General features: G+C 66.2%; 78 protein-coding genes and 1 tRNA gene. 9 read left to right on the top strand and 70 right to left on the bottom strand.

Annotation, left to right across the window (positions count from 1 at the left end; genetic code table 11):
• Window positions 1–312: 312 nt before the first annotated feature.
• The 4 genes from ACFXN1_RS41120 (at window position 313) to ACFXN1_RS41105 (ending at window position 1,654) form a co-directional block, all read left to right on the top strand.
• Window positions 313–546 (top strand): hypothetical protein, encoded by a 234-nt coding sequence (locus ACFXN1_RS41120; RefSeq protein WP_379436397.1) that lies wholly within the window; start codon window positions 313–315, stop codon window positions 544–546.
• A 93-nt stretch (window positions 547–639) separates the two neighbouring features.
• On the top strand, window positions 640–816 hold the full coding sequence (locus ACFXN1_RS41115) for a hypothetical protein (RefSeq protein WP_379436396.1): 177 nt from the start codon (window positions 640–642) through the stop codon (window positions 814–816).
• Between the two features lie 253 nt (window positions 817–1,069).
• Window positions 1,070–1,297, top strand: a complete 228-nt coding sequence (locus ACFXN1_RS41110) for a hypothetical protein (protein ID WP_379436395.1) — start codon at window positions 1,070–1,072, stop codon at window positions 1,295–1,297.
• 12 nt (window positions 1,298–1,309) lie between these two features.
• Window positions 1,310–1,654 (top strand): hypothetical protein, encoded by a 345-nt coding sequence (locus ACFXN1_RS41105; protein WP_379436394.1) that lies wholly within the window; start codon window positions 1,310–1,312, stop codon window positions 1,652–1,654.
• An 82-nt stretch (window positions 1,655–1,736) separates the two neighbouring features.
• Here ACFXN1_RS41105 and ACFXN1_RS41100 read toward each other — a convergent pair whose 3' ends face one another.
• From ACFXN1_RS41100 to ACFXN1_RS40940, 33 genes are all read right to left on the bottom strand, one after another.
• Window positions 1,737–2,375, bottom strand: coding sequence for a hypothetical protein (locus ACFXN1_RS41100; protein ID WP_379436393.1), 639 nt, complete (start codon window positions 2,373–2,375; stop codon window positions 1,737–1,739).
• Window positions 2,372–3,556 (bottom strand): hypothetical protein, encoded by a 1,185-nt coding sequence (locus tag ACFXN1_RS41095; RefSeq protein WP_379436392.1) that lies wholly within the window; start codon window positions 3,554–3,556, stop codon window positions 2,372–2,374. The genes ACFXN1_RS41100 and ACFXN1_RS41095 overlap by 4 nt, the downstream gene beginning before the upstream one ends.
• On the bottom strand, window positions 3,553–3,879 hold the full coding sequence (locus tag ACFXN1_RS41090) for a hypothetical protein (protein ID WP_379436391.1): 327 nt from the start codon (window positions 3,877–3,879) through the stop codon (window positions 3,553–3,555). The genes ACFXN1_RS41095 and ACFXN1_RS41090 overlap by 4 nt, the downstream gene beginning before the upstream one ends.
• 63 nt (window positions 3,880–3,942) lie before the next feature.
• Window positions 3,943–5,187, bottom strand: a complete 1,245-nt coding sequence (locus tag ACFXN1_RS41085; RefSeq protein WP_379436390.1) for a hypothetical protein — start codon at window positions 5,185–5,187, stop codon at window positions 3,943–3,945.
• On the bottom strand, window positions 5,184–5,519 hold the full coding sequence (locus ACFXN1_RS41080; RefSeq protein WP_379436389.1) for a hypothetical protein: 336 nt from the start codon (window positions 5,517–5,519) through the stop codon (window positions 5,184–5,186). The genes ACFXN1_RS41085 and ACFXN1_RS41080 overlap by 4 nt, the downstream gene beginning before the upstream one ends.
• Before the next feature lie 12 nt (window positions 5,520–5,531).
• On the bottom strand, window positions 5,532–6,170 hold the full coding sequence (locus ACFXN1_RS41075; RefSeq protein ID WP_379436388.1) for a hypothetical protein: 639 nt from the start codon (window positions 6,168–6,170) through the stop codon (window positions 5,532–5,534).
• Between the two features lie 2 nt (window positions 6,171–6,172).
• Window positions 6,173–6,478, bottom strand: a complete 306-nt coding sequence (locus ACFXN1_RS41070; RefSeq protein WP_379436386.1) for a hypothetical protein — start codon at window positions 6,476–6,478, stop codon at window positions 6,173–6,175.
• On the bottom strand, window positions 6,475–6,873 hold the full coding sequence (locus tag ACFXN1_RS41065) for a hypothetical protein (protein WP_379436384.1): 399 nt from the start codon (window positions 6,871–6,873) through the stop codon (window positions 6,475–6,477). The genes ACFXN1_RS41070 and ACFXN1_RS41065 overlap by 4 nt, the downstream gene beginning before the upstream one ends.
• Window positions 6,873–7,745, bottom strand: coding sequence for a glycoside hydrolase family 25 protein (locus ACFXN1_RS41060; RefSeq protein ID WP_379436383.1), 873 nt, complete (start codon window positions 7,743–7,745; stop codon window positions 6,873–6,875). Before ACFXN1_RS41060 ends, ACFXN1_RS41065 begins: the two co-directional genes overlap by 1 nt.
• Complete coding sequence (locus ACFXN1_RS41055; RefSeq protein WP_379436382.1) at window positions 7,742–8,335, bottom strand: C39 family peptidase; 594 nt, start codon at window positions 8,333–8,335, stop codon at window positions 7,742–7,744. Before ACFXN1_RS41055 ends, ACFXN1_RS41060 begins: the two co-directional genes overlap by 4 nt.
• A 4-nt stretch (window positions 8,336–8,339) precedes the next feature.
• Window positions 8,340–8,915, bottom strand: coding sequence for a DUF2744 domain-containing protein (locus ACFXN1_RS41050; RefSeq protein ID WP_379436380.1), 576 nt, complete (start codon window positions 8,913–8,915; stop codon window positions 8,340–8,342).
• On the bottom strand, window positions 8,912–9,895 hold the full coding sequence (locus ACFXN1_RS41045; protein WP_379436379.1) for a hypothetical protein: 984 nt from the start codon (window positions 9,893–9,895) through the stop codon (window positions 8,912–8,914). Before ACFXN1_RS41045 ends, ACFXN1_RS41050 begins: the two co-directional genes overlap by 4 nt.
• A gap of 273 nt (window positions 9,896–10,168) precedes the next feature.
• Entirely contained in the window at window positions 10,169–10,615 is a 447-nt protein-coding gene (locus tag ACFXN1_RS41040; RefSeq protein WP_379436378.1) for a hypothetical protein, read from the bottom strand.
• Entirely contained in the window at window positions 10,612–11,544 is a 933-nt protein-coding gene (locus ACFXN1_RS41035; RefSeq protein WP_379436376.1) for a hypothetical protein, read from the bottom strand. Before ACFXN1_RS41035 ends, ACFXN1_RS41040 begins: the two co-directional genes overlap by 4 nt.
• Window positions 11,541–16,049 carry a phage tail tape measure protein gene (locus tag ACFXN1_RS41030; RefSeq protein WP_379436374.1) on the bottom strand — a complete coding sequence of 1,503 codons (4,509 nt, stop codon included), beginning with the start codon at window positions 16,047–16,049 and terminating at the stop codon, window positions 11,541–11,543. The genes ACFXN1_RS41035 and ACFXN1_RS41030 overlap by 4 nt, the downstream gene beginning before the upstream one ends.
• 2 nt (window positions 16,050–16,051) lie before the next feature.
• The gene (locus ACFXN1_RS41025; protein ID WP_379436373.1) at window positions 16,052–16,333 is read right to left on the bottom strand and encodes a hypothetical protein; all 282 of its coding nucleotides are present in this window, start codon (window positions 16,331–16,333) and stop codon (window positions 16,052–16,054) included.
• Window positions 16,334–16,440: 107 nt separating this feature from the next.
• Window positions 16,441–16,893: a hypothetical protein gene (locus tag ACFXN1_RS41020; RefSeq protein WP_379436372.1), complete on the bottom strand. Its 453-nt coding sequence runs from the start codon at window positions 16,891–16,893 to the stop codon at window positions 16,441–16,443.
• Window positions 16,894–16,904: 11 nt separating this feature from the next.
• On the bottom strand, window positions 16,905–17,723 hold the full coding sequence (locus ACFXN1_RS41015) for a hypothetical protein (protein WP_379436371.1): 819 nt from the start codon (window positions 17,721–17,723) through the stop codon (window positions 16,905–16,907).
• Window positions 17,724–17,791: 68 nt separating this feature from the next.
• Window positions 17,792–18,235 (bottom strand): hypothetical protein, encoded by a 444-nt coding sequence (locus ACFXN1_RS41010; protein WP_379436369.1) that lies wholly within the window; start codon window positions 18,233–18,235, stop codon window positions 17,792–17,794.
• Entirely contained in the window at window positions 18,232–18,534 is a 303-nt protein-coding gene (locus tag ACFXN1_RS41005) for an HK97 gp10 family phage protein (RefSeq protein WP_379436368.1), read from the bottom strand. Before ACFXN1_RS41005 ends, ACFXN1_RS41010 begins: the two co-directional genes overlap by 4 nt.
• Window positions 18,531–18,737: a hypothetical protein gene (locus ACFXN1_RS41000; protein ID WP_379436366.1), complete on the bottom strand. Its 207-nt coding sequence runs from the start codon at window positions 18,735–18,737 to the stop codon at window positions 18,531–18,533. The genes ACFXN1_RS41005 and ACFXN1_RS41000 overlap by 4 nt, the downstream gene beginning before the upstream one ends.
• Window positions 18,734–19,135, bottom strand: a complete 402-nt coding sequence (locus ACFXN1_RS40995) for a hypothetical protein (RefSeq protein ID WP_379436364.1) — start codon at window positions 19,133–19,135, stop codon at window positions 18,734–18,736. Before ACFXN1_RS40995 ends, ACFXN1_RS41000 begins: the two co-directional genes overlap by 4 nt.
• On the bottom strand, window positions 19,132–19,521 hold the full coding sequence (locus tag ACFXN1_RS40990; protein WP_379436363.1) for a hypothetical protein: 390 nt from the start codon (window positions 19,519–19,521) through the stop codon (window positions 19,132–19,134). Before ACFXN1_RS40990 ends, ACFXN1_RS40995 begins: the two co-directional genes overlap by 4 nt.
• Window positions 19,502–19,822, bottom strand: a complete 321-nt coding sequence (locus tag ACFXN1_RS40985) for a hypothetical protein (RefSeq protein WP_379436362.1) — start codon at window positions 19,820–19,822, stop codon at window positions 19,502–19,504. Before ACFXN1_RS40985 ends, ACFXN1_RS40990 begins: the two co-directional genes overlap by 20 nt.
• Window positions 19,822–20,850, bottom strand: a complete 1,029-nt coding sequence (locus ACFXN1_RS40980) for a major capsid protein (protein WP_379436360.1) — start codon at window positions 20,848–20,850, stop codon at window positions 19,822–19,824. Before ACFXN1_RS40980 ends, ACFXN1_RS40985 begins: the two co-directional genes overlap by 1 nt.
• Window positions 20,851–20,865: 15 nt before the next feature.
• Window positions 20,866–21,243, bottom strand: a complete 378-nt coding sequence (locus ACFXN1_RS40975) for a potassium transporter (protein ID WP_379436359.1) — start codon at window positions 21,241–21,243, stop codon at window positions 20,866–20,868.
• Between the two features lie 28 nt (window positions 21,244–21,271).
• Window positions 21,272–21,901, bottom strand: coding sequence for a hypothetical protein (locus tag ACFXN1_RS40970; protein WP_379436357.1), 630 nt, complete (start codon window positions 21,899–21,901; stop codon window positions 21,272–21,274).
• A gap of 101 nt (window positions 21,902–22,002) precedes the next feature.
• Window positions 22,003–22,236, bottom strand: a complete 234-nt coding sequence (locus tag ACFXN1_RS40965) for a hypothetical protein (RefSeq protein WP_379436356.1) — start codon at window positions 22,234–22,236, stop codon at window positions 22,003–22,005.
• Window positions 22,233–23,954, bottom strand: a complete 1,722-nt coding sequence (locus ACFXN1_RS40960; protein WP_379436354.1) for a hypothetical protein — start codon at window positions 23,952–23,954, stop codon at window positions 22,233–22,235. Before ACFXN1_RS40960 ends, ACFXN1_RS40965 begins: the two co-directional genes overlap by 4 nt.
• Window positions 23,917–25,332, bottom strand: coding sequence for a phage portal protein (locus ACFXN1_RS40955; protein ID WP_379463870.1), 1,416 nt, complete (start codon window positions 25,330–25,332; stop codon window positions 23,917–23,919). The genes ACFXN1_RS40960 and ACFXN1_RS40955 overlap by 38 nt, the downstream gene beginning before the upstream one ends.
• A gap of 18 nt (window positions 25,333–25,350) precedes the next feature.
• Window positions 25,351–25,956, bottom strand: coding sequence for a terminase (locus tag ACFXN1_RS40950; protein WP_379436351.1), 606 nt, complete (start codon window positions 25,954–25,956; stop codon window positions 25,351–25,353).
• The gene (locus ACFXN1_RS40945; RefSeq protein ID WP_379436350.1) at window positions 25,934–27,004 is read right to left on the bottom strand and encodes a terminase; all 1,071 of its coding nucleotides are present in this window, start codon (window positions 27,002–27,004) and stop codon (window positions 25,934–25,936) included. The genes ACFXN1_RS40950 and ACFXN1_RS40945 overlap by 23 nt, the downstream gene beginning before the upstream one ends.
• Window positions 26,991–27,407, bottom strand: a complete 417-nt coding sequence (locus tag ACFXN1_RS40940; RefSeq protein ID WP_379436348.1) for a hypothetical protein — start codon at window positions 27,405–27,407, stop codon at window positions 26,991–26,993. The genes ACFXN1_RS40945 and ACFXN1_RS40940 overlap by 14 nt, the downstream gene beginning before the upstream one ends.
• Before the next feature lie 238 nt (window positions 27,408–27,645).
• Here ACFXN1_RS40940 and ACFXN1_RS40935 point away from each other — a divergent pair, with 238 nt between their 5' ends.
• Entirely contained in the window at window positions 27,646–28,770 is a 1,125-nt protein-coding gene (locus ACFXN1_RS40935; protein WP_379436347.1) for a hypothetical protein, read from the top strand.
• Between the two features lie 152 nt (window positions 28,771–28,922).
• On the opposite strand, the gene ACFXN1_RS40930 is transcribed toward ACFXN1_RS40935, so the two are convergent.
• The 6 genes from ACFXN1_RS40930 to ACFXN1_RS40905 form a co-directional block, all read right to left on the bottom strand.
• Entirely contained in the window at window positions 28,923–29,300 is a 378-nt protein-coding gene (locus ACFXN1_RS40930; RefSeq protein WP_379436345.1) for a hypothetical protein, read from the bottom strand.
• 354 nt (window positions 29,301–29,654) lie between these two features.
• Window positions 29,655–29,942 (bottom strand): hypothetical protein, encoded by a 288-nt coding sequence (locus ACFXN1_RS40925; RefSeq protein ID WP_379436343.1) that lies wholly within the window; start codon window positions 29,940–29,942, stop codon window positions 29,655–29,657.
• An 11-nt stretch (window positions 29,943–29,953) separates the two neighbouring features.
• Complete coding sequence (locus ACFXN1_RS40920; protein ID WP_379436342.1) at window positions 29,954–30,715, bottom strand: hypothetical protein; 762 nt, start codon at window positions 30,713–30,715, stop codon at window positions 29,954–29,956.
• A 31-nt stretch (window positions 30,716–30,746) separates the two neighbouring features.
• Window positions 30,747–31,013 (bottom strand): hypothetical protein, encoded by a 267-nt coding sequence (locus ACFXN1_RS40915; protein ID WP_379436340.1) that lies wholly within the window; start codon window positions 31,011–31,013, stop codon window positions 30,747–30,749.
• Between the two features lie 240 nt (window positions 31,014–31,253).
• Window positions 31,254–31,556 (bottom strand): hypothetical protein, encoded by a 303-nt coding sequence (locus ACFXN1_RS40910; protein WP_379436339.1) that lies wholly within the window; start codon window positions 31,554–31,556, stop codon window positions 31,254–31,256.
• Window positions 31,557–31,785: 229 nt separating this feature from the next.
• Window positions 31,786–31,859, bottom strand: a tRNA-Trp gene (locus ACFXN1_RS40905).
• Window positions 31,860–32,313: 454 nt separating this feature from the next.
• Between ACFXN1_RS40905 and ACFXN1_RS40900 the strand changes: the two genes are divergently transcribed.
• Window positions 32,314–32,766: a hypothetical protein gene (locus ACFXN1_RS40900; protein ID WP_379436337.1), complete on the top strand. Its 453-nt coding sequence runs from the start codon at window positions 32,314–32,316 to the stop codon at window positions 32,764–32,766.
• Between the two features lie 130 nt (window positions 32,767–32,896).
• The gene (locus tag ACFXN1_RS40895) at window positions 32,897–33,316 is read left to right on the top strand and encodes a hypothetical protein (protein ID WP_379436335.1); all 420 of its coding nucleotides are present in this window, start codon (window positions 32,897–32,899) and stop codon (window positions 33,314–33,316) included.
• A 1,124-nt stretch (window positions 33,317–34,440) separates the two neighbouring features.
• Here ACFXN1_RS40895 and ACFXN1_RS40890 read toward each other — a convergent pair.
• The 29 genes from ACFXN1_RS40890 to ACFXN1_RS40750 all read right to left on the bottom strand — a co-directional run bounded on the left by ACFXN1_RS40890 (window position 34,441) and on the right by ACFXN1_RS40750 (window position 46,509).
• Window positions 34,441–34,884: a hypothetical protein gene (locus tag ACFXN1_RS40890; protein ID WP_379436334.1), complete on the bottom strand. Its 444-nt coding sequence runs from the start codon at window positions 34,882–34,884 to the stop codon at window positions 34,441–34,443.
• Window positions 34,881–35,186, bottom strand: coding sequence for a hypothetical protein (locus ACFXN1_RS40885; RefSeq protein WP_379436332.1), 306 nt, complete (start codon window positions 35,184–35,186; stop codon window positions 34,881–34,883). Before ACFXN1_RS40885 ends, ACFXN1_RS40890 begins: the two co-directional genes overlap by 4 nt.
• Complete coding sequence (locus ACFXN1_RS40880) at window positions 35,183–35,560, bottom strand: DUF6221 family protein (protein WP_379436331.1); 378 nt, start codon at window positions 35,558–35,560, stop codon at window positions 35,183–35,185. Before ACFXN1_RS40880 ends, ACFXN1_RS40885 begins: the two co-directional genes overlap by 4 nt.
• Before the next feature lie 13 nt (window positions 35,561–35,573).
• The gene (locus tag ACFXN1_RS40875; RefSeq protein WP_379436329.1) at window positions 35,574–36,239 is read right to left on the bottom strand and encodes a hypothetical protein; all 666 of its coding nucleotides are present in this window, start codon (window positions 36,237–36,239) and stop codon (window positions 35,574–35,576) included.
• 16 nt (window positions 36,240–36,255) lie between these two features.
• Window positions 36,256–36,645 (bottom strand): hypothetical protein, encoded by a 390-nt coding sequence (locus ACFXN1_RS40870; RefSeq protein ID WP_379436328.1) that lies wholly within the window; start codon window positions 36,643–36,645, stop codon window positions 36,256–36,258.
• A complete protein-coding gene (locus ACFXN1_RS40865; RefSeq protein ID WP_379436327.1) occupies window positions 36,638–36,907 on the bottom strand; it encodes a hypothetical protein in 270 nt (89 codons plus the stop codon). The genes ACFXN1_RS40870 and ACFXN1_RS40865 overlap by 8 nt, the downstream gene beginning before the upstream one ends.
• A complete protein-coding gene (locus ACFXN1_RS40860; RefSeq protein ID WP_379436326.1) occupies window positions 36,904–37,029 on the bottom strand; it encodes a hypothetical protein in 126 nt (41 codons plus the stop codon). Before ACFXN1_RS40860 ends, ACFXN1_RS40865 begins: the two co-directional genes overlap by 4 nt.
• Window positions 37,022–37,333, bottom strand: a complete 312-nt coding sequence (locus ACFXN1_RS40855) for a hypothetical protein (RefSeq protein WP_379436324.1) — start codon at window positions 37,331–37,333, stop codon at window positions 37,022–37,024. Before ACFXN1_RS40855 ends, ACFXN1_RS40860 begins: the two co-directional genes overlap by 8 nt.
• Window positions 37,326–38,048 (bottom strand): DNA polymerase beta superfamily protein, encoded by a 723-nt coding sequence (locus ACFXN1_RS40850; protein ID WP_379436322.1) that lies wholly within the window; start codon window positions 38,046–38,048, stop codon window positions 37,326–37,328. The genes ACFXN1_RS40855 and ACFXN1_RS40850 overlap by 8 nt, the downstream gene beginning before the upstream one ends.
• Window positions 38,041–38,361, bottom strand: coding sequence for a hypothetical protein (locus ACFXN1_RS40845; RefSeq protein ID WP_379436321.1), 321 nt, complete (start codon window positions 38,359–38,361; stop codon window positions 38,041–38,043). The genes ACFXN1_RS40850 and ACFXN1_RS40845 overlap by 8 nt, the downstream gene beginning before the upstream one ends.
• A 148-nt stretch (window positions 38,362–38,509) precedes the next feature.
• Complete coding sequence (locus ACFXN1_RS40840) at window positions 38,510–38,662, bottom strand: hypothetical protein (RefSeq protein WP_379436319.1); 153 nt, start codon at window positions 38,660–38,662, stop codon at window positions 38,510–38,512.
• On the bottom strand, window positions 38,655–39,275 hold the full coding sequence (locus tag ACFXN1_RS40835; protein WP_379436318.1) for a hypothetical protein: 621 nt from the start codon (window positions 39,273–39,275) through the stop codon (window positions 38,655–38,657). The genes ACFXN1_RS40840 and ACFXN1_RS40835 overlap by 8 nt, the downstream gene beginning before the upstream one ends.
• Entirely contained in the window at window positions 39,268–39,570 is a 303-nt protein-coding gene (locus ACFXN1_RS40830; RefSeq protein WP_379436316.1) for a glutaredoxin family protein, read from the bottom strand. The genes ACFXN1_RS40835 and ACFXN1_RS40830 overlap by 8 nt, the downstream gene beginning before the upstream one ends.
• Window positions 39,563–39,883 (bottom strand): hypothetical protein, encoded by a 321-nt coding sequence (locus tag ACFXN1_RS40825; RefSeq protein WP_379436315.1) that lies wholly within the window; start codon window positions 39,881–39,883, stop codon window positions 39,563–39,565. Before ACFXN1_RS40825 ends, ACFXN1_RS40830 begins: the two co-directional genes overlap by 8 nt.
• A gap of 13 nt (window positions 39,884–39,896) precedes the next feature.
• The gene (locus tag ACFXN1_RS40820; protein ID WP_379436313.1) at window positions 39,897–40,421 is read right to left on the bottom strand and encodes a hypothetical protein; all 525 of its coding nucleotides are present in this window, start codon (window positions 40,419–40,421) and stop codon (window positions 39,897–39,899) included.
• Between the two features lie 21 nt (window positions 40,422–40,442).
• Window positions 40,443–41,762 carry an AAA family ATPase gene (locus ACFXN1_RS40815; protein WP_379436312.1) on the bottom strand — a complete coding sequence of 440 codons (1,320 nt, stop codon included), beginning with the start codon at window positions 41,760–41,762 and terminating at the stop codon, window positions 40,443–40,445.
• A gap of 1 nt (window position 41,763) precedes the next feature.
• Window positions 41,764–42,036, bottom strand: coding sequence for a hypothetical protein (locus ACFXN1_RS40810; protein WP_379436310.1), 273 nt, complete (start codon window positions 42,034–42,036; stop codon window positions 41,764–41,766).
• Entirely contained in the window at window positions 42,033–42,938 is a 906-nt protein-coding gene (locus ACFXN1_RS40805; RefSeq protein WP_379436309.1) for a hypothetical protein, read from the bottom strand. The genes ACFXN1_RS40810 and ACFXN1_RS40805 overlap by 4 nt, the downstream gene beginning before the upstream one ends.
• Window positions 42,939–43,190 (bottom strand): sigma factor-like helix-turn-helix DNA-binding protein, encoded by a 252-nt coding sequence (locus tag ACFXN1_RS40800; protein WP_379436307.1) that lies wholly within the window; start codon window positions 43,188–43,190, stop codon window positions 42,939–42,941.
• A complete protein-coding gene (locus ACFXN1_RS40795) occupies window positions 43,187–43,372 on the bottom strand; it encodes a DUF6011 domain-containing protein (RefSeq protein ID WP_379436306.1) in 186 nt (61 codons plus the stop codon). Before ACFXN1_RS40795 ends, ACFXN1_RS40800 begins: the two co-directional genes overlap by 4 nt.
• Window positions 43,369–43,641 carry a WhiB family transcriptional regulator gene (locus ACFXN1_RS40790; protein WP_379436304.1) on the bottom strand — a complete coding sequence of 91 codons (273 nt, stop codon included), beginning with the start codon at window positions 43,639–43,641 and terminating at the stop codon, window positions 43,369–43,371. The genes ACFXN1_RS40795 and ACFXN1_RS40790 overlap by 4 nt, the downstream gene beginning before the upstream one ends.
• Window positions 43,631–43,813 carry a hypothetical protein gene (locus ACFXN1_RS40785; protein WP_379436303.1) on the bottom strand — a complete coding sequence of 61 codons (183 nt, stop codon included), beginning with the start codon at window positions 43,811–43,813 and terminating at the stop codon, window positions 43,631–43,633. Before ACFXN1_RS40785 ends, ACFXN1_RS40790 begins: the two co-directional genes overlap by 11 nt.
• Complete coding sequence (locus ACFXN1_RS40780) at window positions 43,810–44,007, bottom strand: hypothetical protein (protein ID WP_379436302.1); 198 nt, start codon at window positions 44,005–44,007, stop codon at window positions 43,810–43,812. Before ACFXN1_RS40780 ends, ACFXN1_RS40785 begins: the two co-directional genes overlap by 4 nt.
• Window positions 44,004–44,288, bottom strand: a complete 285-nt coding sequence (locus ACFXN1_RS40775; RefSeq protein ID WP_379436300.1) for a hypothetical protein — start codon at window positions 44,286–44,288, stop codon at window positions 44,004–44,006. Before ACFXN1_RS40775 ends, ACFXN1_RS40780 begins: the two co-directional genes overlap by 4 nt.
• Window positions 44,289–44,396: 108 nt before the next feature.
• Window positions 44,397–44,609, bottom strand: a complete 213-nt coding sequence (locus ACFXN1_RS40770; protein ID WP_379436299.1) for a hypothetical protein — start codon at window positions 44,607–44,609, stop codon at window positions 44,397–44,399.
• Window positions 44,610–44,611: 2 nt separating this feature from the next.
• A complete protein-coding gene (locus ACFXN1_RS40765; RefSeq protein WP_379436297.1) occupies window positions 44,612–44,839 on the bottom strand; it encodes a hypothetical protein in 228 nt (75 codons plus the stop codon).
• Window positions 44,836–45,207, bottom strand: coding sequence for a hypothetical protein (locus ACFXN1_RS40760; protein WP_379436296.1), 372 nt, complete (start codon window positions 45,205–45,207; stop codon window positions 44,836–44,838). The genes ACFXN1_RS40765 and ACFXN1_RS40760 overlap by 4 nt, the downstream gene beginning before the upstream one ends.
• On the bottom strand, window positions 45,204–46,145 hold the full coding sequence (locus ACFXN1_RS40755; RefSeq protein WP_379436294.1) for a phage antirepressor KilAC domain-containing protein: 942 nt from the start codon (window positions 46,143–46,145) through the stop codon (window positions 45,204–45,206). Before ACFXN1_RS40755 ends, ACFXN1_RS40760 begins: the two co-directional genes overlap by 4 nt.
• Complete coding sequence (locus tag ACFXN1_RS40750) at window positions 46,135–46,509, bottom strand: helix-turn-helix domain-containing protein (RefSeq protein ID WP_379436292.1); 375 nt, start codon at window positions 46,507–46,509, stop codon at window positions 46,135–46,137. The genes ACFXN1_RS40755 and ACFXN1_RS40750 overlap by 11 nt, the downstream gene beginning before the upstream one ends.
• A 182-nt stretch (window positions 46,510–46,691) precedes the next feature.
• On the opposite strand from ACFXN1_RS40750, the gene ACFXN1_RS40745 reads away from it, so the two are divergent.
• The gene (locus tag ACFXN1_RS40745; RefSeq protein WP_379436291.1) at window positions 46,692–47,981 is read left to right on the top strand and encodes a helix-turn-helix domain-containing protein; all 1,290 of its coding nucleotides are present in this window, start codon (window positions 46,692–46,694) and stop codon (window positions 47,979–47,981) included.
• Window positions 47,982–48,063: 82 nt separating this feature from the next.
• Here the strand turns inward: ACFXN1_RS40745 and ACFXN1_RS40740 are convergent, their stop codons facing one another.
• A complete protein-coding gene (locus tag ACFXN1_RS40740) occupies window positions 48,064–49,437 on the bottom strand; it encodes a VWA domain-containing protein (protein ID WP_379436289.1) in 1,374 nt (457 codons plus the stop codon).
• Between the two features lie 202 nt (window positions 49,438–49,639).
• Between ACFXN1_RS40740 and ACFXN1_RS40735 the strand changes: the two genes are divergently transcribed.
• The gene (locus ACFXN1_RS40735; RefSeq protein ID WP_379436288.1) at window positions 49,640–50,029 is read left to right on the top strand and encodes a hypothetical protein; all 390 of its coding nucleotides are present in this window, start codon (window positions 49,640–49,642) and stop codon (window positions 50,027–50,029) included.
• Window positions 50,030–50,044: 15 nt separating this feature from the next.
• On the opposite strand, the gene ACFXN1_RS40730 is transcribed toward ACFXN1_RS40735, so the two are convergent.
• Entirely contained in the window at window positions 50,045–51,349 is a 1,305-nt protein-coding gene (locus tag ACFXN1_RS40730; protein WP_379436401.1) for a tyrosine-type recombinase/integrase, read from the bottom strand.
• Window positions 51,350–51,598 lie beyond the last annotated feature (249 nt).

The raw sequence follows: 51,598 nt of genomic DNA, 5'->3' as shown, positions 1-51,598 counted from the left end.
CTCCCAGCTGGAAGTATCGCGGCGTTTCAGTGCCGCGAGGGGAGGTCATTCCGAATCATGCGAACACGAAAGACACTGGGTATGAAGCATATTGCGCGAGCTGTGGTGTTAGGCGGAATCGCTGTGGCGGTCGTGGGCCTCGGGGCGGGCCCGGCGAACGCGGGCGAAACCGGGGTCACGCCCGTCGACGGGTAGTGCGGGGTCCAGTTAGCCGATACGAGCCCGCACTAGACCGGGAGGAGTGAGATATAGATGGTATTTCCGAGCTTCAGTCCCAACGAGATTCGCATCTGGCGCGGTCCGATCAACCGATTGACGGAGCGTGAGACTGATCCGGCGCCGCTGCTGGAGATCGATACGATCACCGACAAGGGTAGGACGCTCACTCGCGCCGTGAAGGTCAAGCACATCACTGTCGCCCGTGATCCGGCGCATGGAGGGGAGCGGCGGATCCTGGTTGAGTTCGACCACCACGAGGTGGAGCCACGCTCGTACGCGCCGGACGATGAGGTCACGGCGCATCGATTCATTGTGAACATCCCCTGACCTAGAAGCCAGTAGAGCGCCCCGGCCGAGGTAGGGCCGGGGCGTTCGTCTTCGTTGGTGAGTCGTTCTAGCTGAAAAACCCGGAGGAGGATTGTGACCGAGACACAGGGCCTGGACCGGACAAAGGCCCGCGAACTGTGCTGCAGGATCCAGGACATCGCCGAAGAACTCGGTGTGATTGCTGGACCGCCGGAGCATCCCGCAATCGTCGCGCTGGCGCAGGCGGCGAACGAGATCACCGCGAGCGCGCGACTGTCCGTTGGCGCGTGAGTGACCTCGACGCGACGCGCAAACGACAAATACACCCCAACCGGGAAACGGTTGGGGTGGTTCAGTTTCGGTGCTATGACCGTTCGTGCCGGTTTTCTGACGGGTTGCTGACATTGAGCGTCGCGCCGGGGAGGATCGGGGCGGCGCTCCCAGCTGGAAGCATCGCGGCGTGGCAGTGCCGCGAGGGGAGGTCATTCGAAATCATGCGACACGAAAGACACTGGGTATGAAGCATTGTGTACGGGCTGGCCTCTTGGCCGGCATCGCTGTGGTGGCCATGGGTGTGGGCGTGGGGCCGGCGAATGCTGGTGAGACGCCGACGATCATCGGCCGCAAGGCATGCGAGGACACGGCGAAGATGTATCGCGACATGGGGTATTCCGCGCGCTGCTACCTGATCCATGGCGATCGCTTCTATGTCCAGTTCGACAAGCCGCGCCCGGGCACCCGCCCGTCCACGGGTAGCGCCGGGTCGAGCTAAGCGGAGGGCAACATGATCAACGAACCCAGACACGGACGGCACGCGGAAATTCCCCCAGGCACGCTGACTGGGCCGGGTCCCGAGTTCCACCGTGCTGGACCGGAGCTCGTTTCGAGTAATCCGTTCGACCAGCCGCGGAACCGTCAGCCATTCAATGTTGATACGTCCGCGTTGACCGTCAACGGGCAGCCGGTCTCGCTGCCTCCACATGTTCAGCCTGTCTACGTCGTGCAGGTGCCTCGCGAGCAGATCGCGACAGCGGTATACCGCGGCGTCCTCTCCGCGTTCCTCGTCTTGTTTCTCATCGGCGTAGGCCTCGCGATCCTCATTGGCGTGGTTGTGGCTGCCAGCTCGTAACATCGAGGAGCACCGACTCCTCAGCCCTGAATGCAGCGAAGCGCCCCGACCGTAGCCGGGGCGCTTTGCTGTACTTCAGGTTTCAGATATCGCGACCGGTCCAGCTGTCGATGCCGTAGCCGCGGGTGGGGCTGCCGAACGCGTCGGCTGAGGAGCCGAGGATTCCGAAGTAGCGGGTGGTCGAGTTGATCGGCACAGCAGCGCCGGTGTCGTTCCATGTCGCGATCGCCGTTGTGCCGCCGTTGATGTACACCGAGTACAGGGTGCCCACAGCGGTGAATCGCACGCTGGTCGGCGAGGATATCGTCACGCCTGTCGAGCCGGGTGTGCCCCGATAGGTCGAGGAACCGGCCACGCCGGCGCGGGTGAGGATCCACAGCTTCGTCGATGACAGCAGCACCTCCGTCCACATCGTGCCCGCGGAGTTGCAGCGGGCCATGAGGCCGACGTAGAGGTTGGCGATGTCCGCATTCACGGTGGGCGTGATGAGGACCGCGCTCACGTCGACGTCGTCGGTGATCGGCTGCACCGTATGCCGGTTCGCCCAGAGGATCGTCTGGTTCATCGGGGCGTTCGGGGCTTGGGCTCGCCCGCTCGCGATCGAGAGTCCGGTGCCGGAGTTGCCGAGCGCGACGTAGTTCGCGCCGAGGCTGGAGGCGTCGGCGCGGTTGAAGTCGTCGGTGACGGTCGTCCCGGCGCGGCCGGCCACTACGAACATCATGTGGTGACCGCCTTGAAGCTCACCTGCAGGCCGGTGCCTGCTGGGCTGTCGGGTGTGGTGATGTAGGGGATGATGCGGTCACCGGCCGCGACCGCCCATGGTCCGCCTGCGGTGACGGTCGTATCGGCGGCGTGGTTGGCCGCTGCGATCGTGGATGCGGCGGGCATGCCCGTGTTCGATCCGTTGCGGCGCAGCTCGACCACGAGGTTGCCGGTGCCTGCGGTCTCGCCGCGGATGGTGATCGCCTGGATCGAGATGTTGCGTTCGATGCGGACGCCTTCGGGGATCACGTTGCCCGCACCGGTCGCGCGGGGGCCGGAGTGCGATTTGATGGTGAAGTCGTAGACCTGCCCGGCTGCGGTCGGTGTGCGGGGATCGGAGAGGCGGGTGTCGTCGCCGCGGCATGCGGTCATCGAGGTGGCACCGAACGCGACGGCGAGGGTGCGGTCCGCGGTCAGGTCGCCGCCGCCGGAAAGTCCGGTGCCGGTGGCGATCTGGCGAGAGGTACCGACAGCGCCGATCGCCGTGCGGGCAGCGGGGCCGTCCACAGCCTTGACCACTGCGCGCCCGACGGCGGATGAGTCGGCGATGTCGGTGGCCGGGTGCGTGTGCGTGTCGGGCGGGAAGGTCGACGGCTTGCCCGTGATGTCGCCCCAGGCCGACGATCCGGCCGGGCCGGTATCGCCCTTCGGGCCGGCCGGCCCCTGGATCCCCTGGTCGCCTTTCGGGCCGGTGCCGCCGACCGCGCCGGGCACACCTTGCACGCCCTGCTCGCCGACGGGTCCCTGAACCCCTTGGGGGCCTTGGATTCCCTGCACTCCCTGCGGGCCTTCGATGGGAGTGCCGGCCGCTTCCGCTGGCCATGCGCCCGCCGCGCGACGGTACAGCTTGCCGGCCGCGAGCCAGACCGCGCCGTCGGGAGCCGACGCGGGCAGCTCGGCGTAGGTGGAGACCTGGCCGTCGAGTTGCAGGCCGTCGCCGGGGTCACCCTTCGGTCCGGTCAGGCCGACGTCACCGGTGTCGCCCTTCGGGCCGGGGACGGTGGACGCGGGCCCGGTGTCGCCTTGCGGTCCGGCCGGGCCCGCGGGCCCGGCGGGCCCGGGCGTGGACAGGATGATTCCGCCGGGCCGCGCTGCGGTTTCGATGGTCGTGCCGTTCGGAGATGAGCCGCGCAGGATCATTCGCCTTGCCTCGCAATCCGGCCCAGGGCCAACGGTCGCCCGCCAGCGGTCTCTCCTTGCGGGAGAAACACCAGCTGCCAAATGGTTCCGGCGTCGATCAGGTCAGAGGCGGTCGACTCGACTTTCAGGCTGGCCTGCGAGCCGGTGATCGTGAATGTCCACAGCGTCTTCGTAGGCACGGTGTCGAGCTCGAAGAACAGCGAGCCGGCTGGAAAGTTGATCGGCTGCCGGTTGGCGTCGAGGTGCTCGAAGTAGCATTCGAAGTCGCGGCCGCCAGTGAGCCACACGGTGTCGGATGGCAGCTTGTCGCCGATGTTTGCCATGTGCGTCCCTCCCTTCGGGGCGGGGTCGATGGGAATGCGTGAAAACTGCTGTGCACGTGGCGGTCACACGCGTGTGAGCAGCCGGACGTCATTCCAGGAGTGGGAGTTGCTTCCGCTTCGCCGCGAAACCCGCAGGCCGCCCCACGAATTCGAGGTAGTGACCTTGTTGTTCACATCGGCCATGAGGACGATCTGGCCGTTCACTTCAATCCACGCCGCCTGATTCGTGCAGGCGAACGCGGCCTTCGCACCGTTAGGGACGGTGACTTCAGAGGTTGACATGTAGTCCGTGAACGTCGGGGTCGCGAGTCCGCCGGTGAAGCGTGAGAGGTAGATCGTGCCGGAGAAGAAGTTCGCCGAGAGTCCCTCGCTGCCATCCGGTGTCGCGCGCAGGATCAGGCTCGCGTCCGCTCCGCCGCTGGGCCCGAGGTTGCCGCCGACGATCGCCTCGACGCGCTGGATCCCGGACGTCACGCCGGTATCGCGGAGCAGTCCGTTGCTGGAGTCCGAGCCGCCGGTGACCGACCAGCTGTTGCCGACGATGGACGCGTTGCTGCCCTGCTGCGTCCACCCGTTGCCGGGCGCGCCGTCGGGGCGGTTGAAGTCGTCGTAGTAGACGCTGGACCATGGTGCGACGCTTTGGAAGTCGGACTGTTGATCGAACAGCACGAAATTCTTCATCTCCGACCAGGCCGTGCACTGGTTCAGGAAGTTCATCGCCCGCTTACCCGGTCCCGAAGCGTAGGCGGTTGGCAGCCATTGCTGCAGGAGGGGGGTGCCATTGATGTACGCGCGCACGAGGCGGTCGCGGTCCACCAGAATCGTCATCCGGCACCATGTCCGGTTCATCAGTCCCGATAGCTCGCCGGTCTCGGCCAGGGTCTCGATGGTGTTGAGGTCGTGGTACACCATCACTTTCAGCGTGTTCCCGAGTTGTCCGACGTTGCGGTGAATCGCGATCATCGGCCTGTTCGCCAGGTCGGTAAACGCGACGGATGTCCACGTCGGCGAGATGCACGCTGCCCAGAACTGCTGCTGGACGAGCACAGCGCCGTCACAGTTCAAATCGAATTCACAGCCCCAGTTCTGGGTGAACGGCTGCATTTCGTAGCTCACGCCGCCGAGCTGCATGATCGTTTCGAAGGCGTCCTGGATTTTCAGGACGTTGCCCTCGAGCCACACCGTACGGCCGGTGTTCGTGCGCTTCCACGGTGGCTGGATCGGGTTCTCATTCGGGCGCGAGTGCAGGGCATCCAGGTCGCGCCAGCCCGCCCACGCCCGATTTGTGCGGCGCAGCAGGAAGCTCACGCGCTGCTCTCGGGGGACTCATCGACGGCACCGGAGATCGTCCCGCCGGACTTCGCCAGCCGGGCACGCAGCTGCAACAGCACCGCCCGGTTGCCACGCAACCCCACGGGGTCATCGGCGGAGACCAGCGGACGCAGCGCGTCGGGATCGGTGTTGAATCGCGAGATCGCCGCGTCCACAACGGGTATCGCCTGCTCGGCCGGAGTCATGTCGAACAGCCCGTCCAGCTGGGTGACGCCGAATGCCGCTGCCCACAGGGCTTCTCGGTTCGGCTGGATGAATACTGTTGCGGCGTAGGTTTCGCCATCGGCGAGCACCTCGAATGACTTCACGCGCTGCCCCTTTCAGGCATCGATGTAGACCCCGGCCACGCATATCTGCAGGACGGTCGGCGGAACCGTGCCCGTGATCGAGGTGATGTAGGGAAAGAACCGTTCTTCGTCGAGGACGTTGACGGTGAGGGCCGAGAAATTTCGCCGCGTGACATTCGGGTCGATTACTCCGGTGTGCGCGACGGTGTAGGCCGTGTTCATGTCGTTCCACTTGCGGGTTTCCACGGTGAGGCCGCCGTGCTGCTCCAGGAAAGCGATGTGCACGTCGGTCATGATCGCGAGTCGCCCAGCGCGCACGTTCAGCATCGGCCCCACGAGAAGCTCGTTGGCGCCCAGCAGCACTTCGGCCGACGCCGCCACGAATTCCAGGCTCCATTCGGTCGCTAGCGCGTAGGCGATATCAGCTTTCTCGACGGCGTTGGCGGCGTCATTCGCCGCGGCCTGTGCTTGGGTCAACGCAACATCGGCAGCACCCTTCGCCAGCACAATCGGTTCCCGCACTTGGGAACCCACAGCGTTCTGGGCGCGGGTGTAGGCGGCGATGGTGCCTGCGGCCAGCTGCTGCTGGGTGGTCTCCTTGTTGAGGTCGGATCCGTATTTGCCGCCCACCACGAACGCGCCGTCGGGTGCGGGTATGCCGGGAGTGGTCACGCCTAGACCTCCTCGCGCAGCCGTTCGGGAATCTCAGGCGCCGGCGGGGCGGTCGTGCCGAGGCGGTAGGCAATGGCGGACTCGGCGATATGGCGGGCCTGTACGCGGATGAACCGGACAGCTTCACGGAACAGGCTCTTGGAGCGCTCCAGCTCGGCCTCCAGGTGCCCCACACGGTTGGTGAGATCGGCGATCTGCCGACCCTGCACCTCGACCCGGTGAGCGCGGCGGCGGTCGAGGTAGGTGAAGATCGCGCCCAGGATGGCTACGGCGCCGGTGCACGCCGCGGTGATCAGTTCGGGGCTCACAGGCCACCGCCTCGCCAGCGCATCTGCTCGAGCTGCTTCGCCCGCTTGATGGCCGCGGCCATGCCCGCGGGGTCGGCGGTGATGTTGAAGGTCTGCCCGGTGAGTGCCTGGTCCGCGTCGGCAGGCCGGCCATTGTCGCGCGGCTCGGCCGCCAGCCACGGCACCCACATGGCGAGCGCCAGGTTGACCGCGGGCACGGACATGATTCGGGTGATCGCGGCCGAGATCGCCAGCGCGGTACCGATACCCGCCGCCGTGGTCGGCAGCCCGGACGAGGCGACGATGAACGGCATCGCGGCGGCCAGGCCGACGATGAGCTGAAAGGTGGTGCGCGCCAGGGTCCGCCACGGGTAGCGGACCTGGCTCGCGTTCTCGGGGGCGCTGTGCTGTCCCATCACTTGCCGCCCTGGGTGGTGAATCCCGCGATGCCGAGGTGCTCGCCGATGGCGGCCAGCGCGTTCACGACGGTCCGCCCGCCGAGCTGGGGCCAGCCGCCCCACTGGTGATCCGGGCCGCCCACCTGGTCGCGGATTTCCGCCACCGCGTCCACAAGGGTTTTGCCGCCCAGCTGGTCCCACCCGTTCAGGTCGGGGCCGCGCAGCTGCTTCTGGACGTCCTGTGCCTCACTCATTGGGGTCTCGCTTTCCGCGCTGAACAGCGCATCGAGTTGTGCGGCAGTGCCGCGGAATGCCCACGCATCGATCTGCAGACCGGCGACGCGGGCGCGTTGGGTGAACTGGAGAACGGCGGGGGTGTTGCCGCCGTAGGGGTTCCATCCCGGAGCGGTGTCGCCGGGATAGAGAGCCGAGGCGTAGCCGGGCTGGTCGTCGCCGTAGCTCGAGGCCATCAGCGGCGGGAGGCCGGACAGGTTCGGGCTGCTGATGTAGTCGCGCCAGTACCAGCGCGGCAGGTAGACCACCGCGACGCGGTAGCCGCGCCGGATGAACTCGGCGTGCACGGCACGCAGCACCGTGACGTCTCCGGATCGGTCCTCGTGGTCGAGCATCACGTGCACGGCGCGATCCGGCTCAGCGCGCACGTAGTTGTCCACCTGCGCTTCGGCCGAGGCATTCTCGCGGACATAGTGATAGGCCATGAACCGCAGGCCAGCCCGTCGTGCGCCCGCCTTCTGGGCGGCGTAGGCCGGGCTGGTGTAGTCCGCGCCCTCGGTGGCCTTCGCGATCACGGCCGAGAATCCCTCGCGCGCCACCTGATCCAGGTCGATACCGGCCTGCCAGCCGGAAATGTCGATGCCCCACAACGTCATCGCGCACCGCCGGGGCCGAGCAGCTGCACCAGGTTGTCGCGCCAGATCTCGGCGTCGCCGTGGCCGCCGGCGGTCGGTGCGGCGGCGTAGCCCTTCGGTGCGATCAGGCTCGCCAGCATGCCGACCGACAGCCAGTAATGCTCGATACCACCGAAATTGGCTGGGTCTGCGATGTAGACCGCGCGGGTGTGATCGTCGTAACCCACGGCCGCGATGTAGTGGTAGATCGTCTGATTCGACGGGTAGCCCGGGGGCTGATTGCCAGGCGGCGCAACGATATTCACCACCACGCCGTTGCCGCCATCAATCGAACCCACGATGTCATCCCAGAGCCGATCAACCTGCGCCGCCGAGGGCGGATCGTTCGGAATTTCCACGGTCACGTAGGGCTGGCCGGTGCGCCGGGCGAGTACCGCGGTCACCTGGCCGATCCAGTCGGTTCCGTCGGTGTCGGTGCCGAGCTCGTCGGCCAGCTCCTGTTCGGGCACGTCGATGCCGCGCACGGTCAGGACGATCTGGGTCGAGCCCGGAGCACACCAGTAGCCGGTCTCCTGGGTCGAATACTGGTGCTGCAGAACATGTTCAGACATGGCGTCAGCTCTCCTTTCTGGGGAAGCGCTTCAGGATTCCGTTGCGCGCCTTGCCGTGACGCTCGGCATAGACCACGCGCGCGGCCTCGACCGGGTCGTCGTCGAGGCCGCGCAGGTACGCGCAGACCTCGGTCACCGAGTGGGCGGCGGGGTCGAACCGCGGCGGGGTGTCGATGGCGTCGACCTCGGACGCGCGTGGCCGTGGTTCCTCGGGTTCGTTGATCCGGTAGCCGAGAAACCGCAGCCGCTCGACCTGAGCCTCACGCTCACGCATCGTCATCTGGGCAGGGTCCTGAATCATGATCGGATCGGCCTCGGGGGTGTCGAGCGGAACCCATTGCGCTGCACCGTTGAGCGGGGTCTGCTCGCCGCGGTAGGGGCGCACGTACTTCTTGGTCGCCGCGGTCGGGTCGATGGGTGGGCAGCCGACCTCGGTGAGGTGCCGCGAGATCGCGCGCGCGATCGGTTCGACCAGGATCATCGGCTGCCCGCCGCCGATCGGGATCGCCTGCAGCGCAGGCAAGAACCGCTCTTCCGGGTCGTCGGGGTCGATGTCCTCGAGCCGCCAGATCTTGCTCACAGCATGCCCAGCTCTCGCGCGAGTGCTGCGACTTCTTTGATCATTTCCAGGCCTTTCACGATGGGGTCTTCTTCTTCGCGGTGGCCGACCACGAGGGCGAACAGGGGTGTGCTGTTGCGGTCCCACGAGATCGTGATCTCGGTGATCCGGTCGACGTAGATGACGCCGGCCTGGCCGTGGTCCTTGGTTGTGGTCCCGATGCGGGTGCCCAAGTACGCGTTGCCGTGACCGTTCTGGCCGATCCGCAGACCCTCGTATCCGTCGACCACCGTGATCTGGTGGGTCGTCTGCTCCCTCGTCCGCCACCAGCCGGCCCTCAGCGCGAGCAGGGCCGACAGGGTATAGCCGCGATCTGCGCCGTCACAGAGGGTTTCGTGCAGGTGGCTCCAGCCCGCCCGTGCAGCACGGTCGCGGTCGTGGTGCTTCATGTACGCGAACAGCGTGTCGGTGTAGAGCGGCTTGAGGATGGCGTCGACCGCGCCGCCGATCGGCGGGATGAACAGCGCGGCCGCGACCAAGTCCCCGGCCATGTTCACCGCAGCGGATATGGCCTCGTTCACGCCGTAAGCGGAGTGGCCGCCCGCGACGAATCCGACGTCGGTGGCCCCCCGCCATTTGAACTTGGACGACTTGATGCCGGTGCGGTCGCCGTCGCGCAAGACGATGCCGGGCGCGCGCGAGATGGTGCCCTTGTAGCCGGGCTGGCTGTACTCGGGCGGGAACGTCGGGTCGAGAATCGTTTCCTCGCCGGCGTTGAACCCGTCCGAGTTGATGATCGTGCGGGCCCGGTCGAGGCCGTTGAAAACGTCTCCGCCGAACGATGTTTCGATATCCCAGTTCGACGAATCGACCAGGTCCCAGACCAGCGTGCCGGGCCGCAGGTTCGCGCCGGGCCAGGGCGGCGGGTCGCCCTCGAGATAGCGCCGCGGCAGCCACGTGATCTGTGCGTCAGCCGCAACCGACTTCTGCACGTCGTACATGTATTTGAAGCGCGAGTGGATGATCGCGTTCTGGCTGGTGTCCTCGCCGATGGCGGTCGGCGCGACGACCTGCTGCCAGTTCGACTGGTCCAGGTCCAGCCAGCCCGCCCCGTTCATAGGGTCGGCCGGCAGCTCCCAGGGCAGCCCGGCCTGGAGGCGGAACAGGTTGACGAACAGGGTCAGCTTGAGGGCCCAGATCGCGGGCCCGAACAGGATCCAGGTGCGCGGGAACTGGACCTCTGGCGGTAAGAATTCAGGTCTTTGCCTGCCCCCCTACCCGAAGGCAGGGGGGCAGGCAAAGGGGTTGCAGTACACCAGGATGTGCTTGAGGTGCTCAAAATCGTGTTTGAACGTTGCACGCACGACACGCTGGCCGTCGTCGTCCTTGTCGAGCTCGACCTCATCGAGGAACCCGCTCCAGCGGGTTCCCAGGTGGTCGACGGTGATGTGGACGTTGGCGGTCGGCCGGTTCTTGTGATCGGTGAGCCACCGTGCGAGGTAATAGGTCGCCGGGAGTTCGATTGTGCCGATACCGGTCTCGTTCTCCAGCAGCTGGAACTTCGCCGAGATCTCACGCCAGACGTCGCCGCGGTAGTTCCAGTCCCCATCCCACAGCCGGATGGTCGGGCGGGTGACGCGGCGCTCGTCCTCGCGTTCGAGCCGCTCGCGGATCTTCGCGAACTCGGCATCGAAATCGATCGTTGTGGTGGTTGCTGTCATTCGAGCCCCCAGGGTCGTGGCCATTCGAGTGGGCAGCGCAGCCGGATGCCGGCGCCGATGGGCGCGCCGGTGACAGAGACGGGGATCTGCGTCTTCTTCAGGCCGCCCGGGAACGGGTACATGAACTTCTTGCCCGCCATCCGCAGGTAGACCTGGGTATCGAGGGAGCTGTTGACCTGGCCGTTGCGGGCCATCTTGTCCGTGTCGATCCACAGGTGTTCGCCCGCGATGAGCGGCGGCATGACGATCTTGTGAAGCGCGTCCTCTTCGGCGCGTTCGTGTTCGTCGCTGCCCCAGGAGTAATCGGGGATCGTCCAGACGATTCCGGCTTCGCCCTGGACATCCCACTGCGGCCAGCTCGGATAGTCCTCGGGCAGCGGGTTCCACGCGGTGACGTAGCCGGTTTCGACACTGCCATCGGTGGTGTCGGTTTCGGTGATGAACTTGGTTTCGAAATCCTTCTCCACCCACCGCGGGTACGGCCCGACCAGCGGCAGCAACGCCAGCGCGTAGCCCTCGCTGTTCGGGTCGTTGATCGCCTTGATCTTCGGCTTCGCACCCAACCGCACGGTGAGGCTGCGCCGCGAGCCGCCGACCGTGACCCAGATCTTGCTGTCGCGGCGCACCGACCACATCTTGCGGAACTCGGAATCGGCTTCACGCCAGGGCATTTCGGGTGTGCCGATGATGTGGAACGCGAGGATGAAATCGTATTTGTCCTCGCGGTATCCACCGAAGTCGGCGCCGATGCTGAACGCGGTGGCGTTGTAGATCGCGGTGAACGGTGCCTCGTACATGCCGTCGAAGTCGGTGCCCGAGTCCTCGTCGGCCAGGGCGACGCCCTGTTCCCACTGTCCGGGCCCGGCCACCGTGATCCACCGCTTGTTGCAGCCCTCGATCTCGATGAGCGTGTCCTCTGGCGGATTCACCGCGTTGTCAGCCGTTTCGCGCGCTGCTGCTGGTCGAGCTGCATCATCTTCCACTCCCGTCGGAATTCGCCGGCACTCATGCCGGTGTGGAGCTGCTGGATGGTCACGGAGTTGTCGACGTTGCCCGCGGGACCGCCGACCTGGCTGGCGGCGAAGTTGCGGGCCGCGGCGACCTGGTCGCCGGTGAGCACCCATTCCTGCTGGCCGGACAGGTTCAGCGCGGCGACACCGTGCGGCAGGGGCCCGCCCTGGTCGCGCAGCACCGTCGGGACGGTGAACGTCTTGAGCAGCTGCGCCATCCAGTCCGGTGTGCCGGGCGTGACCGGGCCCTGCTTGGCGATGTCGTCCTGGCTGATCGTGGGCTTCGAGAACTGCTGCTGCGCCTGGCTTTCCGCCTGCTTGGACTGCACAGCGTCGTAGTACTTCTTGCCCTGGGTGATGGACGCGCCGACCGCGCCACCGATGTCGCCTTCGAGGCCGATCACGGTGAGGAAGTCCGAGAGCTGCCCGGTCACACCGGCCTTGACGACGTCACCGATCAGGCCGACAACGCTGGAGCTGTCCGACGACCCGCTCGTCGCCTCGCTCTGTTTCTTCTGCTCGGCGACGATCGCGTTGCGGGCCTTGTAGACCGACCGATCCGCGGCCGCCCGTTCAGCGTCGGTCGACTCGGGATCGTTGTAGACGTCTTCCCGGTCGGCCTCTGCGTTGTCGAGCGCGTCCTGCAGATCGGCCAGGGTGATCTGGTCATCGGTCATCGACCCCGTCAGATCAGGTGCCGGCGTGACATCCTGGCTGCTCTTGGCCTCGTCACGCTTCTTCTCCAGCTCCTTGACCCGCAGCTGCGCCTGCTCGACACGGACTTGGGCGGCGTCCTTCTCGGACTGCTTGGCCTTGGGGTCGGCGAGCTCCTTGTCGCGGGCCTCGATCGCCTGCGTCACAGCGATGTTCGCTGACCGCAGATCCAGATCGTCGCTCTCGCCCCAGGTCTGCTCCTTCTTGCTGTTGCGGCTCTTCCGCTTCTTCTTGCCCGACCCGGGCGGATTGAACTCCGACTCGGGCAAGTAGTAGCGACTCCCGAACTGGGCGTCGGACACATCGGTCGCCCCGACACCGACGCGCACACCATTGGCGCCGGACTCCAGCGGCGTGCCCGCGAGCTTGCCGACCATGTGCGAGTACTGGCCACCGCCGCCGTTGTAGACAGCGATCGTCAGGCCGCGCCCGGTCGGGTCGGCGCCGTCGAGGAATCCCATCGAGGTGAAATTGCTTTCGGTGGTGAACCAACGCGTGTACGGGTCCAACCCCTTCACCAGCGCATAGGCCGCGGAGATGAGCGCAGAGCAGTCCCAGGACGGACTGCCCACGCCCGCATACTGATACGGCTTACCGGACTCGCCTTGCAGGAAGCTCAGCGCGCGAGACACGGCGATACCGCCGTCAGCCATCGGGGTCAGCTGAAACCCGAACATGCCCGCGACCGACCCGAGAATCGCGGTCGATCGCTCCCGCTTCCCCGCCGCGAGGGGGATGAAAGCCTCACCGCCCGTTTCGGGTTCGGCCCACTGGTACAGGCGGGCCTGCGGCGATTGGATCGTCGCCTGTCCCGGGAGCGGACCGTCGATGCCGCCCTCCGCACGCGGAAGCACCATCGGCGCGCGCCAGCTGCCGTCGGCGGTGGCCTTCTTGTACTCCTCCTCGTAGTTGATCGTGACCTTCTGGGTCTTGTCCGGAAGGTTCTTGCTGATCAACTCGTCGAGCTTGGAGATCACGGCCTGCAGGTCCGGGGCGGTGACCTTCACGATGCCGGGCTTGCCGTTGACCTCCTCGATCTTGGCGCCGGTGGCCTCGAGCTCCTGGCGCGCCTGGGTTGTCAGGGCGTCGACAGGGATGGTGATGCCGTCGGCGTTGGTGCGCAGCAGGCTTTCGATGACGATGAGCTGCTGCTCGACGGAGTCGGCGCCCTTGAGGTTGGCCAGGATCTCGATATCGGTGGGCAGGTAACCGAGCTGCGTCGCCATCTGCCGGACCTGCTCGGCGGTGAGACCGCTGGCTGCGGCGAGCTGGACGAACTGCTGCTCGTTTTGTGCGAACACCTGGCCCATCGGCACGCCGGCCTCGGCCGCGGTGATCGACGAGTCCTTGATCTTGGTGAGGGCCTGATAGAGCTTGTCGCCGTTGCTGGTTGCCGTGTTGACCGAGCCGTCCTGGCGGACCAGCTCCTCACCGAATCCGGCGGTCTTGTCCCACACCTCGGTGGTGGCGGCCGCGGTGTCGCGGACGGTCTGGTTGTACTTGGCCAGCGCATCCTGCGCGGAAACGGGCTTGCCGGACAGCAGGTCCAGCGCGGTCTTCATCGCGTTGATCCGGTCACCAGCCGAGGCTGATGTGTCCGACAGTGTCTTGATCGCCTGGGTCAGTGTCGCGAAGCCGGGCGTGGTGTCCTTGGCTGTCTCCTGGATCGCGACGATCTTGTCGCGCAGCTCCTTGAACTGGGACTGCGCGAAGCGGCCATCCTGGCCGAAGCCCTGGAGTTTCGCGGAGAGATCATTGAATTTGCTGGTGTCCGAAAGCGTTTCGGCCAGCTGCTCATCGGACATCTTGAGGTCGTCGATGATCTTCTTGGCGCCCTGCCACCGGTCGGCGTACCAGTTCTTGTCGTACGCGTCGCCGAGCTTGAAGGTCAAGGCCCCCTTGGCCTTCTCGAAGAATCCGGCCCGGTTGCTGCCCGCGTCATCCAGCGACTTCTTCATGATGCCGAGCTGGCTGACCACGTTGGAGATCGCCTTGTCGTCGAACACGCCGCCGTTGAGCGAGAAGATCTCGGACAGTTCGCTGCGCGCAGTGCCGATCTCACGCAGGGTCTGGCGCATCGCGTTGGCGTGGTCTTCGGCCCGCTTGAACTCCGAATACAGCTGATAGATGGCAGCCGCGGCCACGGCGATGCCTACGACCCACGGGCCACCCAGCATGCTCACGACCCCACCGACGGCCGACCGCATGCCGCTCAGTCCCGCCGCGACGGTGCCCTGCGTGCGGGCGAAGTGCGTCGCGCCTGCAGCGGCGTTCCGGTACGCCTCACCCATCTGGCCGAGAGCGGGCACTCGCGCCTGAACGGTCGCCATGGCCGCACCGAACTGGGACAGCGTGACCCCGCTGGCGGCGGCGAGGCTGCGCTGTACGGCCATCTGCTCGCCGAACCGGGCGAACGCTGTGGTCGTCGCTGTCACACCGCTTGAGATCGCTGTGCCGATCGAGGTCGCCTTGAACAGCACCAGCGCTGCTATCGCCGCGTGCACCGGACCGGGCAGATCCAGGAATGCCTGCGCCACGGGCGCAACCGCGCGGCCGATTCCGATGAGCGCGTTCGCGCCGTCGTGCAGGCCGTCGACCAGCCGCGGTGTCTGGTCGGTGACGAAGTCGGCGACGTTCTTGGTGAACTGTTCCAGGGGCCCCTTGACCAGGTCGTAGACCTCGAGGGCGAGGCCTTCGGTGGCGTTCTGCACCATCTCCATCGCGCCGGGCAGGCCCTGCATTTTCGCGGCGGCCACATCGGCCGCCGCGCCTTGGCGCGACATAGCGGTGTACATGCTGTCCCAGCCGGGCACGCCCTTTTCGGCGGCGATGCCGGCCAAACGCATTGCGTCGCTGCCGAACAAGGTCGCTGTCGCGGCCTGATACATCTCGGGTGTCATGCGCTGCGAGGCGCCTTGGAGCTGCTCGAACAACGAGCGCAAACCGATGAACTTGCCCTGGCTGTCGTAGACGGTCAGCCCGAGTTCCTTCATCGCGGCCTGTGCGGGCTTGCCCTGGTCGGTCAGCGCGAGCAGCGCCGACTTGAGCAGGGTGCCAGCGTCAGAGCCTTTGATGCCGGAGTTGGCGAACATGCCCAGCGCGGTGGCGGTGTCCTCGACCGACAGGCCGAACTGGTGCGCGACCGCGCCCGCGGCCTGCAATCCGTATGCGACGTCGGTGATCTCAGCGCTCGACGCATTCGATGTGTTGGCGAGCACATCGGCGACGCGGGTTGCGTCGGTCGCGGACAGGCCGAAGGCCTGCAGCGCAGAGGACTGGATCGTCGCGGCCTGGGCGGCGTCGATCTGCGCGGCGGCGGCCAGCTGCAGGGAGCCCTTCGCGGCTTCCATGGACTGCTCGACAGTGAAGCCGCCCTTGGCGAGTTCGGTCATGGCCGCGGCGGCATCGTTGGCGGAGGTGCCTGGCAGGGTGACGTCGTTGCCGAGCTGCTTGGCCTTTTCCGACACTGCGGCCATCTGTTCGGCCGTCGCGTTCGACACCGCCTTCATGGTGTTCAGCGACGTCGTGAACTCGTTGCCGACGCTGATCACCTTGCCGAACGCGGCCGCCACACCGCCCGCGAGGCCGAGGCCCAACACGCCGCCGATACCCGCGGCGACGCCGAGGGCGGGCTTCAGGTCACGCCGCATCCGGTTGGCGAAGTCCCGGGTGTCGGGGTTGATCAGGATGTCGATCCGACCACCAGCCATGGCTAGATCACCTCCCCTCGGCGCGCAGCGAGTAGCTGTGCGAGCTTGCTTTTCGGCGGTTCCGGGATCCGGTACGGCTGCTGGGCTTGCTGATAGCGTTCGACCAGCTCGGCGGTGATCACCGGGTCGCGTTGGGCGATCGGCGCGAGGATGGGCAGCGGCGGCGGTTTGATGCCGTGCTTGGCGCGTTGGGCCCGTTCGCGTTTGACCTCGGGGTCATCGGGATCGGTGGTGCCCGAGACGTAATCGAAGTTCAGCTCGAAATCCTGGCGGTCGACGAGCATGGCCAGGTTTTCCGAGTCCCGGGCCCGCTGGTCGTCCTGGGCTGCTGAATCGTCCAGCAGCGCAGCGACGTCGCGGTAGGGGAGCTCGGCAAGCGCGGCGCGCAGGTTCAGGCCGTACCAGCGGAGGACTCGGGCGAAGGCTGCGCCCCAGCGGTCGGGTCGATGTAGCCCGACAAGGGCAGGGGCGCCAGCAGTTCCCCCGAGTGCAGCTCGCTCAGGTTGATGATGCGGTTCAGGGCGGTCGTGGCGTGCGCCGGGGTGAGGCCGGCGATCTTGGCCCACAGGGCGGGGCCGTCGCTGGTGATCAGCGACAGCATCGCCTCGAACTCCATCTCGGCGACCAGCTGGTAGAACTGCACGGCCTCGTCGCCGGTGAAACTGCGGCGCACGTCGGCGTCGACGCCGAGCAGGGTGATCGGCGCGGGCGGCTGGTCGCCGGTGGCGAGCTCGGCCAGGACGTCGACACGGTCGATGGCGGCCGCCGCCGGCACAGCCGAGGGGGTCGGCTGTGCCGGGCGGCGCTGGGTGGCAGTCTTTTTCGCGGGAGTCTTCGCGGTCACTGGCTGCTACCTCAGGCGATCGTGACGGTGCCGGACGGGGTCAGGCTCGCGCCCGTGCTGCTGAGCACACCGATCTTGTTGACGGTGACGGTGTAGGGGCCGCCAGCGCTGCCGGTCACGGTGACGTTGCCGGCGCCGATCGAAGACAGCGCCTCCAGCGCGGTCTGCACCGCCGACGCCGCAGCGTTGTAGGCGATGCCAGCCGCGGTCTGCCCGTTGAAGGTCAGCGGGAAAGTACCGCCGGTCGGGCTGCCGCCGATGGTGACGGTGAACTTCGACTGCAGCGGGTTCCAGTTCGTGATCGGGATGAACGGCTCCAATGCCAGCAGCTCGAACTCGAAGCCGTCGATGTCCTCCTTGCCGAAGGTGCGCGGCGGCGGAGTGGTGAGGGTGACGCGCGGGGAGTAGAAACCGGCCGAGTCGCCCTCGTCGCGCACGTTCAGCATCGCCGCGAAGTCCTCGTCATCGCCTGAGTGCCATTCGAAAATGCCGGAGCCGGGCGGGGTTTCGACGATCGAGCCGCCCTGCAGCGCGGTGAGCACGGTCGCGGCGCTGTAGTCGACCGGGCGCAGCTTGATGCGCTCCTCGGTCGGGGCCTTGATCACCTTGTACGGGGCGCTGCGCCGGTTCCAGACCTTCTTCGGCGAGACGTCGCGGGTCGGGTTCAGCTCGAAACCGGCCTCGATACCGCCGTAGCACAGCCAGGGCACGGTGCCGGATACGGGATTGTCGACGAATGGGGCGTCCGGGCGGGCGGTGCCGGCGGGCGCGCGGTACACGTCGCCGTCGAGCCACACGTATGCCTTGTTCGGATCGGCGTGAGTGCTCACGATTCAACCTCCAGGGTGAGGGGTGCCCACGTCGAAATGCCGTGAGCGAGAAAGGAAAAGGGGGGTGTTCAGGCGCGGGCGGCGCGCATTTTCAGCTCGACGCGCACCGTGGCGCGGAACAGCGGCAGGTCGATACCGCGGGCGGTGTCGACGAACGTGATCGGCCCGTCGGTCCAGGTCGCCGTCCACGCGCTGTCACGGAACTGCTGCGGGCGGGCGCGGCCCAGCAGCTCGCCCGCCATTGCGGCGATGTCCCAGGCGACCTCTTCGGGATCGGTGGTGCCACCGAGGATTTCCAGCTTCGGCGCCCAAGCATCCACCTGGATCAGTGGGCGACGCAGGAACGGATCCGCTCCAACGTTGCCGGGCGCGCGCAGGGTGACAAACGGCGCGGTGATGGGGTCGGGCAGGTCGCGGGTCGTGATGTTGTCCGCGGCCACGAGCGCGGTCAGTGAGGGCTGCGCGATCAGGAAGGCCCGCACCGCGCCGGGCGCGAACGGGATCGGTGTCATCGCTTCGGCTTCCAGCCACGGTATTTGCCGCGGGCGCGGGCGGCGTCGGTCAGCGCGGCGTGTGCCGGTGCCACCGAGGTTCCGTATTCCTTGTAGATGGCGTCGGGGTCGTCGTCGACCACGTCGACCTCCGTGCCCGATACGTGCACGCTGATGCCGTCGCGGTAGGCACCGGTCAGTACCGGTGCGCTCGCACGCGCCTCGGCCGCGATCTCATGGGCGATCGCACGCCGCTTCGGCGTCGACAGCACGCGCGCCGCACTGCGGCACACGTCGTCGAAGATGGTCAGCCGAATCATGCTCGGCGCCGCGAGGTTTCAGGCTTGGTCGGCGGCTCGACAGCCTCGGCCTCGGCCGATGCCAGCGCAGGCGGAGCGTCGGGGGCCGTCGGGGCGGGCGATGCCTCGGGGGCAGGGGCGGTTTCGAGGTGCTTGCGGTGGGCCTTGGACTCGTCGGCTGCCCAGTGGGTGACGCCGTCGGCGTCGGTCCACGATGCGATCATGGTCGGTTCTCCTTCATGTCGGTCGAATGCCGCACCGCTGCGGCGATGTAGGCGGGGCGGCGGGATCCGAGCGCGGGGCGGCGGGCCCGCGGTGTGCCGTGCACGGTGACGGTGTCGCCGACCTGAACCAGGTCCGCCACCGACGTCGGCCCGTCGAATCGCCAGATGTCGCGGCGGCTGGTACCGCCGGGCAGGCCCGGGTCCAGGAGCAGCGTGAGACGCTGCGCGACATGACCGTCTTCGAACTCGTCGACCACGGTGGCGTCGACGATGCTGGCCTGCTGCAGCAGTCCACGCCAACGGATCTCGGTGGGCGGGCTGGGCTGGCGGTTACCGGTGGCAGGGTCGATGATCGGTGGTCCGGGGCGTAGCAGTGTCCAGCGTTCGGGAAGGCTCACGGTCGGCCGCCGATGCTGATGGTGAACGCGTCGCCGTCGGTGGGGGTGTCGAGCAGGTCGGCGAGTTCGGCGTCGGTCAGATACAGCAGGCTGCCGTAGTGGTCCTGCGCGTACTGGGTGCTGATCTCCGGGTACTCGGTGCGGGTGACATCGATGCCGCGGCGCACCGTGGCCAGGGCCCGCAGGACCATGTCCACGCCGATGCCGATCACGATGTCCGCATCGAGCGTTCCCGCGGCGATGCGGGAGTCGAGCCCGGACACCTTGGAACGCATGCGCGCGCTGGCCATTCGGACGAAACGCTCGACCTGGGCGATCTCCGGGTCGACGAATGTCTCACCGGAGATCGCCTGGACGTCGGTCAGCTCAAACAGCGGCGTTGCCATCGTTCCCGCTGTCAGCCTTGCGGGCGGCCAGGATCGCGGCCAGGACGTCGGGCTTCTTGGTCGCGGCGCCCAGGTCGATGTGCTTGCCGGCGGCGTACTCGCGCAGCTGCGGGAGCGTCCACGACTCGTCGGGTTCCTTGTCGGGAACCTGCTGCGCCGGTTCGGGATCCGGTTCGGCGGCCCACGCGTCCGGGTTGGTGATCAGGGCGGCCACCTCGTCGGGCACGACGTCGTCGGGACCGAACACGTGGGTGCCGTCGGGGGTGTGGACGTGCACGAAGGTCGCGAGACGGCGCGCCATCACAGCACCTTCACAATCATGGTCGCGTTCGCGTTGAGCAGCAGCGGCAGCGCGATGCCCGACGCCTTGGTCCAGCGAGCGACCGGGTCGTTGTCCATGTAGGAACCGACCACGATGCCGGGCGCCTCGGACGCGTCGATCCCGTAGTCGGGTTCGATCGCTTCCGCCGTAGTGCCCCACGCGGTTTCGCCGAGCTTGCTGTTGCCGCCGACATACAGGATCCGGTCGTCGGGGATGAGACGCTGCGTGTTGCCGTCAGCATCCTCGACCTGGGCGTCGAAAATCTCGAACGGCGGGTGACCGAACGAGGTGAACAGCGCGTTGACCTGATCACGGGTCACGATGCCGTTGGTCGAGCCGGGTGGCAGGCACGCGGCGCGGATCTTGTCCTGCCGCATGAGCGTCGACATGACGCGCTGGCTGGTGATCGCCCGGGCCGGGTTCGCCGAGTTGCTGACGCGGAAGGTCGAGAAAAACGATTCCTGGTCGATGACCGGGTCGGCCGCGCCGGCACCGGCCACGCTCCACAAGGCAGCCGCGGTGAGGGTGTGGCCGGGGAGCCGCAGGAAATCGGCCTCCAGGTCGAGCCCGTTCTCGGTCAGCGTCACCTTGCCGTTCACCAGCGCCGCGGCCTTGGCCATGATGACGCGGGTGCGGATCGCCTGCGCGAGCTCGACAGCATCGTTTTCGATGGTGTCGCGGATCGCGGTGTCGGCCTTGCGCAGTCGCAGCCGGTCGTATTCGCCCAGGCGCCGCTTCTCCGACATGGGCGGCAGTTCGCCGCTGATGCGGGCGATGCCCTTGCGGCCGCTGATGCGGGCCTCGGTGTCCCACGACCGGAACTGGCCGGCCTTGCGCAGACCGCGCTGGGTGATCTGCGCGCGGAACTCGACGTCGTCGACCATGGTGTCGGGCAGCAGGTCGTCGATGAGCGTCAGATCGTTGATCGGCTGGTCGGCCAGCGCCGCGCGGACGTAGCCGGTCAGCTCGGCCGGGGTGACGTAGTCGGAATTGAGCACGAGTGCCATCGGTTACGCCTCCTCTCAGAAGTAGGTGATCTGCTTGGCAGTCGCCTGCCCGGCAGCGTTGACGGTGTGGGGGCACTTGGCGGCCAGGACGCTGCCGTGCCAGAGCAGAGCGCCGGACACCTTGGTCGCGCCGGTCGGGACACGCACCGCGGTCAGCCAGTGACCGGCGATCGAGGCGGCCGATTCGTCGCCCACGCTGAACAGCCCGTACTTGCCGCTGCCGAGCTTCTTGAGGGCGTAGCCGGACTTCAGGTACCCGTTGGGGTAGTGGGTGCCGGCGGTGAAGGTGGTCAGGTCCAGGGTGATGGTGCGGGCCCGGTCGGTGCCCTCGGCCGAGGCCAGCCAGGACTGATCGTCCTGCCCGAAGGTCTCGGTAGTGATCTTGAGATCCATTGCGTCCCCTCCTTTTCTGGGGTCGTGGTTACTTGCGGGTCTTGCGCGCTTCGTAGGCCGCTCGACCGGAGGCCATGGACCCGGACACCTCGCCACCGCCGCCGCCTTGGCGGCGATCGGGCTTCGGGGTCTTCGTTTCCTTGGTCTCGGTCCCGTCGGTCTGCGCGGTGCCGCCGCCGATGAGCGCCTTGAGTTCCTCGGCGTCGGCGATCATTTCGTCGAGGGTGCTGCCCTTGAGCCGCTGCGCCAGCGCCAGCGACAGCCCGGTCTTCTCGGCGGCCTCGTAGCGGACCGCCTTCGCGGCGTCCTTCTCGAGTCCGGCGATCCGCTCCGATTGCTTCTCGGCGTCGGTCTTGTTGGCGTCCTCGATCGCCTTGAGCTTGTTCGCGAGATCCTGCTCGCGAGTGGAGCTCTCGCGGGCGGCCTTCTCGGCTGCGCGGCGCGCGGCACGCTCGGCCTTGAGTGCCTTCTCGCCGCTCTCGCCGAGGTCGCCCTCGTCGGTAACGCTGTCGGTCGAGGTGGTGCTCGATTCGACCGACGTCGCGCCAGTCGTTTCGTTGTCTTCGGATCCGCCACGGATCGTCCAGATCGGTGCGCCGTTGCGGCGCAGACCGATTGCGGTGCCGAAGATCGGGTGCACAGGCAGGTTGATACTCATCGGGTGGGGCTCCTCCATCGCGGAAGAATTCCGGCCGGCCTCGCGCCGGTCGGGACGAATACGCCCGTTACCGCCGGGCGTGGGCGTGTGGAATCCCGCTGCTAGCGGGAAGATTCGGCGGCGTCGCGGCCGGACTGCCAGCCGGTCAGCCACAGCCGCGCCAGCGTGGCGGCGCGAGGATTCACCTCGGCCGGGTCGCGCTGCTCGACGACGATGTCCCGCGCGGTCATTCCCGCGCGGGACGCGGCGGCGTACGGGTTCGCGGTGGGCGGCTCGCCGTTGTCGTAGGCGGTCCGGCCCGCGGCGTGCGCGGCGCGGTAGTCCTCGCTGCTCACTGCAGGTAATCCCTTCCGCGCGATTGGATCCGGGCCAGCTCTGTCGGGTCGAGTAGCTGGGCTTTCAGCTCGGCCGTGGTGGTGCGGCCATACTCATCCCACCATGCTCGCAGTTCCTCGCTCGCGTACTTGCGGGCGCGGTCCTCGGGCATCGACCACAGTTTCCGCGGGTCGATGCCCGCGCGCTCGCCGTGCTTGCTGAGCATGTAGCCGTTTGTGGCGTCCTCGGCGTTCAGCCAGGCTTGGTGTGCTTCGTCGCGGTGCCATGCCCGGATCTGCTCGTCGAGTCCCTTGCCGTCGTAGCCCAGACCAGACAAGTACGACCGGGCGTTGCGGCGACGCTGCTCGGGCACAGCCACGCCATAGGCCTGCTCGATCGCGGTCTCGTCGTCGACACCCTTGCCGATCAGCTGCTCGTATTTGTCGTCCTGGGCACGAGCTTTCGCGTCCCGCTTGGCGGCGCGCCGGTCACGCTCGACCTGGGCGCGCTGGTCGCGCAGGTCGATCTCGGCGGCCAGGGCGTCGAACTCGTCGTCGATCTCTCCGGCCTCGGCCTTCGCGGTCAGCCGCGCCGACAGGTCCGCGGTCGAGCGGCCAGCGAACGGTGACACCTTGCGCGCCTTCGGCGCTGCCGGTTCGGCGGCCGCGGCCGGCGCTGCGGGTGCGGGCGACTCGGTGGGCGTGGCTTCTGCGCGATGCGGGCCTTGCGCGGCTCGTCTCTTGGTCGGGAATTCGTCGAGCAGGTAGCCGTTCTTGCGCAGCAGGTTCAGCGCGTCCTCATGGCTCTCGGCGATTTCGTAGATCGCTTCGGGCATGAGCCGCGGTGTTCTGCGCGAGTTGCGGCCGCGGGCCCGGAAGATCTTCCCGGCGATGCCGCGCCGGGTCGTTCCCTCGCTGGTGATCAGCAGCTGCTGCCCGTAGACGTTGGTGCGCTGCTGGCGGCCGCCGACCACGGTCACGCCGCGGTCAGCGTTGACCACCTGCGAGATATCGGCACCGTCGCGGATCGCCTGGGCGCCAGCGACACCGAACGTCTTGTCTTGCTCGGCCGCGGTCAGGCTCTCGAAGTATCGGTGCGGGTCGGTGCGGACGTCGTCGGCGACATCCTCGCGGCACGGGATATGCCGGCAGTTGCAGTTCGGATGGCGTTTGAACCCTGCCGACCAGCGGTAGAAGCGGCCCGCCAGGACGACGCAGCGAGAGCAGCTGGGCGGGACCAGCATTCGCCGGTACCCGATGTTGCGGCGGGACACGATGCCGAGCCCGGTCGCGGCCCGGCCGACGTCGGCGAGCTCGGTTTGCACGTAGGTGTGGACCAGTCGGCCAGCGGTCTGCCAGGCCATATAGGCCGACTCGCCCCGGGCGACGCGCTGCTGTGCATCGACCACGGCCTGATGCAGCAAGCCGTCGATGCCGCGGCCGTCGGACGTCACCCCGATCAGCCGGCCGGGGTTCGGGCGTGCCTCCTGCGTGGTGCCGATGCCTTGCTCGTCGAGCACGTCACCGACGTAGCCGTCCGCGTCCGCGGTGGCCGCGGCCTGCCCGGCGGCGACCAGGCGGACCAGGCGGTCGACGTTGCGGGCGAACCAGGCGTCGAAATCATTGGGCGGCAGGGTCCCCCACCGGGCGGCGACCTCGTCGAGGACATCGCTCGACACGGCGCGCTGGGCCCGGTCGAACTCAGTTGCCGCTTGCGGCGCTGCCAGCAGTGTTGCCATCGCCCCCTGCTCCGCCCCTGAGTCGGTCGGCGAATCGATCGAGGGCAGAGTCGGCGGACTCCTGCTCGAAGTAGTCGCGCTCGCGGGCCTTGCGCTCTTCGTCCCACCCCATCTCGTCCCACGACCCCTCGCGCGACAGCACCGGGTTGCCGCCGTTGAGCTTCTGGATCGCGTCGGCCTCTTCAGCCTTGGTCGGGGTCGCAGGGTCGCGCCACTGCACGGAAATCGGATCCCCGGGGGTCGGCCACTCGCCGGTGCGGAACCGTTCGTAGAGCGCCATCACCCAGGACAGACCCACGCCAACCTGAGTGTTGAAATCCTCCACGTTCGAGACAATCCGCGACTCGTCAGCGCGAATCGCGCCCTCTGCCGCCGGGTTGGCGGTGTTCTCGCCGAAGTACCGGAACGGCAGCCCGGTCACGGAACTGGCGAGCCCGGCGTACAGCTTCACCGTCTCATGGAAGTTACGCAGGTCTGTGGCGGAGAACTGGCCGACCGCAGCGTCTTTCGGTGACTTCTGGGTGGCCCAGATAGCGGTGTAGTACGCCTGCCACACAGGCAGTGGCTTGCCGTCCTTGTCGACGAAATCGCCCTTGCTCATGCCCAGCGCCCACCGCGGTGGTACGGCATGGGTCTCGACGCCGATGGCCATGTTGGTCAGGGTGCGCGCGCACGAATCGGTGATGCCCATCAGATCGGTCATCTCGGATGCGCCGTGCCACTTCCCGAGCCGTTGCCGATTCAGGAACATGACCATCGGCACGCGGCCGAGGTTGTGCTCATCGCGCCCGTCGTCGCTGCCGACGCTGTCGACCACCCAGCCGCCGCGACCGGCAACCACCTGAATCGTCTTGTCGGGCAACAGGAGGGTGCCGACACGTTCCCCGTTGTCCTCACGGAACTGGCGGAATCCGGCGGCCAGGCGCCGACGTCGCCGGTCGACCAGCACCGAAATCTGTTGCGCCGATTCGACGCTGATCAGCGGGCGGTTGGCGTCCTCATCGTTGGTACCCACCACGGCGAAGGCGCGCCCGAAGATCCGGGCTTCCTGTGTGAGCAGCGAGACCTGGGCGGCCAGGTTGTTCGCAGTGAACGCTTGCTGCATCTCAGGGTCGCGCATGTTGCGGCCTGGCCGGTAGATCGCCTTGATCTTCCCCCGCCGCGCGAGTTCCCGCACGTACATGCCCGGCCAGTTCGCGACCAGCTCGAAGATACGCAGTTCCTCGGGCACAGCCAGGCCGATGTGCTTGAGCCGCTGCGAGCCTTCGAAATAGGCGTCGAGCAGCTTGTCGCGGCGCGCGTCCTTGTGATGCTTGGCGTTGAGCTTGCCGATCATGTCGCGCTCATCGTCGGTGAGCTGCGTCCGAAGCTCGACCATCCGCGCTCACCTCCCTATTCAGCTGAAACAGAACATGCGGCTATCGACGTCTTCCCACCCGGCTTCCCGGGCGTCCGAGGCGGCCTCGTGCGCCAGGATCGAAGTGATTGCGGCGTCGATCTTCTGGTGGTCGGCAGGTTTGCCGAGCACGTATTTGTCACCGGGTTTGGCGACCCGGCGGCAGTTGGCGATATGGGCCGCGGCGATCGGGCAGCCGTCCTGCTGGATGCGCCCGGTCTTCAGATCGATCTCGAACCGGCGGATCGCGCCATACATCGGCGTAACCCGGTTCGTCGGCCACTCGACGACATGCTCGTCGCCGTACTCCAGGGCCCAATCACCGATCTCACTGCGCCAGTCGTACGGGTCGGCGTACATGCGTGCGACCGACCAGGTTCGGAAAACCTCGCTGATGGCCGCATGCACTTCGCCGCGCGGGATCCGCCCGCCCCAATCGTCGGGATTCCAGATCGTCGGCCGGCGGTCGGGCCCGTAGCGCGGGGTGAACTGCAGCCCGGCGCGGGTCTCGCCGCGCAGCGCGGTCCAGTCGTTGTTCTCGGATCCGTCGAAGCCGAGGCAGATTGCCGACCCCGGCGGCGGGTTAGGTAGCCAGATCTTCGGCATAGCGGCTCTCCCAGAGTCCTTGCGGCAGCCAGGAACCCATGCGGGCGACCAGGCGGTTGCCGAAGAATCGTTCGGCCTGAGCCGGGTCGAGCTCATTGAGCTCGGCGGCCTCGGCCTCGATCGAGTCCAGGTTCACCCACGGGCTACCGGCGTAGACGTGGCGCAGGATCTTGCGCCGGTCGCGCTTGTTGCCCCACGACAGCGACGCTGGTGGCTGGCGGAAGAACCGGAAGATGTCCGGCGCCTTCGCTTCCCACGTGCGCTGGGCCGTCGAATTCTCCGACGGGTCCCACGCGTTCGTGGTCTCGATGGTGCGCCCACCCATACCGGCCGCGCCGCGGCGCTGGGTCTCGGCGATGCCGACCATCTTGTTCCGCTTGGTGTACAGGCCGGTCTCATCCTGCAGCGCCCAGGAGATCGGGTTACCAACTCGACCTGTGGCACTGGACGTTACGGCGTCGATGCGGTCGAAGTCGTCGCCACCGACGCCGTCCAGGATGCGGATGAATCCCTCGCGCACGACCATCAGGTCCGACAGCGGGCCGAGCTTGATCATGGCGGTCAGTGGTCGATAGACGTTGCCGACCTGGTCCTCGTTGGTTGCGGTCAGCTGCAGCACCGGCGACGGGTGACGCATCGCCATCGGCTCGCCGGGCAGATACTCGTACTCCCAGCCGCAGCCGCAACCCCAGTCCGAGCACGCCCACCCGTCGCCCGGGCCCGCCCAGCCCAGAAACTGCGACGGGCCAACGGCTTCCAGGCACGCCATCGACGCACCCCACGGCCCTTTGCCCGTCTTCTGCGGCGCGACCACCTGCATGCGCCTGTAGACGAACGCCTGGTTGAACAGCGGCTGGTCCTCAGTAATCCACTCGACGCCAGCGCGGATCCGTCCATAGTTCGCGGCGCACCAGAATTGCCAGTCGGACCAGACGAATTCGGCGCCGCGGCGGAAGCCGTCAGGGATCCGGCAATGCTGGCGGACCCACGCCTCGCCGATGTCGCCGAGCGTCGGCCACTCGACCAGCCACCCGTCAGGCCCCGCCACCGGGCATGGCCCGCAGGCGGCGGGCAGGGGTTGAAGGTGCTACGGGTGCGGACTTATTGGCCGCGGCGGTGCGCGCCTGGCCGACCTCGTCGGAGGCGATGGTCCAGCCGTTCTCCTTCAGTCCGGCCGGCGTCAAACCGATCTGGTCAGCGAACCGATGCAGCGAGCCGCGGTCTGCGGCTGTCGCCTCGTTCGATTCGCAGATCACCGAGGTCCGGACCCACTGTGCAACGGCCTGCCACCGCCACGGCTCAGCGGCCCAGGCCGCCGCCTGCGGTGTCTTCCAGGCCCACTTCCACAGCTGGGCCTCGCGGTCTTGAACCGCTTCGGTCGCGTCCTCGTCGAAAACCTGCCGCCGCGCGCCCTTCTCGCCGAACTCCCACCGCATCACACGGCGAGGCATCAGCGGAAACTTCGGCGGCCGGCCGGAGTAGCCCTCGCTGGGCAGGGCGATTGACTGCAGGCCACGCCTGTCGGATCGTCCTGACTTCGGATCCGGTTGCGGTCCTGAGCGGTTTCGCGCGCCACCGCGCATTGTTCACCTCCACCTGGCAGCGTCGCGCTACCGCTCGGAAACCCTGGACGGCATCGCGCGGGCCAGGGAAGAATGGCCGTTCTTGCGGCATACAGAACGGAGGAGCATGCAGAAGAGAGCAATTCTGATTGGTACCAGCGTCACTGCAGCAATCGTGACTGTGGCTGGCGTAGCGCTGATCCGATCTGGAGGCGGTGACAGCAAGTCCGCTGCCACGACTGTCAGTATCGACCCCTCGGTAACCAAGACATCTCCGAAGATTTTCGAGCAGAGCGGCCTGAAAGCAACCTTCTACTACGTCACGACAGACCTCGGAGGTGGCGGGCACGAACGGCCCTACGTCAGCGTAGATATCGCGAACACGCAGTTTGACGAACCGACGTGGACCTTCGGCCCCGAAAGGAGCATTCGAGCCACCGTTCAGGTTCGACAGAATGGCGTTCCTGTCGATGTCTACTTCACGGGCAAGGAAGGACGGGCTACCAACGAGATGATTGCGAATGGCGTCAGCGGGCAGTCCATGTTCGGCCTCCATCCATATGTTGTCGGAACTGACGCCTACCTTTCGAGCGAGACTGGACGCGACTTCGAGTTCATACTCTCGGATTTCGAGGTTCGACCGACACCGTTTGCGCCCAGGGTTACCGCAACTACCGCGCCACCGAAGTTCGGAAGCTCCCCAGCTGACCAGTTCAACAAACTGGCCTACGAGAAAGGCTGGACCCCGCCAGACGGCTTTGGTACGAAGACCAGTTCGTCTGGCACACAGGCCGACCAAGTTCGGCAGCCCGCTGCGGCCATCCAGAGCTTCATTCGGCAGGTGAATGGCTACCAGACGTCAGCAACAGCCTGCTGCTCACCCACGCAGATCTTCCTGGATTGGTCGAAGAAGTGGAACGCCGAAATGCTATCTGCTGGTATCAGCATGCTCGGCGATGACCAGATCAAGGAGACGTACCGACGTGTGCAGGCCAGTGACATCGAATACTGGTACGGCTCCGGCACGTTGACCGTCGGCGACGGTCCGAACCAAATCCGCCCGGGCACCTACAAGACGACCGCGCCGGTCGGGAAGTTGATCCAGAACGGGTACTGGGAGCGAACCAGCCGGTCCGGCGACATCATCGACAACAGCTTCGTAACCTCGGCCCAAGAGGTGACCGTCACCATCGCCCCATCGGACGGACAGTTCACCAGCCGAGGGATGGGAGCGTGGAAACCGGTGGGCTAATTGGCTGGTCCGGAATGTTTGAACCCTCCGCACCAAGCAGCGCCCTCAGCCGGGGCCAACTGCGGAGGGGCCCCCGGGGGCTACCCCCCTGGGGGTATCTGGAGCTGTCCTGGAGGGCTCAGAGCGACCGGCTGGAGACTGGTGCGCGAGGGTCAGGCGAGGAGGACTGCGTGCTCCCAGTTGATCTGCTCGACAGAGCTGATGGCCAGCCCGGCTTGCTCCAGGGCGCCGGCGCACTCGCCCGCCCGGTGCATCGCCGCGAGGAGGGTGTCGCCGGCCTCGTCGATCCAGACGTTGACGTGCTCGATGGGCGGCTCATGCCGCGGAGTGTGTGCCACGAGAGTGCGCCCGCCATGGGGCTCGACGATCGGATCGGCCCGACGAGCGAGGCCGGCCAGTAGCTCACTCACGGCCTTCTCGGCAGCGGTGTAGTCGGGGCCGGTCGGTGGCGGTGCCCATGCTGGAGCGGTGGGCAAGCTCTCGCGGTCCTGCTCGGTGGGGACCAGGATGATCAGCACGCCGTAGGCCATGTGCCTAGTGTTCCACGTTCGAGCGAGCGCCCTTGCGTCCGTTGCATGACCTGCACAGCACCTGCAATGGTCCGGTCGGGCTTCCGCCGGCGGCGACTGCGGTGATGTGGTCGGCAGTGAGGTCACTGCTGTGGTGCGGTGGCCGGCCCCATCCGGGGCACCAGTCGCCGCGGGTCTGGCGGTGCGCCCGGACAGCGGCGGCCCTCCGCTGTCGCTCGGCGTAGTCGAGGGTCGCCTTGGTCGGTGTGGTCTGTCGCCGGTGCCGGTCGAGCTCGCCCTGGTGCTGAGCGCATCGCGGGGCGGTCTGCAGCTTGGGGCAGCCAGCGACCGAGCAGGCGCGCAGCCGGGCTCGGGTCACTGGCCGGTCAGGCCCGGGCGAAGGGCCGGCAGGGACGCGAGGGTGTAGCCGCAGCCTGTGCCGGCGAACGCTGCCCGGTCGGTGTCCTCGGCGCCGAAGGCGTGCCAGGCCTTGAACTCCGGCATCGGGTCGGCAGGCGGGGGCCACGCCGTATCGACCCGAATGCATTGCATCGCCAGCATGAGTGTGGCCGCGTATCTGGCTGGGCCCATCGGGGACCGGCGGGCCATCGCGTTGACGGCCTCGGTGGCCTGGCGTACCTCGTCGGGGGTCAGCTCTCGCATGTCGTTGCCCGTCAGGCGTTCTCGGCTGCTGCCAGCTCGTCGAGGCTGACCACGTCGAGCAGGACATGCATGTCGTCCAGCGGCACACCAGTCTTGCGGCAGATCGCCCGGGCCATCTGGAACTTGATGTCGTCCCGGTCGACGAAATCTGCGGCGGTGCTCGTGCCCGAATGGATTGCCCGCCAGCCGCGGCCGTCCGGGTACTTGGCAGCGAGCACACGGAAGTTCGGTTGCACCTGCGCCAAAGTGGCGATCGATACAGTCCGCCGGGCGACGGCAGTCTCACCACGGCGGATGACGCCCAACTCGTCGCAGTACTCGATGTGCAGATGGGTGAGGCGTCCGAGCCATCGGCCAGCATCGGTGTCCATCGTGACGAACACGTCCTGAGAATGGGTGGCGCGTTCATGGATCCATCGGGCGATGGAGGTGTCGCTGGGCAGGGCGAGGACGCCTCGGTCGAAGGAGATGTAGTCGGCCTTGTCGACAAGGACGAACTTGAGTTTCCAGTCGCCGTCATAGATGCGAAGTGCCTTGGGACGCTGCGGCTCTCGCTCCTGCTGCATGGCTGCCGTGACAGCGGCGTACACGATCATCGTGCGCTGTATCTCGATCGCGATGTCGCCGTACATTCCGCTGAGAGCCGCGTTGGCGGTCTCGCCTACTCCGGGCACCCCGATGGCTGCGCCGACGCGGTCGCCAGCTTCGCGCACGGAATCGGCCACGATCTTCGAGATATCCGCGATGGTTGGAATCGCGCAGTGCTCGGTCATGTTCAGTTCTCCCCTGTCGTGTTGCGTTGTGTCATCGGGACCGCAGCGCAGCGATGAGGGCCGGAATCCTGCCGCCCACAAAGGCGTACGGGTCCAGCCAGCCGACGCCGGCCTTGCGGTACCAGTCGAGTAAGTGGGCCGCGGTGACGAACACGACGACGGGCCACCCGATCGGATGCCGCTGGTGCATCCGTCGGGCGGCGTCGGTCAGCTGCTCGTCCTCGGCGGCCAGGATGTCGTAGGCCACCCAGGCCGCGGTGAATGCGGCGAGCGCATGGCCACCGCGAACCCGGTTCATGCGTTCAATCCGGGCGGTAATACGCATAGCCCAGCGGTGCTCTTTTGTGCGCCAAGGCTGGGTAGCCCGCTGGCGCCCCCTTCGAACTCGTCACAAATAGAGTTCGGGTGCTGAGTTACGTAGCAACCACAGACAGCACAAAAGTCGCTCATGCTCAGCCCCAGGGCCCGAAGGTCCAGCAGCCCAGCAGGTTCGACCACCGCAGCGGGAGCACGAGGATCGGGTACTTCAGGATCACAGTCAGCTCCTCGGCGGCCAGTTCCAGAAGCCAGCGCCATCGCCTTCGGATCGCGAGGTCGCCCAGTACTCGTCGGTGCCGTCGAGCTGCACCTTGAGATTCACCAAGTCGCCCCAGGTGCGCACGATGAGGGCCGGGTAGACGTCGCCCGCGCGGGTCGGGTTGCCGTAGTGGGCGACGTATCCGGTGTCGGCGTAGCCCTCGGTTCGGCGGTGCTCGACGAAGTCGACGCGGCGCTTGTTGATGGACTCCGCGTCGTGCTCATTGAGGGTGTAGTGGACGATGCGCCCGATGGTGGGCTGCATCAGAAGATGGCGCCGAACAGGGCACCGACGACGTTGGCGGTGGCGCGGCCGACGAGCGACCAGTCGACCAGATGAGCGGCGGCGGACAGGGTTTCGACGATCATGTCGTGTCTCCTTCTAGGGGATGAGGCCGAATTGCTGCGCGGCCTCGTCGCGGTGTCAGCCTCGCGCACCCGCAGCGCTATCTGACCCGTTGATGACCGACCGTGTTCCGCGGTCGTCGGGTTTGCTGATCCGCCAGGACTCGAACCTGGAACCGGCCGCTTTGGAGACGGCTGCTCTTGCCAATTGAGCTACGGACCAAGGTGTCCCGAAAAGGGCTGTGCGGCAGCGAAGACCATCGGCGCTCACAGTTCGGGACGGTCCCACGCGTCGGTGGGGGACGTTTGATGCCCCGAACCGGGCGCGCGCGGAAAGGGGGTGCGCTCGGCTCGCAGTTCGGGGCGGTCCTGACTGGCGCTGACTCGGCGGGGAGAGTGAGTCTGCTGCCTGATCAGGACGTTGGGTTGCAGAGCGCAGTTCGGCTGCCGCCCTGCGGGTCTGGGGAATGGCGAAGGCCGCGCACGGATTCCGTGGCGGCCTTCATGATGTGGTGCTCGCTGCGCGGACAGTTCACGCGCTACGCGCTCAGCGTAGCACTGGGGGTGTCCGTAACAAGATCAGTCCTCGTCACCGCGCTGCCCACTCCGGTCGGTAGTCGGGGTGATCGACTTCCACATTCGTTGTACAACGATACATTCATGCTGTATAGTAATACATGCCGGACGGGGTCGGACCCGACTGGCAGACCGATGAAAGCGAACCAATGGACAACATCCAGCGACGGGCCTACGAACTCCGCTTCCAGCTCCGCGCGGGCGAGGTGTACGACCGGGTCGCCAAGCGGCTCCGCGCCGAGCTGTACCCGCCGATCGAGCTCGAGGCGCGGATCGTGGGCGTCGTCGGCCCGCTCGACTTGATCGCCAGCGCCGAGAACGCGCTCGGCGCGATCCGCGACACCCAGGGCAGCGAGGTCGTCAAGCAGATGCTGATCGAGATCCTCGAGGAATGGCTGACCGGAATGACCCTCTACCGGGTGTGCGCCGAGGAACACAGCCCGGAGTGGATGCTCCGCGCGGCCATCATCGCGGCGACGCGGGCGACCGAGGACCTCGAGCGACTCGAGGACATCATCCTCGCCGACCAGGACGACGAGGACGAGACGAACTAGCAAGCCAGCAGGGCCCGGAACCCCCGGGCCCTGCCCCTTGAACGCCGAACGGCCGACGGGACGGGGCGCACGCGCCCTCAATCGGAATCCCGCCGGCCGGACCGACTACTCACGAACGGAGTACACAACGATGGTAGACCCGGCCCGAGACAACGCACCAGCCGCGAACGGCCTCACGACAGCCGAGATCGCCGAGCGCTACGACCGCGCGCTGAACACCGTGCAGAAGCATTGGGTTACCAACCCGCGCTGGCCGGCCGCCCTGCCGACCAGGCGCGGGAATTGGAAGCTCTACGACGAGGCGGCCGTCGACGAGGTGGTCCGTGCGGTGTTCGTACCCAAGGCGCCCGAGCCGGTCGGCGACCCTGACGACTTGCTGACTCAGGGCGAGGTCGCCGCATATCTCGGCATCGCGACGGGCACGCTGCGCGGCTACATCTCTCGCGGCCAGTACGCCGAGCCGGACGAGACCAAGGGCGGCAAACGGTGGTACCGCCGGACCGTCGACGCGCACCGGCCCCAGCGGCGCCCGGCCATCAAACGAGGTTGACGGTCGAGCGGCAACGATCCGTATCGACAGGCACTCACAGGTACCGACAGGCACTCGCAGGCACCGACAGGCACCGACAGGCACGGAAAAGTCACAGTTTGATCCAAAAAGAGAATTTGATGGCAAGATGATTGCCCTGGAGGGTCCGGGTGCAATCGAGCCCTCCAGGGACCATTCACCTAGCTGCTACGCAGTAGGCCGGATGATCGTGACCGCGATCAGAACCCGATACGCCACGGCACCCTTCCGCCCGACGCAGGGCGGGAAGGTGTCGTGTGCCTGATGGTAGGAAGGGACGCCGTGCTGGTCGACGTAGGTACCCGACGAAGGCACACGCTGGCCGGTCTTCCAGCTCCCATTGGGACCAAGCGGGTTATGGCGTGACGCCATGACAAACTCCTCAGTTGTTGATTTGAGCAGCCGACGCCGAGCGTCTGCTGATGAGCACGATTCACTGACCTGCCCTTGTGGCAGCCAGTGGTTCAGTCTCGACGGGAGGACCGCGGGCCTGGACCAAGACGCGGGTGCGGTGACTCTCCGGCCCGATGGCCAGATAAAGGCATACTGCGGTACACCGAAATGCATGGAGTGCGGTACGCCCGCGCGCGTCTAGTCCTCGATTACGCGACGGCGCGCTGGCGCGCATCGCGGAGGGAATTCGCAGACAATGGGAGGGTGTCCCTTTCGGTTGTGGCGGTCGATGTGTGAGTTCGGCCGGCAGTTTTCTGGTGTCGCGGTGAAGACACTACACCTTGTGCAGGCAAGAACCGCACTACACGACATGTTGCGGCTCACAGCGGTGTAATTCAGACCAGGTGATGCACGGGCGAATGGCCTGTTCGGTGATCTACGACTGTGATGCATATCATCGATCCACGGCGCGCCCGCCGGTGTCTGAAACGAAAGAGGCCGGTCACGCGTCCAGCGTGACCGGCCTTCTCAGGGGGTAGATCCCAGTTGCGACACCAGATCCATCCCACAACGCCCATTGGCGACTCCCAGTGTCGCCGAGCCTGGCGGAGAAGTCAATTTGTGTAAAGGCAGCGTGTCGGTGCCATTTGGTAAAATACTCCGCCAAAAGTGAAACCATGCGGTCCGAATCAGGTCGACCACGGCGCAGCGCGCTATTGGCGCGGGTCGTTGACCAGCTGGAAGTCGCGCAGGCCGGTCCGGTCGCCGGTCGCGGTGAACTCGCGGCCGGCCACCTCCGACAGCGGTATATCGCAGTCGCGGGCGATCTCGGCCGCGTCGAGGTCCATCGGCTCGCGGCCGGTGTGCCAGGGCGTGACGGCCTTGGCCTGGTCGCCGCGGGTCAGGATCACACGCAGCATCACGCGCCCGTCCGGCTGCACCTCGTAGGTCCGCGCGGGTTTGCTCCAGTCCCAAAGCTCACTCATACCGACGATTGTCTCGATCCTTTGGGCGAGCGCGGGGAACGGGTCAGCCGTGCCCTGGGGCCGCCCGTCCTCGTCGAGGATCTCCACATGGAGGACGCCGTCGCGATCGACCCAGCCGACACTGTCGCCGGGCTCCAGCGCGGGCCCTTGGTATTCGTACGGTTTGCTCACGGGTTTGATCCTCCAACATCGGACAGGAGCGGGTTGGACCATCCCAGAACTGGCGGAATATCGCGGCACAGACTGCCCGCCAGTTTGCGCCCATTCTCGAAATCGAGTTCGACGTATGGCTCGACGTCGAGCTTCTCCGTCACCCGGACGGCCCGAACGTCTATGGCAGACCGTAAAACTCCTACCCGCCTGAGAATTTCGGTCATGCGCTGAGCTTGATCCCAGTCCAGGCCAGCCTCTGCAGAGAGGGCGGCAGTTGCGCGGTCGTCGATCTGCCGGTTGTCGGTGATGTAGTCGCTCATGCTTCCAATCCTCCCAGTGCGGCCCACTCGGGCCGGTAGTCCTTATGCTCGGCCCAGATGGCGGCGATCGGGGCGAGGTCGGCCTCGATCATGTCCTCGGTGTCGTGATGTCCCCAACCTTGGGCGATCCGCCGGGCCGTCGAGCGGATGAGCGCACGCCAGGCTGCGCACTCGCGCAGCACCTCGCGCGGGCCCGCCGCGGCGGGCATGAACATCGACGACACGCCGCCCTCGGCGCTCCGCCGCGTGAATCGGGCCCACTGGTATTCGACGGTGAACTCGCCTGGTGTGAAGTACTTTTCGAGCTCGATTGCCTCGTTCGCGGCGGCCTCGCGTTCGACGAGTCGGGCCTCGATGAATGCCTCGATGTTCACGCTCTCGATCCTCTCAGCTCGCTTTTGCATGTCGCGCCCGGATCGGCACGCGCAGGTGTGCGTCGAGCACGTCGCCGAGCAGGAACAGCACCGGGTACCCGGGTTGCCAGGGCCCGGGCAGCGGTGCGATCTCTCCCGCGTCCTTGAGCACGAACACGCGGCGCCGGGTGAGCTGCCGGTATTCCTCGCCGAGTTCTCGTGCCACGGTGGCGATTCCGGCGGCGTTCAGCTGCCACCGCCGGGCCCGGTCGACGCGCTCGGAGTCGACCACGATGTCGAAGGCCGGCGGGCACACGATCGCTTCGGCCGCGTCGGCGATGGCACGCAGGTTCGGGTAGCAGTCGTCCGCGCCCTCGGTGCACGCCAGCGAGTAGATGTGCCGTTCTAGCCACAACGCGAGACCGCCTGTGCCCGTGGGCCCCTGGTAGGCGATGGCCCGCTGTTCACACACCAGCCGTACCCAGCCGACGAGCTCGGCGTGGAGCTTGTCGGCGATCTTGGCGGCGTCCACGTGGTACGGGAGCGGCTGCCCGATGCGTTTCTGGGTCTGTGACCCGCCCATCGAGCCGAGGCGGGCCTGTTTAGTGCGGGTGTGGCGGAGATCGGCGGCGAGGGCGGGGATTCCACGCAGCAGCCGCTGCAGCAGCGGTAGCCGGTGGGGCTCGATGAAGGTGTCCATCACTGTCTCTCCTCGGTCAGTTCATCGGTGTGGCGGCGGCGATTTCGGCGAGGCGGGCGCGGGCCCGCTCGATCGCGCCCGGATCGTCGCGTAGCTCGGCCAGGACCTCGGCGACGCCAACGGCGGTCTCGATGGGGTCGACGAGCAACGCTGGGTTGATTACGGCGGCAGCCTCGGCGTAGCCACAGATCACGGCGTCGACGTAGCCCGCCATGTACGCCTCGGCCAAGGCCTCGCTCGACGGGGTCAGCTTGTCGGCAACGGCAGCGGCGGCCGTACGACCACGGGAGAGGTATGTCTCGCGGCGCGTGTTCGAAAGCCCTTCCCAGGTCGGCATTCCCGCGTGGATGTATTGCGCGAGGTCGCGGGCGAGAAGCTCGGCTGCCTCGTCGAGGTGATCACGCATTGTCTGCCTCCTGTGGTTGGATGTCGCGCCAGTACGGGCCGCGACGGGGATCGAGCGCGAGGGCGACGCTTCCCTCGCCGGGGCTGTTACTGCGCATGGTGATGGTGGCCGGCGGCCGCCCCCGCTTGGGATGGAACGGGTTGGGCCACACGGCTTTCCCGTCCTGCCAGAGGATGATGCGGCCAGGTCGTCGACGGCCACGGCCGCGATGCTTCATGCGCGGGAAGTAGGCGCGCCAGCGTGGCTTCTGACCGCTGCTCACCGGTCGCTCACCTCCTGGGCATCGAGTTCGGTACGGATCGATTCCCCGATGGCACGCCAGCCGACGGATCCCCACATGCCAGCCACGACCGGGCCGACCATGTCCACGAGACGATCAGCCATGGTCCACCTCCGGCTGCCACAGGACGATGGCGGGCAGGTATGGCCGATGGAAGTGATGCCGTTCCTTGACTGCCGATGTCGCACGGACCCAGCCGAAGTCTCGGTCAGGGTGCACTCGAGTGCACCCGGCCGCGTAGAAGTCCAGCACCACCGACCCAAGAGGCAGCGCGTCGAGTTCCGAGGCGGTCTCGATGATGCGATGGCTGGCCTGCTGCTCCAGCTCGGTGATGCGGGCGCGGTCCTGGTTCCGCTGCTCGATGAGATCGTCTCGGTGGATCGTGGTGTACGCGATCGGGTCAGGCACAGCGGTTCTCCTGGAGGTAGGCGCGGCGCACGCGTTGCAGCAGGTCCTCGAGCGGGGCTTCGTCGGGCTGGTCGGGCAGCACCGTGCGGGCGGTGTCGAACTTGTGCTCGTACTCGATCAGCAGTGCGCGGGCCGCGTCGGATTCGGGGTCTGCGGCGACCTGCCGGCCGAACTCGTGGAAGCGGTCGGGATCCTCGACGCGGATGGGCAGGTGCCCGGTGGTGTACACCTGGTAGCCCTGCCACAGCAGCCGCATCAGGTGCCGCGCGTGCTTCTCGCGGCGGGTCTCGAGGCTGCCAGCGAATCGGCCGCGGTCGATCAGCCGCGTGAATTGGCTTGTCGCGTAACCGAAGTAGGCGCTTCGCACTCGGGGCGCGGACAGGAAGCAGCTGCGCAGGTGTGCCAGTTCGCGGCCGTGGTCGGTGGTGTTGGTCCAGGTATCGAGCCACAGGATTTCCGAGGCGGTCGGGTTGCACGAGAGCATCAGGTGCATGGCCTTGCCGATCTCGTGGCGGCAGGAGTCGATGCCGACGGCGCGGCTGACGCGGGTTGCGCGTTCGCGGGAGGGCGGGTGCAGGCCCAGCAGGTCCGCGGTGGGCTGGACGTAGATGCCGGTGTAGTCGGTGTCGCTGTGCTCGGTGGCCAGGCCGTAGGCGGTGGATCCCACCACGCCCTCGAGCAGGATCCGTTCGATGCGGGCAGCGGTGTCAGCCACGGTCTTTCACCTCCCGCAGCTCGTACACGGTGCCGCCCGCTCCGTCAGCGGCATCGAGGGCGAATTCGAGGTCGGCGAACACCCTCTCGCCGACCAGTTGCACGTCCTCGTAGTCGAAATCGCCGCAGAGGACGACGTATCCATCCCGCTGCTCCAGCTCGGCGATGCGGGCGTGTTCGCGGTCCATTTCCGCCAGCTGCGCACGCTTCTCGGCGAGAGCGTTCTCCAGCTCGGCGTTGCGGGCGAACACCGCACGGGCGTTGTTCAGCAGCCACACCACGGCCGCGACGTCGGATTCGGTGCCGTCCAACACGTCGGCAGTGAATCGTTCGAGCAGGCCATCCTCAGTGGTCCCGATCGACCAGTAGTCAGCCGGAAACGATCCGCGCGGTGCGGTGCCAACCCATGGCCCCGGGGTTACGTACGAAAAAAGCCGCCGCCCTTCGGCGAAGAGGTCTCGGTCAGGCATAGGCATCGGGATTCATCTCCTCATCGGCGAGCGCCATGTCGTCGGCGTCATTGCGGCAGTCGGGGCACAAGCAGTCCGGCGGATCCCACGGCTCACCGGACTGGCCGTTGCCCAACGCGATCTGGCAGATGTCTCGGTCAGGCATGGGCCACCGCCGGCACTTTCGACGCCTGGTACTGGCCGATGCCCCAGGTGATCGCGTGCAGCGCCCACAGGAACTGGCCGGAGTACTCGTTGAAGTCCCATTCCCAGGTGTCGTTGAAGTGGAACGCCCGGCCGCGGCTGGTGACGTACTGGAAGCGCAGCAGCGCAGCGTGCGCGGAGTCGGCGTAATAACGATCTTCGAGGACCTCCGATCGCAGCATCCGGAAGATCTCAGCGGTGTCGTCGAAGCCGTGTCGGCGCTCCCAAAAGTCCGAGACAACCCGCTCGACGAACTGCTCTGGCGAATGAACCAGCACGTCGGACTTGGCGACCAGCTTCTCGGCCCAGTAGCTCGGATTGATCCGCTCGACGTTGCCGCCGAAGAACTCGAACATGTCCGGGACGCGGCTGAACGTGAAGCTGTCGACATCGCCGGTGATCGCCAGATGTCCGGGCCAGGTCACGAGGTTGAAGTGGTAGAACCCGGTGCCGGGCTTCTGGAATCGCAGGTGCCGGTACAGGCCGTCGTCATGCTCGACGGTCATGACGTGGTCGGCGGTCTCGGCGAGAAACCGGCGGCGGTCGTCGGGGAATTCGATGCGGTTATCAGGCATGGTCGGCCTCCTCCACAGGTGCGCTGGGAGTCCAGGACTGCAGCGCGGCGGCGAGCTGGTCGATCTTGGTCAGCTGGAACCCGGACCAGTGCATGTCGCCCGCGACGATGACGGGCAGGGACTGGTAGCCGAGGGCGCGGACCCGGGCGGCCGCGTTGTTGTCGGTCGTGATGTCCAGCTTCATGAACGGGATGCCGCGATTCTCAAGCGCTTTCGCGGTCGTGATGCACTGGCCGCAGCTCGGCTTGCTGTACAGCACGACGCGCGGGGCGTCAGGATGGATCCGGTCAGGCATTGGCGGTCTCCTCGGCGGTGACGAACTGCCATTCGAGGACCGAGCCGAACAGGCCGGGAGCGAGGTTGGCCTCGATCGGTCCACTCATGCCGGGCTCGAGGCTGTTCACGGTGGCGGACCAGCTCGACGGCTCTGTCCCGTCGCTGTCGAACCACAAGGCCATCCAGCAATCCGCATGCTGCGTGGCGGGTGGCCGGTGGTCGGGATCGTAAAAAACGCATGTGCAGCGCGAATAGATGTGGCAGGCCGCAGATTCATCGCCGCTGCAACGGAATTCGATGCGCGGAAAGTCTCGGTCGCCGGTGATGGTCACGGTGTGGAGGTGCTCAGGCATGGTCGGCCTCCTTCGGGATCGGGGTGGGTACGGATTCGGATGGCATCGGGATGGGATCCGGATGGGATCCCGATCCGATGAGCCGCTCGGCGAAGGCCTCGGCGAACGCCTTGGCCTCGCCGGTCAGGCCGAGGGCGAGCACGTCGATCGCCAATGCCTTGCGCAGCAGCGAGCTTTCGACCGTCTCTGCGGCGCGCAGGGCGCCCTTGAGGTGGTTGGGGTGGCGTGTGAGTCCGGCCAGGTCGAGGTACCAGCGCAGCAGCACTTCGAAGGTCTCGGCGTCGACGATCACGAATCCGGTGTCGATGAGCGCTTTCAGGTCGGCCTGGATATCGGCGATGGTGGTGTCGTCGCAGGCGGCGGCCCACTTGTCGACCATGAGCGGCAGCACGCCGGCGGCGGTGAGCATGGTGTCGGTGAGCATTTGGACGTAGAGGGCTTGAGCGCTGCGCGGCAGGGCGCGGAAGTCCTTGCGGGCCCACAGCTTGCGTAACAGGTCGGTGTGATCTCGTGGCATGTCGATGGCTTCCGGTTGGGATCAGGCAGCGGCGCGGTTGGCGGCGTGCAGCTGCTCGAAGTAGGCGGGGTCTGCGGGCAGCCACGGCAGGATGTGGGAGTGCTGCAGGCTCGACGGCCACAGCCGTTCCTCGCGGGATCCGCGCCAGGACACGACGTCGACGAGTTCGGCGCGGCCCTTGCTGGTGTCGTTCGCCGAGCGGCGCAGCCCGAATCCGAACTCGGGCCAGCGCATCCACACGCTCGATCCGATCGGGGCCATGGACCGGGTGCCGTCGCTGGCCTGCCCTTTGCCCGCGTGGGCTTCTGACAGCAGTGCGAAGCCGTGACGCTCGCGCAATCCGTCGAGGACCCACGCGATTTCGCGGGCGGGTTTCTCGTCGTTCGGGTTCTCGTGATGCAGCTTGTAGAGCGGGCCCAGGACGAGCAGGTCGGGCGCGAAGTCGGTGACAACCCGTTCCAGCCATGCGGTGTCGGGGCCGGTGAGCAGGTCGATTCCGGCGGGCCGGACTTCGATGGCCATGGTGTCGTTCCAGTCCATCGCGGTGAGTCCGTGATTGCGGCGGCGCTGGTCGACCATGCTGGTGATCCACTGGTAGCGGCGGCGTGACTGGGCTGGTGAGTTCTCGCAGTCGACGACCAGGACGCGGATGTCGTGGCGGCCGGAGCCGAGGACGTTTCCGGTGAACGGGTGCAGTCCGGCGGCGAGGGTGGTCGCCATCTGGGTGCACAGCACGGACTTGCCGCCGCCCTCGGCACCGGTGAGCACGATACGGTCCATGCGCTCGAGCAGGCCTGGCACCAGCCAATCGTGGCGGTCGGTGACCGACAGGAAATCGCCCATCAGCGTTGGCGGTTCGGTCACCGCGGTGGCGATGCGCTCGGCGTCGTCGCAGGCGCGGCGGGTCTCGCTGATCGCGGCCGCGATGTCGGCCGGGTCGGTACCGGAGGTCCAGGCGGTCTCCATGCGTTGCGCGAGCCGCATCCCGACCTGGGACAGCTTGCGGGCCGCCGACAGGGCGCGGATCCGTTCGGCGTGCACCTCGGCCGACTCGGGCAGGCCTGCCGCGTCGCCGCAGTCGAGCAGGGTCCGCGGCTTGATCCGCGCCGGGACCAGGCCGCGGTTCTGCGCCTCGACCAGCACGGTGTTCTGGTCGACCGGGTGGCCGGCAGTCATCATCTCGGCGATCACGATCGCGATGTGGCGGGCCTCGGGGTTGAACCAGTCGTCAGGCTGGACCGACAGGAACTCGTTGCGGCAGCGTTCCGGCGCGAGCAGCGCGGTACCGATCAGGGCACGCTCGGCGGTCGGGTCGTACGGGGTGTGGGCGTCGGTGGTCATGTCACTCCTGCCAGTTCTTGCCGCGGTCGCGGCGGATGATCTGCGTGATGTGGCCGGGCATCAGCCGGGCGGTGTTGTCGCTGAAGTACTCGTGGACCGCGTCGATGGCCTCGGCGAAGGTCCAGCGCTTGCGGCGCGCCGCCTCACCCCAGGCGGCGATGGTGGCGCTGTCGACGCTGCGGTTGTCGTAGGCGGTGATGACCTGCAGGACAGTGACGAGCTCGTCGTTGGTGAGCCCCTGCGCGTTCGGGGCGGTGGGCAGGTTCGGGGTCACGAAACTTCTCCCAAAAGTGGAGGTTGGTATGCGGCAGGCGAACTGGACACCGCCTGGTTGCCGCCTGGAAGCGCTCTGGCGGGGCGCACGGGACTGGATGGGACTCCGGTCTTGGGCGGACCGCCGAAAGCGTTCAAGATCGCGGGATTGGGGTTGGTCTTGAAACGCTCGAGGTCGGCGATCTTCTGATCGCGGTCACCGGAGGCGGCCTGACCCTTGCGCGGTGCGTGCTCGGCTTCGCGGATGATCCAGTTCCGCCAGGTGCGGTTCCAGTCGACCTTCGTGGCGTCCTTGCCGGACTTGGACAGCCAGTAGTTGACGAACTTCTCGTGCGCCTGGTGCAGGTTGACATTCGGATGCTCTTGCCGGGCCCACGCTTTCGTGTCCTCGTCGGGCATCCAGCCTTCGGGGAGGCGGGTGGCGCGCTTGCGCGTCCCCCCTCTTACTTCGTTAGAAGTAAGAGTTCCCCTGTTCCCCTGTTCCCCTGTTCCAGGCGCGAGAGTCTCATTAGATTCTCGCGAGGGTGCTGCTACAGCCTCGCGAATGACAGCATTCTCGCTGGTAGGGACCGGATAGCGCGGCTTGTTCGGGTTCACCACTCGCTGATGCTTCGGCCAGCCAGTGATGAACAGGAACGCCTTGCCGTCCACCGAGTAGCGCTGAATCAAGCCTCGCTCGACGAACGAATTCAGGGCCGTGGAGACTCTCGCGAGAGTCTCGTTAGGGTCTCGTTCCATGTCGCTCGCGAACAGGTCGGCGCAAATCGAGGCGAGCTTGTCGAGGCCGACGCCGTTGTCGTCCACGTACGACCACAGGCCGATGAACACCAGCCGGTGATGCCAGTCCAGTACGTCGATATCGTCGGACCGCCAGAACTCCGGCTTGATCGAACGGATGCGCATCTACGCCACCAGTCCCTCACCGCCGGGCGTCGCCTCGGCCCGCTGGATCGCCCGCCGCACACCGGATTCCGACATGCCGAGGCACTCGGCGATCTCCGCGAACGACAGGCCGTAGCGGCGGCCCAGGCCCATGTACATCACCTTGTGCAGCGCGTTGGTCTGCTCGGCCTTGCGCACCGCGTCGAGCACCGTCACCACGTAGGTGCGGGCCTCGTCCGGCGTCAGATCGGCAGGCAGATCAGGGGAATTCATCGAGTCACCTCCAACTCGAACAAAGGAATTTCGCTGGCGGCCCTGCGGGCGTCCTCACGCTCATGGCGTGCGCACACCGGGCCCAGTCCGGACTGGATCGATTCCGCGGACACGAGCCAGCCACCACAGCGGCGGCACTGGCGTGCGATCCGCTCGTTGTCGCCGAGCTCGACCGCGGTCACGCTGCCCCCTGGGCGATGTGGCGCAGGATCTTGCGCCGACGGCGCACCGTCTCGTAGTTGACGCCGTCGCCGAGATCGACGCCGCCGAAGATGCCGTAGTGCTCGCCGTTGTCGAACGCGGCCTGCGCACAGCGGCGGCGCACCAGGCATCCCTCGCACAGCTGAATCGCGGTCCGCACCAACGCCTGTCGGCGCTTGCCGTTACTGCGGCCGGGAGGGAAGAACGCCTCTGTGGGGGTACCGGCGCACGCCGCGAAATCACGCCACATCACGCCACCGCCCAACGGTCGAGGCCGGCGGGCGGCCGTCGGGAAGGAGACCTTCATCTTGCGGGTCGCCTTCGCTGCGTCGAGTGCACCAGTTATAGGCGCAGATGCTCGCGCCGATCCACAACAGGACAGCGCTGTAACCGATCTGGATGATGTGGCCGAGGATGATCACAGCGCACCGCCTTCGGCCTGGTCAGCGAGAGTGCGCAGTTCCTTCACGGCGTGCTCAATCGAGCTGCGCAGGTAGCCGACCTCGAAAGCGTTCCGAGCGGAGAAGTCCTTGAGGTCGGGCCAGTGCTTCAGCGCGCCCGCTGCGGAGGTCGCCAATTCCGATTCCAGCTGGTCTGCGATGCCTCGAAGGCTCATCGCGCACCGCCTTCGGCCGGAATCTGCGCGCGCAGCGTGGCCAGCATGTCGGGCACCGAGTGGCCGTCCTGCTCAGCCAGAGACAGCACCATCCCTGCGAACGCGAAGATGGTGGGCGGCGCGTCGCAGTTGTTGACGATCGCCTCGGCGGTGTGCACATCCAGGCTGTGGATTGCCTCGATGAGATCGCAAGCGGACCGCATGCCACCAGCCGTACGGGCATCAGGAACGTAAGGTGCGCGCTCTTCGGCGGCACGGTCAGAGTGGGCCTGATTGGCCATGGATAGAATTCCCCTCGTACGATGGGTCCCCGCTCCCGCCGAGGCGCACGACTCGGCGGGACGTTCGGGTGAAATGGATTGGGTGGGCGCTGATTCGCGCCGACGCTGTTACCGGGCAGGCAGTGAGCGGATGTAGCGGTCGATGCTGTCGCGCAAGAACAGGTTCTTGACGCCCTCTTTCAGAACGACGATCCGCTCTTGGCGCGCAAGCTCTTCCAGCCGCCACTTCGACAGGCCGGAGTACTGGACCGCGCCCTTGAGATCGAACGCGATCGGCTGCGCGACGACGGCAGCTTCGACGGGCTGCAGTTGATCACTCATCGCTACTCCCCCGCCCGCTCGACGAGCACGCTGCAATCGATGCTGAGCCAATGCGCGGTTGCGATCAGCTCAGGCACCAGCACTGGAGTCTCGCCAGTGAACTTCCGCTGAACGGCCCGCTGGGACACCCCGAGCACTTCAGCCAGCTCGGCCGTCCACTTCCGCTGACGACGCATCTCCAGCCGAACCTCGCGCATCACACGGAGCGTGGCGATTTCCTCGACGGTCACGACCGGCCATCCCGCAGTCCCGTGCGTACATCTTCCGTGCCCCCTGCCATGCGCAGCAGGTTCTGCACGATCGCGCGAGTCTGCGTGACGTTGAACCCTCGCGGGTGCGCCGCGAGCTGAGTGCCCAGCACCCGCCACGCCTCGTCGACGCCAGTGGTCTTCAGGTACTCCTCGGCGCACGACAAGTGCCACCAGGTGCCGAACATCTTGGTGATCGGCTCACCCTCGCCAGTGACCCGTCCGCACTTCGGGCACGGGGTCGAGGTCGGGTCGGTGACGAAAACCTGTTCGGACTCAGGATCCTTCAACACCTCCGGCATCCGCCGGCCACGGGAAGCAACAGCCGAGAGCTGATCGACAGGATTCACCAGGCCACCTCCAGCTCCTGGGTGCCGGAGTCCTTCGGGAGTTCCAGGGTGCCGTTGGCGTCGATGTGCTTGGTGATCCACTTCCACGCGATGTCCTGACCCTTGGGGGTCAAGTAGGCGGTAAACGAGGTGTGGCCCGACTTCTTGTCGGTGCGCTTGACGTTCTCTGCCCACCCATTTCGGATCGCCGTGGCGGTCGCTTGGCCGGTGTCAGAGCGGTCACCCTGGATCGTCACGCCCTTGTGGGCAAGGAATGCCATCACATGGGCCTGCAGGATCCAGATGCTGTGCACCTTCTTGCCCCAGGTCTGCACCTCACGGGCAAAGTCCTGGCGATGAATCGAGGTTGACGAACCGGAGTGCGCCTCAGCCTTCGCCACCTTCGGAGCGTCGACCTCGACCTTCAGCTCGAGCTCTTTGTTCTTCGCCGCGAGTGCCACAATCCGGCGGTCCAGGATGGACACCGCGTTGCGGATGATCTCATCCTCGGAGAGCTCAGCCGGACGCGTTTCGGCCTCGACATCGAGCAGCATGTCCCGGACCCGCTTCGCGACCTCACTGTCACGCAACAGCATTCCGATCCGCAGGATGGCCCGGCGGGGGAACAGGGCGATCTGGCGGGCGCGCGGATCGAGGTTTGAGACGTTCAAGTTGAACGTCTCCCCGAATACAGTCCGTGTCACGATCCGGTAGCCGTCGCTGTCGAGTTCATCGCGATTCCGTTTGACCACCGTGAGGATGGTCTCGCGGTCGACCTCGTAGTAGGTGGCTACCTGTTCGGTCATGGCGTGCATGTCGTCGGACAAGGTGCGGAGCGCGCCCACCTTGTCGAGGACCTCGGTGCGGCCCGCGAGCGTATCGCGCTGGGTGCGGGCCGACGAGGCGGTCAGATCAAGCGAATGCTTGTTCTCGCTGGTAGGTGGGGTGCTAGAGTGCACGGGCTCCGGCCTCCTCAAGGGCTGGGGTTGTTGAAGCGGCAGCGCTCGGGACTTCTTGGCGGGAGGAACGAGCGCTGCTGCTCATGGGTACCGCGGCTATGACGGGCCGCATGATTGCGATCTGGGGAATGGCAAGGGCATCGGCCGCTCGAGCAAGGTTGATGTCCGTTAACCGCTTCCGACCAGCTTCGATGTTGGCGAGATAGGGGCGTGAGATCCCCATCAGCGCCGCCAGCTGTTCTGGCTTGAAACCTCGAAGCTCTCGGATCGTTCGAAGCGTCTCGCCTACCCGTTCCCAATCCGCTTCCAGGAAGGGACTTCGAGCGAAATTCCTTCCCCGTCTTGGTATCTGCTCTGTTGCCACATTGCAAGATCGTAAGGGAACAGCAGGGAAGTCTCAACCCAACCCTGCCGGTCAACTTGGCCATCAGGTTCAAGCGGCCCCGGAACGGGAACAGTTAGCTATAGGTTCTGGTGCATACGTGCAGATCAACCCAATTCGCCCAAGAACTTGATGTTCCCGGTAATTCCCTCCAAGATAGAGCCATGGCGACCGACGAATCAGCGACCTTACGGCTCGTGGGCCAGCATGTGGCGAGATGCCGTGTCCTGCGGAACATGAGCCCGACATCACTCGCGCGAGTGGCGGGGGTCGACGTGAAGACGATCCGCAGTCTTGAGGCCGGCGAGCGGTGGCCGCAGGACACGACGCGCCACAAGATCGAAGTCGCCCTGTCACTGACTCCAGGGAGCATTCAACGGTGGCGGCAAGACCCCGAAGAATTCAATCGTCAGTGGTTGAGCCATTACCTCCAGCAGAATAAGCCCGCCGATTCCGCGGAACAGACCACTGACCATCCGATTCAACCGGGGCCGACAAGCGAAGCGATCGGTCGGCTGGGCGTAGAGGTCCTCAGGCGCCGCACAGAGCTTCAAATGACACAACAGGATGTTGCGCAGGCTGGCGGCCCCTCAGATACCACACTGACTGGCATCGAGAACCACACAGCGACGGCCATCAGCCCATTGACCCTCCGCAAGTTGGACGCTGCGTTGCGTTGGAACCCTGGTAGCGCCCAGAACGTACTGGATGGCCATCCGGCTTCGCCCCTGACCCCAACGGAACAGGCGGAAGTGGAAGAAATTGCGGAATACCTGGCTAATCAACGCCGGGAAATGTCCGAATTTATGCTCGAGACGGAACACCCCCTCGAAGTCGCAGCGGCTGCGGTGGAAGTGGCGTACGGCGTCACAGCGAGCTGGAAGGTTGCACAGCAGGCATTGAAAGCGGGAGTGCATCCTGCGTTGCCGAGAAGCTGGGCAGAGATGGGATTTCAACTTCTGGTTGGTTCCGGAATTTTGGGTGGGCTCCGCAGCGAGTTGGTGATGTCATTCTTCGATAAGTATGAGGAACTGATGATCGCGCTAAAGGAGGCGGATCGCACAACTACACTTCTGGAGCCACCGCTTCCGAGGATCATGCAGAAGAACGTGCGCACATCCAATGCATTAGACGATCTCGACTCCGACATGCCGGCCGCCCTGGGTGACTACGACGTGCCTCCAGTAGCTGGGAATCGCGGCGGTCAAACAAACCGCGCGTCCGCACCCGAGGACGGCGCCGAGGACCAGGCCGTGCGCCGCGGCCTCGACGCGCCGCCGCGGTACATCAGGGGTCGCCAGCGCGCGACAGGCCGCGATATGTCCTTCGACGAGAAGGGCCAGCCGATCTGGGTCGATGACGACGATGACGACGAGGACAACGCACTGGCGGCGTTCGAACCCGACGATGGCGACGAGGACAAGCAGGACGATGACGACTTCGAGGGGCGTTAGGCGGACAAAGGCTACTGGCCATCGATGAAGGTCCAGTTGATTACGAGGGTTGGTGATGGGACCCCCAACGGGCCCGGGCTGCTCATCGCGGCAAGTGATTAGTTGGTGCGGTGTAACGAGGATCGATGATGCGGTGAGCAGTTGCCGCGCGCATCCAGTCCGGGAATTCCCCAATCAGCGCGTCATACAGTTCAGTGTCGGTGGTGGAGTCGATGTCGACGACCCGGAAGAATCCGGCGTTGTCAACGATGCGACCCTGCATAGTGTCAAGTTGCGTCAGTATCCCAAAATTGTTGTCTCCCAACCCAATGAACTGCCAGAACACTGGGCGGCTGGCGGCTGTGGAGATGAGCTTGCGGATCTGAGGCACCTTGGAATGGAAGCCACCATCGGTGAAGAACAACACAAGCACAGGCTGCAGGTTGCGCAGACCATCGAGGATGGCCGACATGATCGGCAGTTCCTGATTGAATCCGCCGATCTGCTTGTCATAGTTGATCGGTGAGCACATCGGGTGGCCATGGGTGCCATGCAAATGGACGAAGGTGTCGATCCACTGGTCAGCGTTGGCAACGGTGACATCGGGGAGCTTCACATAATGTTGGCCGTACAGGTAAGTTTCAAGGTTGCCGTCACTATCGAGCTGGGTAGCGATCGGGATCATGCGTTCAATGACGCGCTTGACGGTGCCGTCTTGGTAGAGCTGTGCCATTGACATCGTCTTGTCGAGCACCAGAATCACCCGGGCATCACATCCGGCAGCGCCTTTTGTGAGGAGAGCTCGGTGCACCGCCTCCTTCCGAAGGTTGAGCACGCGGCGCTTCTCCAGTGAGAGCTTTCCCTCGCCGGCGACTACGCGGATCTTCGGGGCAGCGCCGAGAACTGGAGCAGGCGCAGCCGTTACAGCATTGGCAGCAGGCGAGTCCGGCTCCTCATCGACGGTGACGCCAAACTCGCGCACAAGGCCCGCGAACCCTGCATCCCATCCCGCCGACTCGCTACGAACCTTCCACTGTCCCCCGCGTCGATACAGCTCGACAAGGACGGCGGCCTGCTCTGTTGTCAGCCCTTGAGCTGGGGCGGTAATCGTCGTCCCGGTGTCATCGGTAATCGTCGTGACCAGGGGGATGCCACCAAGTGGAGCCTCAGCGGCGAGCCCGATCGCGATGTGGTCGATAACGCTCGGGACCGTCGTCAGGTTGATAGAAAGTTTGCCGGCGCCAGTCAAGGAGATGGCACCTTCCGGGGATTGCGGCTGGTTGAAAAACACGAAGTCGCTGTCTGAGCGCACCTTTCGCGTGGAGGTGAGCTGGAACGCCACGATGTCCATGCGGGCTCCACTCACCTCGATCGTCAGCGTCGCCGCATGGGTCGATAACGGTACATTCTGACCGCGTACCAGGGCCCCTGCGTTCGCGAGTTTGGGCTCCGCCGAGATATTTTCATGCCTGGACATAAGTCCGGAGTGTATTGATCGCGAGACCTCGCTCGCCCTCCCCAGAGAAGTTGGCACGATCGGTCATAGACCCAGCCGCGCGAAACCCTAGCAACCTCACTCGAACATGTGTTCCACTCCAGCCATGGGGAACGCTTTACCAACGGATAACCATCACTGGGACCCGTGGCGACACCTCCACCGCCACTACCCGCACATACCCGTGATCTACACAAAGAAGCTGAAAGGCAAAAGACGTGGTGCGATCACGCCCAGCGGGAAGATCCTCATCGACCGAAGACTCGGTCAGGCCGCGCGACGATGCACCCTCACCCACGAAATCATCCACCTCGAACGTGGACTCGCTCCGCGCGGCACAAGATTCGCGGCCCGCGAAGAGCAAACAGTCAGAGAGCTCACCGCCCGGCGACTGATCACGTTGCCCGCGCTCACCGAAGCCCTGATGTGGGTAGCACCCGATGACCCATACGCGCTCGCCGAACAGCTCTGGGTAGACATGCCGACCCTGCGGATCCGGTTGCGGCACATCACCCCAGCCGAGGTCGGGCAGGTCAACGGCGAGCTAGACCGCCGACGGCCGTGGCATCAGTAGCGGCCCGAGTGTGCACTACTGCCCGGCGGCGGCCCTCTGCCCAGCGGGGACGATCTTCTCCGGCAGCAGCATCCCGGCGAGGGCATTCTGTCCGGTACGCAGCTTCTCCAGATCTTCGTGCAGGTACAGCCGGTTCGCTGCCGCGGTCGACTGGCCGAGGAACTTCATGCGGTGTGTTTCGTCGACCGGGATCAACGAGTTGGCGGTATGCCGGGTGCCGTGGCCTTGAATGGCCGGCACTTCGGCGCGGGCCTGAGCGTCGCTCCAGGCCGCGTTCTCATACTCGCGGCGGATCGGCCGGAACTGGTCGGTGACCCACAGCAGCCCCCACGGATTCGGGATCCGGTTGTCCACGTACATCCGGAGCATGATCGCCAGCTCTGGCGGGATCGGTTGAATGCGGGGCTTCTTGGTCTTCGGCTTCACCAGGGCGAGATTCTTGTACACCGGGATCAACTCGTAGGTGTCCGGCGCGTCGAAGCGGTCCGGGGCCTCAGAGTTCTTCATCCCCGGCTTCAGCGGGAGTTGCTGCAGCTGCCAGGAGATGTCCCAGGTCAGGTTTTCCCAGTCGATCCGATCCTCTTGCATGCCGAGCAGCTCGCCCTGGCGCAGCGCCGTGACGTAGCGGGCGGCCCACAGCGTCACCAGCGGGTCGCCACCCTCGAGCGCCGCGGTGAGTACCGACTGCGCCTGCTCGGCGGTGTGCGTGCCGCGTTCCTCGCTGACAGCCTTCGGGCGTTCGACGAGTTTCGCGACGTTCTCACGGATCAGCTTGGGCCTCTCCTTGAGCTCATCGTCGAGCCAGTCACGCACCCGGTCGTAGGCGATCTGTCTCGTGCGACTGGACCACCGCGGCTCCTCGGACTCGGTGCCCTTGACCGTCTTGGTCTGTTCCTTCATCCACGAGATCAGGTAGTCGATGTGCTCGGTGGTGAGCTGTTTCATGTCCGCTCCACCGATGGACGGGGCGACTTGCTGGTTGATCGTGGCGAGCACGTTCTTGTAGTGGTTCGGGCCCCAGCCGTCCTTCTTCTTCTCCGCCCAGCGGCGCATCCGGTCGTCGACACGGACCTTCGCCGCCGGCGCCTGCGGGACGCCATTGCGGAGGTCCTCCTTGAGCTCGTCGAGCTTGCGCATCGCTTCGGACTTGTCCTTGGAGTACACCGGCCGGGTGCGGGCGCGGCTGCCATCCATCCCGGGCGGCAGCGGCGCGACGCCTACCCACATGCCGTCCGCCCTCTGATAGAGCGCGCCCTCGCCGTACTGGCGCTTGCGCTTTTTGCCCGGTGTGCGGAACGACTTCTTGGATGGGGATGTCAATTGCGGCTGCCTCCATCGGTATTCTGACAGCGTGACCAGCCTGGACGGATCGAGGACGAACACCTTCTCGATTTGGCGTTTCCAGGTGTAGCCAATTACTGTAGTCAATGGTACGGTGTTGCACAGGTTCGCAGCAACAACCAAACCTGTTGTGAGCAGGCAAAATTCACAACTCGTCAGGACAGAAAGAGCGGAGCCTCAGCCTTCCAAGCTGATGGTGCGGGTTCGATTCCCGTCACCCGCTCTTTC

This window comes from Nocardia sp. NPDC059154 (genome assembly GCF_042755705.1).
Taxonomy (GTDB): Bacteria; Actinomycetota; Actinomycetes; order Mycobacteriales; family Mycobacteriaceae; genus Nocardia.
Note: the sequence above shows the minus strand (reverse complement) of the source record. Positions and strands in the feature narration are given on the sequence as shown.

Excerpts from the sequence above, each read along its gene's own strand:
- ACFXN1_RS41105 (WP_379436394.1), top strand. The coding sequence starts at position 1,310 with ATGATCAACGAACCCAGACACGGACGGCACGCGGAAATTCCCCCAGGC.
- ACFXN1_RS41100 (WP_379436393.1), bottom strand. The coding sequence starts at position 2,375 with ATGATGTTCGTAGTGGCCGGCCGCGCCGGGACGACCGTCACCGACGAC.
- ACFXN1_RS41095 (WP_379436392.1), bottom strand. The coding sequence starts at position 3,556 with ATGATCCTGCGCGGCTCATCTCCGAACGGCACGACCATCGAAACCGCA.
- ACFXN1_RS41090 (WP_379436391.1), bottom strand. The coding sequence starts at position 3,879 with ATGGCAAACATCGGCGACAAGCTGCCATCCGACACCGTGTGGCTCACT.
- ACFXN1_RS41065 (WP_379436384.1), bottom strand. The coding sequence starts at position 6,873 with ATGGGACAGCACAGCGCCCCCGAGAACGCGAGCCAGGTCCGCTACCCG.
- ACFXN1_RS41060 (WP_379436383.1), bottom strand. The coding sequence starts at position 7,745 with ATGACGTTGTGGGGCATCGACATTTCCGGCTGGCAGGCCGGTATCGAC.
- ACFXN1_RS41055 (WP_379436382.1), bottom strand. The coding sequence starts at position 8,335 with ATGTCTGAACATGTTCTGCAGCACCAGTATTCGACCCAGGAGACCGGC.
- ACFXN1_RS41045 (WP_379436379.1), bottom strand. The coding sequence starts at position 9,895 with ATGTACGACGTGCAGAAGTCGGTTGCGGCTGACGCACAGATCACGTGG.
- ACFXN1_RS41040 (WP_379436378.1), bottom strand. The coding sequence starts at position 10,615 with ATGACAGCAACCACCACAACGATCGATTTCGATGCCGAGTTCGCGAAG.
- ACFXN1_RS41030 (WP_379436374.1), bottom strand. The coding sequence starts at position 16,049 with ATGGCTGGTGGTCGGATCGACATCCTGATCAACCCCGACACCCGGGAC.
- ACFXN1_RS41025 (WP_379436373.1), bottom strand. The coding sequence starts at position 16,333 with ATGCTCGTCGACCGCCAGGATTTCGAGCTGAACTTCGATTACGTCTCG.
- ACFXN1_RS41010 (WP_379436369.1), bottom strand. The coding sequence starts at position 18,235 with ATGACACCGATCCCGTTCGCGCCCGGCGCGGTGCGGGCCTTCCTGATC.
- ACFXN1_RS41005 (WP_379436368.1), bottom strand. The coding sequence starts at position 18,534 with ATGATTCGGCTGACCATCTTCGACGACGTGTGCCGCAGTGCGGCGCGC.
- ACFXN1_RS41000 (WP_379436366.1), bottom strand. The coding sequence starts at position 18,737 with ATGATCGCATCGTGGACCGACGCCGACGGCGTCACCCACTGGGCAGCC.
- ACFXN1_RS40990 (WP_379436363.1), bottom strand. The coding sequence starts at position 19,521 with ATGGCAACGCCGCTGTTTGAGCTGACCGACGTCCAGGCGATCTCCGGT.
- ACFXN1_RS40985 (WP_379436362.1), bottom strand. The coding sequence starts at position 19,822 with ATGGCGCGCCGTCTCGCGACCTTCGTGCACGTCCACACCCCCGACGGC.
- ACFXN1_RS40980 (WP_379436360.1), bottom strand. The coding sequence starts at position 20,850 with ATGGCACTCGTGCTCAATTCCGACTACGTCACCCCGGCCGAGCTGACC.
- ACFXN1_RS40975 (WP_379436359.1), bottom strand. The coding sequence starts at position 21,243 with ATGGATCTCAAGATCACTACCGAGACCTTCGGGCAGGACGATCAGTCC.
- ACFXN1_RS40970 (WP_379436357.1), bottom strand. The coding sequence starts at position 21,901 with ATGAGTATCAACCTGCCTGTGCACCCGATCTTCGGCACCGCAATCGGT.
- ACFXN1_RS40960 (WP_379436354.1), bottom strand. The coding sequence starts at position 23,954 with ATGGCAACACTGCTGGCAGCGCCGCAAGCGGCAACTGAGTTCGACCGG.
- ACFXN1_RS40955 (WP_379463870.1), bottom strand. The coding sequence starts at position 25,332 with ATGGTCGAGCTTCGGACGCAGCTCACCGACGATGAGCGCGACATGATC.
- ACFXN1_RS40950 (WP_379436351.1), bottom strand. The coding sequence starts at position 25,956 with ATGCCGAAGATCTGGCTACCTAACCCGCCGCCGGGGTCGGCAATCTGC.
- ACFXN1_RS40940 (WP_379436348.1), bottom strand. The coding sequence starts at position 27,407 with ATGCCTCGCCGTGTGATGCGGTGGGAGTTCGGCGAGAAGGGCGCGCGG.
- ACFXN1_RS40935 (WP_379436347.1), top strand. The coding sequence starts at position 27,646 with ATGCAGAAGAGAGCAATTCTGATTGGTACCAGCGTCACTGCAGCAATC.
- ACFXN1_RS40930 (WP_379436345.1), bottom strand. The coding sequence starts at position 29,300 with ATGGCCTACGGCGTGCTGATCATCCTGGTCCCCACCGAGCAGGACCGC.
- ACFXN1_RS40925 (WP_379436343.1), bottom strand. The coding sequence starts at position 29,942 with ATGCGAGAGCTGACCCCCGACGAGGTACGCCAGGCCACCGAGGCCGTC.
- ACFXN1_RS40920 (WP_379436342.1), bottom strand. The coding sequence starts at position 30,715 with ATGACCGAGCACTGCGCGATTCCAACCATCGCGGATATCTCGAAGATC.
- ACFXN1_RS40915 (WP_379436340.1), bottom strand. The coding sequence starts at position 31,013 with ATGAACCGGGTTCGCGGTGGCCATGCGCTCGCCGCATTCACCGCGGCC.
- ACFXN1_RS40910 (WP_379436339.1), bottom strand. The coding sequence starts at position 31,556 with ATGCAGCCCACCATCGGGCGCATCGTCCACTACACCCTCAATGAGCAC.
- ACFXN1_RS40900 (WP_379436337.1), top strand. The coding sequence starts at position 32,314 with ATGCCGGACGGGGTCGGACCCGACTGGCAGACCGATGAAAGCGAACCA.
- ACFXN1_RS40895 (WP_379436335.1), top strand. The coding sequence starts at position 32,897 with ATGGTAGACCCGGCCCGAGACAACGCACCAGCCGCGAACGGCCTCACG.
- ACFXN1_RS40885 (WP_379436332.1), bottom strand. The coding sequence starts at position 35,186 with ATGAGCGACTACATCACCGACAACCGGCAGATCGACGACCGCGCAACT.
- ACFXN1_RS40875 (WP_379436329.1), bottom strand. The coding sequence starts at position 36,239 with ATGGACACCTTCATCGAGCCCCACCGGCTACCGCTGCTGCAGCGGCTG.
- ACFXN1_RS40870 (WP_379436328.1), bottom strand. The coding sequence starts at position 36,645 with ATGCGTGATCACCTCGACGAGGCAGCCGAGCTTCTCGCCCGCGACCTC.
- ACFXN1_RS40860 (WP_379436326.1), bottom strand. The coding sequence starts at position 37,029 with ATGGCTGATCGTCTCGTGGACATGGTCGGCCCGGTCGTGGCTGGCATG.
- ACFXN1_RS40840 (WP_379436319.1), bottom strand. The coding sequence starts at position 38,662 with ATGCCTGACCGAGACATCTGCCAGATCGCGTTGGGCAACGGCCAGTCC.
- ACFXN1_RS40835 (WP_379436318.1), bottom strand. The coding sequence starts at position 39,275 with ATGCCTGATAACCGCATCGAATTCCCCGACGACCGCCGCCGGTTTCTC.
- ACFXN1_RS40830 (WP_379436316.1), bottom strand. The coding sequence starts at position 39,570 with ATGCCTGACCGGATCCATCCTGACGCCCCGCGCGTCGTGCTGTACAGC.
- ACFXN1_RS40820 (WP_379436313.1), bottom strand. The coding sequence starts at position 40,421 with ATGCCACGAGATCACACCGACCTGTTACGCAAGCTGTGGGCCCGCAAG.
- ACFXN1_RS40815 (WP_379436312.1), bottom strand. The coding sequence starts at position 41,762 with ATGACCACCGACGCCCACACCCCGTACGACCCGACCGCCGAGCGTGCC.
- ACFXN1_RS40805 (WP_379436309.1), bottom strand. The coding sequence starts at position 42,938 with ATGCGCATCCGTTCGATCAAGCCGGAGTTCTGGCGGTCCGACGATATC.
- ACFXN1_RS40800 (WP_379436307.1), bottom strand. The coding sequence starts at position 43,190 with ATGAATTCCCCTGATCTGCCTGCCGATCTGACGCCGGACGAGGCCCGC.
- ACFXN1_RS40790 (WP_379436304.1), bottom strand. The coding sequence starts at position 43,641 with ATGTGGCGTGATTTCGCGGCGTGCGCCGGTACCCCCACAGAGGCGTTC.
- ACFXN1_RS40780 (WP_379436302.1), bottom strand. The coding sequence starts at position 44,007 with ATGAGCCTTCGAGGCATCGCAGACCAGCTGGAATCGGAATTGGCGACC.
- ACFXN1_RS40775 (WP_379436300.1), bottom strand. The coding sequence starts at position 44,288 with ATGGCCAATCAGGCCCACTCTGACCGTGCCGCCGAAGAGCGCGCACCT.
- ACFXN1_RS40770 (WP_379436299.1), bottom strand. The coding sequence starts at position 44,609 with ATGAGTGATCAACTGCAGCCCGTCGAAGCTGCCGTCGTCGCGCAGCCG.
- ACFXN1_RS40745 (WP_379436291.1), top strand. The coding sequence starts at position 46,692 with ATGGCGACCGACGAATCAGCGACCTTACGGCTCGTGGGCCAGCATGTG.
- ACFXN1_RS40740 (WP_379436289.1), bottom strand. The coding sequence starts at position 49,437 with ATGTCCAGGCATGAAAATATCTCGGCGGAGCCCAAACTCGCGAACGCA.